Source organism: Huijunlia imazamoxiresistens (assembly GCF_037132455.1).
Lineage (GTDB): Bacteria > Bacteroidota > Bacteroidia > Chitinophagales > Chitinophagaceae > Flavisolibacter > Flavisolibacter imazamoxiresistens.
This window is the reverse complement of sequence record NZ_JBBBEI010000029.1, coordinates 1-57,671: the sequence shown is the minus strand read 5'-3', so window position 1 is coordinate 57,671 and position 57,671 is coordinate 1. Positions and strand designations below refer to the sequence as shown.

The 57,671-nt window shown below is 59.4% G+C and carries 38 protein-coding genes (1 of these 38 running past the window's edge); 33 read left to right on the top strand and 5 right to left on the bottom strand.

The window, feature by feature from the left end:
* Positions 1-2,362 carry the 5' portion of an excinuclease ABC subunit UvrA gene (gene uvrA, locus V9K67_RS23135; protein WP_336726761.1) on the bottom strand. It extends 194 nt beyond the left edge of the window, so only the first 2,362 of its 2,556 coding nucleotides appear in the window; the start codon lies at positions 2,360-2,362; its stop codon lies beyond the left edge, outside the window.
* A 90-nt stretch (positions 2,363-2,452) separates the two neighbouring features.
* Complete coding sequence (locus V9K67_RS23130) at positions 2,453-3,319, bottom strand: AraC family transcriptional regulator (protein WP_336726759.1); 867 nt, start codon at positions 3,317-3,319, stop codon at positions 2,453-2,455.
* Positions 3,320-3,573: 254 nt separating this feature from the next.
* On the opposite strand from V9K67_RS23130, the gene fucP reads away from it, so the two are divergent.
* From fucP to V9K67_RS23065, 13 genes are all read left to right on the top strand, one after another.
* Positions 3,574-4,845, top strand: coding sequence for an L-fucose:H+ symporter permease (gene fucP / locus V9K67_RS23125; RefSeq protein WP_336726757.1), 1,272 nt, complete (start codon positions 3,574-3,576; stop codon positions 4,843-4,845).
* 39 nt (positions 4,846-4,884) lie between these two features.
* Positions 4,885-6,534, top strand: a complete 1,650-nt coding sequence (locus V9K67_RS23120; RefSeq protein ID WP_336726754.1) for a UxaA family hydrolase — start codon at positions 4,885-4,887, stop codon at positions 6,532-6,534.
* Positions 6,535-6,561: 27 nt separating this feature from the next.
* Positions 6,562-7,341 carry an SDR family NAD(P)-dependent oxidoreductase gene (locus V9K67_RS23115; protein ID WP_336726751.1) on the top strand — a complete coding sequence of 260 codons (780 nt, stop codon included), beginning with the start codon at positions 6,562-6,564 and terminating at the stop codon, positions 7,339-7,341.
* Between the two features lie 21 nt (positions 7,342-7,362).
* On the top strand, positions 7,363-8,217 hold the full coding sequence (locus tag V9K67_RS23110; RefSeq protein WP_336726749.1) for a fumarylacetoacetate hydrolase family protein: 855 nt from the start codon (positions 7,363-7,365) through the stop codon (positions 8,215-8,217).
* Positions 8,218-8,239: 22 nt separating this feature from the next.
* Positions 8,240-9,028 carry an L-fucose dehydrogenase gene (locus V9K67_RS23105; RefSeq protein ID WP_336726746.1) on the top strand — a complete coding sequence of 263 codons (789 nt, stop codon included), beginning with the start codon at positions 8,240-8,242 and terminating at the stop codon, positions 9,026-9,028.
* 397 nt (positions 9,029-9,425) lie between these two features.
* Positions 9,426-9,980, top strand: a complete 555-nt coding sequence (locus V9K67_RS23100; RefSeq protein WP_336726743.1) for a hypothetical protein — start codon at positions 9,426-9,428, stop codon at positions 9,978-9,980.
* Positions 9,981-10,373: 393 nt separating this feature from the next.
* Complete coding sequence (locus V9K67_RS23095; RefSeq protein WP_336726741.1) at positions 10,374-11,804, top strand: L-serine ammonia-lyase; 1,431 nt, start codon at positions 10,374-10,376, stop codon at positions 11,802-11,804.
* A gap of 37 nt (positions 11,805-11,841) precedes the next feature.
* Positions 11,842-13,341 (top strand): amino acid permease, encoded by a 1,500-nt coding sequence (locus V9K67_RS23090; RefSeq protein ID WP_336726739.1) that lies wholly within the window; start codon positions 11,842-11,844, stop codon positions 13,339-13,341.
* 27 nt (positions 13,342-13,368) lie between these two features.
* Positions 13,369-16,308, top strand: coding sequence for an aminomethyl-transferring glycine dehydrogenase (gene gcvP / locus V9K67_RS23085; RefSeq protein ID WP_336726737.1), 2,940 nt, complete (start codon positions 13,369-13,371; stop codon positions 16,306-16,308).
* Between the two features lie 355 nt (positions 16,309-16,663).
* Positions 16,664-17,041 carry a glycine cleavage system protein GcvH gene (gene gcvH, locus V9K67_RS23080; protein ID WP_336726736.1) on the top strand — a complete coding sequence of 126 codons (378 nt, stop codon included), beginning with the start codon at positions 16,664-16,666 and terminating at the stop codon, positions 17,039-17,041.
* A gap of 20 nt (positions 17,042-17,061) precedes the next feature.
* On the top strand, positions 17,062-18,138 hold the full coding sequence (gene gcvT / locus V9K67_RS23075) for a glycine cleavage system aminomethyltransferase GcvT (RefSeq protein ID WP_336726734.1): 1,077 nt from the start codon (positions 17,062-17,064) through the stop codon (positions 18,136-18,138).
* Positions 18,139-18,237: 99 nt separating this feature from the next.
* Positions 18,238-18,843 carry a hypothetical protein gene (locus V9K67_RS23070; RefSeq protein ID WP_336726732.1) on the top strand — a complete coding sequence of 202 codons (606 nt, stop codon included), beginning with the start codon at positions 18,238-18,240 and terminating at the stop codon, positions 18,841-18,843.
* 176 nt (positions 18,844-19,019) lie between these two features.
* On the top strand, positions 19,020-20,258 hold the full coding sequence (locus V9K67_RS23065; RefSeq protein ID WP_336726729.1) for a purple acid phosphatase family protein: 1,239 nt from the start codon (positions 19,020-19,022) through the stop codon (positions 20,256-20,258).
* 20 nt (positions 20,259-20,278) lie between these two features.
* On the opposite strand, the gene V9K67_RS23060 is transcribed toward V9K67_RS23065, so the two are convergent.
* Positions 20,279-20,977, bottom strand: a complete 699-nt coding sequence (locus V9K67_RS23060) for a class I SAM-dependent methyltransferase (protein WP_336726727.1) — start codon at positions 20,975-20,977, stop codon at positions 20,279-20,281.
* A gap of 243 nt (positions 20,978-21,220) precedes the next feature.
* On the opposite strand from V9K67_RS23060, the gene V9K67_RS23055 reads away from it, so the two are divergent.
* The 6 genes from V9K67_RS23055 (at position 21,221) to V9K67_RS23030 (ending at position 32,471) form a co-directional block, all read left to right on the top strand.
* On the top strand, positions 21,221-22,309 hold the full coding sequence (locus V9K67_RS23055; protein ID WP_336726725.1) for a mandelate racemase/muconate lactonizing enzyme family protein: 1,089 nt from the start codon (positions 21,221-21,223) through the stop codon (positions 22,307-22,309).
* A 605-nt stretch (positions 22,310-22,914) separates the two neighbouring features.
* Entirely contained in the window at positions 22,915-26,016 is a 3,102-nt protein-coding gene (locus V9K67_RS23050; protein ID WP_336726723.1) for a SusC/RagA family TonB-linked outer membrane protein, read from the top strand.
* 32 nt (positions 26,017-26,048) lie between these two features.
* Positions 26,049-27,548, top strand: coding sequence for a RagB/SusD family nutrient uptake outer membrane protein (locus tag V9K67_RS23045; RefSeq protein WP_336726720.1), 1,500 nt, complete (start codon positions 26,049-26,051; stop codon positions 27,546-27,548).
* 38 nt (positions 27,549-27,586) lie between these two features.
* On the top strand, positions 27,587-31,636 hold the full coding sequence (locus tag V9K67_RS23040; protein WP_336726717.1) for a glycosyl hydrolase: 4,050 nt from the start codon (positions 27,587-27,589) through the stop codon (positions 31,634-31,636).
* Positions 31,637-31,718: 82 nt separating this feature from the next.
* Positions 31,719-32,048 (top strand): hypothetical protein, encoded by a 330-nt coding sequence (locus tag V9K67_RS23035; RefSeq protein ID WP_336726714.1) that lies wholly within the window; start codon positions 31,719-31,721, stop codon positions 32,046-32,048.
* 33 nt (positions 32,049-32,081) lie between these two features.
* The gene (locus V9K67_RS23030; protein WP_336726712.1) at positions 32,082-32,471 is read left to right on the top strand and encodes a hypothetical protein; all 390 of its coding nucleotides are present in this window, start codon (positions 32,082-32,084) and stop codon (positions 32,469-32,471) included.
* Positions 32,472-32,865: 394 nt separating this feature from the next.
* Here the strand turns inward: V9K67_RS23030 and V9K67_RS23025 are convergent, their stop codons facing one another.
* Together V9K67_RS23025 and V9K67_RS23020 are read right to left on the bottom strand one after the other, a co-directional pair.
* The gene (locus tag V9K67_RS23025) at positions 32,866-35,316 is read right to left on the bottom strand and encodes a DUF5686 and carboxypeptidase regulatory-like domain-containing protein (protein ID WP_336726711.1); all 2,451 of its coding nucleotides are present in this window, start codon (positions 35,314-35,316) and stop codon (positions 32,866-32,868) included.
* A gap of 77 nt (positions 35,317-35,393) precedes the next feature.
* Positions 35,394-35,849 (bottom strand): MarR family winged helix-turn-helix transcriptional regulator, encoded by a 456-nt coding sequence (locus tag V9K67_RS23020; RefSeq protein ID WP_336726709.1) that lies wholly within the window; start codon positions 35,847-35,849, stop codon positions 35,394-35,396.
* A gap of 180 nt (positions 35,850-36,029) precedes the next feature.
* On the opposite strand from V9K67_RS23020, the gene V9K67_RS23015 reads away from it, so the two are divergent.
* From V9K67_RS23015 to V9K67_RS22950, 14 genes are all read left to right on the top strand, one after another.
* Positions 36,030-37,151: a hypothetical protein gene (locus V9K67_RS23015; RefSeq protein WP_336726706.1), complete on the top strand. Its 1,122-nt coding sequence runs from the start codon at positions 36,030-36,032 to the stop codon at positions 37,149-37,151.
* Between the two features lie 282 nt (positions 37,152-37,433).
* A complete protein-coding gene (locus tag V9K67_RS23010; protein WP_336726704.1) occupies positions 37,434-39,743 on the top strand; it encodes an amylo-alpha-1,6-glucosidase in 2,310 nt (769 codons plus the stop codon).
* 186 nt (positions 39,744-39,929) lie between these two features.
* A complete protein-coding gene (locus tag V9K67_RS23005; protein ID WP_336726702.1) occupies positions 39,930-41,201 on the top strand; it encodes a cation:proton antiporter in 1,272 nt (423 codons plus the stop codon).
* A gap of 161 nt (positions 41,202-41,362) precedes the next feature.
* Positions 41,363-42,610: an urea ABC transporter substrate-binding protein gene (gene urtA / locus V9K67_RS23000; RefSeq protein WP_336726700.1), complete on the top strand. Its 1,248-nt coding sequence runs from the start codon at positions 41,363-41,365 to the stop codon at positions 42,608-42,610.
* A 225-nt stretch (positions 42,611-42,835) separates the two neighbouring features.
* Entirely contained in the window at positions 42,836-43,675 is an 840-nt protein-coding gene (locus V9K67_RS22995) for a hypothetical protein (protein ID WP_336726697.1), read from the top strand.
* Between the two features lie 241 nt (positions 43,676-43,916).
* The gene (gene urtB, locus V9K67_RS22990) at positions 43,917-44,813 is read left to right on the top strand and encodes an urea ABC transporter permease subunit UrtB (protein WP_336726694.1); all 897 of its coding nucleotides are present in this window, start codon (positions 43,917-43,919) and stop codon (positions 44,811-44,813) included.
* A gap of 17 nt (positions 44,814-44,830) precedes the next feature.
* On the top strand, positions 44,831-45,919 hold the full coding sequence (urtC, locus tag V9K67_RS22985; RefSeq protein ID WP_336726693.1) for an urea ABC transporter permease subunit UrtC: 1,089 nt from the start codon (positions 44,831-44,833) through the stop codon (positions 45,917-45,919).
* Positions 45,916-46,668, top strand: coding sequence for an ABC transporter ATP-binding protein (locus V9K67_RS22980; RefSeq protein ID WP_336726691.1), 753 nt, complete (start codon positions 45,916-45,918; stop codon positions 46,666-46,668). Before urtC ends, V9K67_RS22980 begins: the two co-directional genes overlap by 4 nt.
* A gap of 84 nt (positions 46,669-46,752) precedes the next feature.
* Positions 46,753-47,457 carry an ATP-binding cassette domain-containing protein gene (locus tag V9K67_RS22975; protein WP_336726689.1) on the top strand — a complete coding sequence of 235 codons (705 nt, stop codon included), beginning with the start codon at positions 46,753-46,755 and terminating at the stop codon, positions 47,455-47,457.
* Positions 47,458-47,549: 92 nt separating this feature from the next.
* The gene (locus V9K67_RS22970; RefSeq protein WP_336726687.1) at positions 47,550-50,258 is read left to right on the top strand and encodes an MGH1-like glycoside hydrolase domain-containing protein; all 2,709 of its coding nucleotides are present in this window, start codon (positions 47,550-47,552) and stop codon (positions 50,256-50,258) included.
* Between the two features lie 622 nt (positions 50,259-50,880).
* Positions 50,881-51,525 (top strand): cytochrome c nitrite reductase small subunit, encoded by a 645-nt coding sequence (gene nrfH, locus V9K67_RS22965; RefSeq protein ID WP_336726685.1) that lies wholly within the window; start codon positions 50,881-50,883, stop codon positions 51,523-51,525.
* Positions 51,526-51,547: 22 nt separating this feature from the next.
* On the top strand, positions 51,548-53,038 hold the full coding sequence (gene nrfA, locus V9K67_RS22960; protein WP_336726682.1) for an ammonia-forming cytochrome c nitrite reductase: 1,491 nt from the start codon (positions 51,548-51,550) through the stop codon (positions 53,036-53,038).
* Between the two features lie 20 nt (positions 53,039-53,058).
* Positions 53,059-54,375 (top strand): alginate export family protein, encoded by a 1,317-nt coding sequence (locus V9K67_RS22955; protein WP_336726679.1) that lies wholly within the window; start codon positions 53,059-53,061, stop codon positions 54,373-54,375.
* A 4-nt stretch (positions 54,376-54,379) separates the two neighbouring features.
* Complete coding sequence (locus tag V9K67_RS22950) at positions 54,380-57,505, top strand: cytochrome c biogenesis protein (RefSeq protein ID WP_336726678.1); 3,126 nt, start codon at positions 54,380-54,382, stop codon at positions 57,503-57,505.
* Positions 57,506-57,671 lie beyond the last annotated feature (166 nt).

Below are 57,671 nucleotides of genomic sequence, written 5' to 3'. Positions count from 1 at the left end.
CGACAATGACCGTATTGCCGGCGTCTACCAGGCGGTTCATTTGCACCACCAGCTTTTCCACATCCGAAGGGTGCAGCCCGGTAGTGGGTTCGTCGAGGATATAAAGGGTGTTGCCCTTGCCCAGGCGCTGGAGTTCTGTAGCCAGTTTGATGCGCTGGGCTTCGCCGCCCGAAAGTTCGGTGGCCGGCTGTCCCAGGCGCAGGTACCCCAGGCCCACCTCGTGCAGCATTTCCAAAGAGCGGCTGATGGCGGGTTCTTCCGAAAAAAATTCATGGGCTTCGTCCACGGTCATGCGCAGCACTTCGGCGATGTTCTTTTCCTTGTATTTTATTTCCAGCGTTTTTTCGTTGTACCGGGTGCCGCCGCAAACGGGGCAGGGGGCATACACGCTGGGCAGGAACAGCAGTTCCACCATCACAAAACCTTCCCCCTCGCAATTGGCACAACGGCCCTTGCCCACGTTGAACGAAAAGCGGCCGGCATCGTAGCGGCGGGCTTTGGCGGTTTTCGTGGCGGCAAATAATTTCCGGACGCCGTCGAACAGGCCGGTATACGTGGCCAGGTTGGAGCGGGGCGTGCGGCCAATCGGCTTTTGGTCCACCCGCACGAGGCGTTTGATGGTTTCCATGCCGCCGGTAATTTTTCCGCCTACCGGCCCCACGCTTTCCTGCTGCAAAGGGTCGCCCTCTTCTTCCTCCACGGGCAGGTCGTGGCCCAGGTGGCCGGCCACCAGCTCTACCAGCACCTGGCTGACGAGGCTGGACTTGCCCGATCCCGAAATGCCGGTAACGGAGGTGAGCACGCCCAGGGGAAAGGCCGCATCAAGATGGTGAAGGTTGTTGCGGGTAACGCCCTGGAGCTGCAGCCAGCCGGCCGGCTGGCGGTACGACCGCTCCGAAGCGGCAGGACCCTGGAACAGGTGCTCCCGGGTGCGGGAGGCTTTTACTTTCTGGAGCCCTTCCAGCGGGCCGCTGTACAGGATCTCGCCGCCCTTTTCACCGGCGGCGGGACCTACGTCCACGATCCAGTCGGCATGGCGGATGACGTCGATCTCGTGCTCCACGACGAAGATGGAATTGCCCGAAGCTTTGAGTCGGTCCAGGGCCCGCAGCAGGGCCTGCGTGTCGGCCGGGTGCAGGCCGGCGGAGGGCTCGTCGAGCACGTACACCACGCCAAAGAGGTTGCTGTGCACCTGGGTGGCCAGCCGCAGCCGCTGCAGCTCGCCGGGCGAAAGGGTAGGGGTGCTGCGCTCCAGCGTCAGGTAGCCCAGTCCCAGGTCGAGCAGCACCTGCAGGCGCCCCACAAAGTCCTGGGCAATGCGCCGGGTCACGATGGCTTTTTCCTGGTGCTCCTTTTCCTGGCGGGCAAGGGCTTCGGACGACCCGTCGGCATAGGGCTGGAAGATGGCCTGCAGCCTTTTGAGCGACTGCCGCGACAGCTCGGTGATATCGTGGCCGGCAAAGGTCACGGACAGCGACTCGCGGCGCAGGCGCCTGCCCCGGCATTCGGGGCATTCGCTGCTGATCATGTATTGGGCCACCCGCTTCTTCATCAGCGCGCTCTGGGTGTGGGCAAAGGTGTGGAGCACGTAGCGGCGGGCGCCGGTGAAGGTGCCCATATAATCCGGTGGCTCCTTGCGCTTCAGCGCCTGCTTCACCTGTTCGCGGGTGTAGCGGGGAAAGACCGGCACCGTGGGGGTTTCCTCGGTAAACAGGATCCAGTCACGGTCTTTTTTGGGCAGCTCGCGCCAGGGGATGTCCACATCGTAGCCCATGGTGGTCAGGATGTCGCGGAGGTTTTGCCCCTGCCAGGCCGGCGGCCAGGCGGCAATGGCCCGCTGGCGGATGGTCAGCGAGTCGTCGGGTACCATCGATTTCTCGGTCACTTCGTAAATTTTTCCCAGCCCATGGCATTGGGGGCAGGCGCCTTCGGGCGTATTGGGCGAAAAGGCCTCGGCATAGATGATGGACTGGCCTTTGGGGTAATCGCCGGCCCGGGAATAAAGCATGCGCAGCAGGTTGGAGAGGGTGGTGACCGAGCCCACGGAGGAGCGGGTGGAGGTGCCGCCGCGCTGCTGCTGGAGGGCTACCGCCGGCGGCAGGCCCTCCACTTCGTCCACCTCGGGCACCGGCATCTGGTGAAACAGGCGCCGGGCGTAGGGCGAGACGGACTCGAGGTAGCGGCGCTGCGCCTCGGCATACAGGGTGCCGAAGGCCAGGGACGACTTGCCGGAGCCGGAAACGCCGGTAAACACCACCAGGGCATCCCGGGGTATTTGAAGGCTGACGTTTTTGAGGTTGTGCTCGCGGGCACCGCGGACATGTACGAACCCGTCCTGCAACGGGTGGGGTTGCTGCTTCATGGAAGGGATGCTTCAAATGCAATACCACAAACAGTATGCGCCCCAACTCGTGAACTCGTAAACCCGTGAACCCGTAAACTTTTTCGACGCCTACAGCCCAAACTCCTTCTGGTACACCAGCGGGCTTTTCTTCGTAGTCATTTTAAAATATTTGTGGAAGCTGGTGAAGTTGTGAAAACCGCTTTCGTAGCAGATCTGCTTTATACTGAGCTTGTTTTCGATCAGCAGCTTGCAGGCATGTCCCACCCGCAGCTCCACCAGGAACTGCGAATAGGTTTTCCGTGTTTTCGACTTGAAATACCGGCAGAACGAATGGGGGCTGATATTGGCTATTTCGGCGATCTCCTCCAGCTGGATCTTGCGCCGGAAATGCTTCATCGAGTATTCGTAAATAGCGTTGATCCGGTCGCTGACCCCTTCGGCATTATCCTGTTTAAAACCCATAGAGGACAGCAGTTCCAGGTCCTTGCAGTCGGCGATGGTGGTGAGCGCCTCCAGCAGCAGCATGATGCGCTGCGGCCCTTCGGCCTTCAGGAGGGCTTCCAGCAGCCGGGCCACCTTTTCGCCCGAAGCGCCGGGGATCAAGATGCCCCTTTTCGACTTTTCCAGCACGGTGCGCAGCGGCAGGTTCTCCGGCAGGTCCAAAAACTTTTCGCCCCAGAAGTTTTCGTGGAAGTGGGCCACCCGGATGTCGGCATGCGCCCCGGAGGTATCGTGAAAATAAAGGTCGTCGAACCGCCAGTAGTGCGGCAGGTTGGGGCCCACCAGCACCACGTCGCCGGCGGTAAACCGCGAGATGTGGTCGCCGATGAACTGGGTGCCTTCCCCTTTTTCAAAATGAATCAGCTCCAGCTCGGTATGGTAGTGCCAGCGGTTGTTGATGTGGGGCACCAGGTCCCTGCGTACGCTGAACGAACATCCGGGTCCTTTGGAAACTTTTAATAGCTGGGGCCTCATACTGCAAGTGGTTTAATGAAGGGAAAAAGGGACTGCTAAAATAGATGGGTTTGCCCTGGGTGCCTGCCAAAAAAAGGATAAAACTCCTAAAATATTAACCTGTCCCGGTGCCAAAGTTCGCTGGTTATGCCAATATTGTTGAATGGTTCGACAATTTGGTGCATCATTTTCATGCCGAACCGTAGTTGTTTTGTAATCCCTTTGGGGAAATTTTATTCATTTTCCGCCGGTTATCAAAAAATATCTTCTGCCATATGAAGCAAGCAAACCACTACCGTCTCCCTATTATCCTGGTGACCTCCCTGTTTTTTCTCTGGGGCTTTGCCCATAACCTGAACCCGATCCTGATTCCCCACCTGAAAAAAGCCTGCCAGCTCACCGACATGCAGTCGGCCCTGATCGATTCGGCCTTTTTCATCGCCTATTTCGCGGTGGCCCTGCCCGCCGGCCTGTTCATGAAAAAATTCGGCTACAAGGGCGGCATCGTGTTGGGGCTGCTGCTGTTTGCCGCCGGTACGTTCCTGTTTTACCCCGCTGCCGGCACGCGCAACTACGGCCTGTTCCTGATGGCCCTCTTCGTCATCGCCAGCGGCCTGACCTTTTTGGAAACCGCCGCCAACCCCTATATGAATGCTTTAGGTGATCCGGCCAAGGCTACCCAGCGCCTGAACCTGGCCCAGTCGTTCAACGGGCTGGCCGCTACCCTGGCGCCCTTCCTCGGCGGCATCCTGATCCTGTCGGGCGGCACCGACGAATCGAAAAACCTGTCCGGCGCAGCCCTCGACGCCTACCTCACCAAGGAAGCCAGCGCCGTGCAGCTGCCCTATATCGTCATCGGGCTGGTGGTGCTGCTGGTGGCCCTGCTCATTTCCCGTACCGCCCTGCCCGAGATCGCGGAGCCCAAAAGCGCTACCGGTGCCAAATCCTCCGGCGGCATCGGCGGCCTGCTGAAAGAAAAAAACTTTGTGCGCGGCGTGGTGGCCCAGTTCTTCTACGTGGGCGGCCAGGTATGCGTGGCCAGCTTCTTCATCCGCTATGCGGGCCAGGTGGCCGGCCTCGACGAGAAGCTGGCAGCTAAGTACCTGTCGGCTGCCATGTTTGCTTTTATGTCCGGCCGCTTCATCGGTACCTTCCTGATGCAATACGTTTCCGCTGCCCGCCTGTTGCTGCTCTACAGCCTGGCCTGCATCGCCCTGCTGGCCGTGGCGGTGCTCAATAAAAACATGACCGGCGTGTATGCGCTGATGGGCCTGCAGTTCTTCATGTCCATCATGTTCCCGACCATCTTCTCCCTGAGCCTGACCGGCCTGGGCGACAAAACGAAGCAGGCATCCTCCTTCCTGATCATGGCCATCGTGGGCGGTGCCATCCTGCCCCTGGTGATGGGCCGGGTGTCGGACCTGTCGAACATCAGCGTGGCCTATACCGTGCCGGCGCTTTGCTTCCTGGCCGTGGGCTATTTCGCCCTGCGCCTGGTGGGTAACAAAGCTGCACAAGACATGAAAGTGGAGCTGACCCACGCTTAATCCACATCCTTATAAACTGGAAACTCTTTACGTCTTTTTATGAATACCGTCAACCGACCTTTTTTGCAGATACACCCCAGCGACAACGTGCTGGTGGCACTGACCGACCTTCCCTCCGGGACGGTGGTGGCGCATGGCGGCGCCGAGCTGACGCTGGTGGAAAACATCCCGGCCAAGCACAAGTTCTTCATCCATGATATGGCAGCTTCCGAGGAAGTGCTGATGTACGGATCGCTGGTGGGCAAAACCCAGCGCGCCGTGCCCCGGGGCGGCCTGATGACCACCGATAATACCAAGCATGCCGCCGGCAAGTACGCCTACCGCGGCCTGCAGCAAACCTGGACCGCCCCCGACGTGTCGGCGTTTGCGGACCGCACCTTCCGAGGCTACCGCCGCAGCGACGGCCGCGTGGGCACCGCCAACTACTGGCTGTTCGTGCCCATGGTGTTCTGCGAGAACCGCAACCTCGACGTCATCAAGGAAGCCCTTCACAACGAGCTGGGCTATGCCGTCACCGACAAGTACAAATCTTACACCCGCCAGCTGCTCCAGGCTTACAAAGAAGGCCAGGACATCAACGCGCTGCAGCTGCAGCCCGTGGCGGCCGATACTTCCGCCCGCGTATTTCCCAACGTGGACGGCATCAAGTTCCTCAAGCACAGCGGCGGCTGCGGCGGCACCCGCCAGGACGCCAACACCCTCGGCGCCCTGCTGGCGGCCTATGCCGACCATCCCAACGTGGGCGGCGTAACGGTCATGAGCCTCGGCTGCCAGCACCTGCAGGTAGCCAATTTCATGGACGACCTCAAAAAGCGCAACCCCTCTTTTGATAAGCCCCTGTACATTTTTGAACAGCAGCTGGCCCAGAGCGAAGAGCAGCTGATCGCTGACGCCATCCGCCAGACCTTCCAGGGATTGGCAGAAATTAATAAGTTCCAGCGGGAACCGGCCCCGCTCAGCGCCCTGACCATCGGCGTCAAATGCGGTGGCTCGGACGGCTTTTCGGGCATTTCGGCCAACCCCGCCGTGGGCTATACCTCCGACCTGCTGGTGGCCCTGGGCGGCAAGGTGCTGCTGGCCGAGTTCCCCGAACTCTGCGGCGCCGAACAGGACATGCTCGACCGCTGTATCGATGAAGCCTCGGCCGGCAAGTTCATCGACCTGATGGAGTCGTACAACGACCTGGCGGAAAAGCTCGGATCGGGCTTTTACATGAACCCCTCGCCCGGCAACATCAAGGACGGCCTCATCACCGACGCCATCAAGTCGGCCGGCGCCGCCAAAAAAGGCGGCACCGCCCCGGTGCAGGATGTGCTGGATTATACCGAGCCCGTGACCAAGGCGGGCCTGAGCCTGGTGTGCACCCCCGGCAACGACGTGGAAGCCACCACCGGCAAGGCTGCTTCCGGCGCCACCCTCATCCTGTTCACCACCGGCCTGGGCACGCCTACCGGCAACCCGGTTTGTCCCACCATCAAGGTGGCCACCAACTCGGCCCTGGCTACCCGCATGGCCGACATCATCGACATCGATACCGGCGGCATCATCCGCGGCGAAAAGACCATCGAGCAGATGGGCGAGGAGATCCTGGAATACTGCATCCGTGCGGCCAGCGGCGAAGTGACGCCCAAGGCCGTGCTGCTGGGACAGGACGATTTCATTCCCTGGAAACGGGGCGTATCCCTTTAATTCATATTTAACATCCCATAAATTACGATGAGTTCTTTAGCAGGAAAAAAAGTAGTGATCACCGGTGCCGGCAGCGGCATCGGCCGGGCCACCGCCCTCTTGTTCGTACAGAAAGGCGCCGAAGTGCATGCCCTTGACCTGAACGAAAGCGCCGTGAACGCCGTGGTGGAAACGGTGCTGGCCAACAAAATCAAATACAATGGCGCGAAGATCCAGGGCCACGTTTGCGACGTGACCAACCAGCAACAGGTAGTGGACGTATTTCAAAGCATCGGCACCATCGACGTGCTGGTGAACAGCGCCGGCATCTCGCATATCGGCAAAGCCGAAACCACCTCGGAAGAAGATTTTGACCGGGTATTTAAAGTCAACGTAAAAGGCGTGTACAACTGCCTGTTCGCCGTGCTGCCGCTGATGCGCCAGCAGGGCGGGGGCGCCATCCTGAACCTGGCCTCCATCGCCAACAACGTGGGCATCCCCGACCGCTTTGCCTACTCCATGAGCAAGGGCGCGGTAGCCGCCATGACGCTGTCGGTCGCCAAGGACTATATCGCCGACGGCATCCGCTGCAACTGCATTTCCCCGGCCCGCGTGCATACGCCCTTCGTGGACGGGTTTCTGAAAAAGAACTATCCCGGCAGGGAAGAAGAGATGTTTGAAAAACTCTCCGCCACCCAGCCCATCGGCCGCATGGCCATGCCTGAGGAGATCGCACACCTGATCTGCTATCTTTGCTCCGGCGAAGCCTCCTTCATCACGGGTTGCGATTATCCCATCGACGGCGGCTTTATTAAACTGAATAACTAAACCTTATAACAAAGTAGTAACATGAAATTGATCCGGTTCCGGGACAACGGCAGCGTGAAGCCCGGTCTCCTCCTCGACGGCCAGTATGTGGACGCCTCCTCCTTCGGCGAAGATTACAACGAACAGTTCTTTCAATCCGGCGGCCTGGAAAGGCTGCAGCAGTTCGTGGCCGAAAAGGGCCAGAGCCTGCCCCGCCTGAACGGTGACGTACAGCTGGACAGCCCCGTAGCCCGTCCCTCCAAGATCGTGTGCGTGGGCCTGAACTATGCCTCCCATGCCCGCGAAACAGGAGCGGCGATTCCTGCCGAGCCCGTGCTGTTCATGAAGTCGACCACCGCCCTTTGCGGTCCCTTCGACGACATCGTGATCCCGCGCAATTCCGAAAAAACCGACTGGGAAGTGGAGCTGGCCTTCGTGATCGGCAAAAAAGCTTCCTACGTGGACGAGCAGGACGCCCTGGACTATGTAGCCGGCTACTGCCTGCACAACGACGTGAGCGAGCGCGCCTTCCAGCTGGAAAAAGGCGGCACCTGGGATAAAGGCAAGGGCTGCGACACCTTTGCGCCCATCGGGCCCTTTATGGCTACCTCCGACGAGATTGCCGACCCGGGCAACCTGCGCCTGTGGCTGAACCTGAACGGCCAGAAAATGCAGGACGGCAATACTTCCGACTTCATCTTCCCGGTTCCCTACCTGGTGCATTACATCAGCCAGTTCATGACCCTGCTGCCCGGCGACATCATCTCCACCGGCACGCCTTCGGGTGTGGGCCTCGGCCTCAACCCCCAGGTGTACCTGAAGGAAGGCGACGTGGTAGAACTGGGCATCGACGGCCTGGGTACCTCGAAGCAAAAAGTAGTGGCCTACAAAAAATAAGCAAACAGCCAAAGGCTTGCATATGAAACTGAACCTGACAGACAACGTAGTCATCGTTACCGGCGGAGCCAAGGGCATCGGCGCCGGCATCGTAAAAGCCCTGGCGGCCGAAGGGGCGCTGCCGGTAATTATTGGCCGCTGTAGCCAGGATAATCAGCGGATGGTGGAAGAAGTGGAAGCCGAAGGCGGAAAAGCTTTTGCCATCCAGGCGGAGCTCGCCCGCCCCGAAGAATGCAAAAAGGCGGTGGCCGCCATCGTGGAACGCTTCGGCCGCATCGACGGGCTGGTAAACAATGCCGGCCTGAACGACGGCGTGGGCCTGGAGCACGGCGGCTATGACGCCTTCATCAGCAGCCTGCACAACAGCGTGGTGCATTACTACCTGATGGCGCAATACGCCCTGCCCGAGCTGATCCGCTCGAAGGGGGCCATTGTCAACATTTCTTCGAAAACGGCCGAAACCGGCCAGGGCAATACCTCGGGCTATGCCGCCTCCAACGGCGCCCGCAACGCCCTGACCCGCGAGTGGGCGGTGGAGCTGCTGAAGTACGGCATCCGCGTGAATGCCGTGGTGGTGGCGGAATGCGAAACACCGCAGTACGCCTCCTGGCTGCAAACCCTGCCCAACCCAGAAGAAAAGCTCCGGGAGATCACCGGCCGCATCCCGCTGGGCAACCGCATGACTACGGCCGCGGAGATCGCCGACATGGTGGTCTTCCTGCTGTCGGAGCGCTCGGCTCACACCACGGGCCAGCTGATCCACGTCGACGGCGGCTACGTCCACCTCGACCGGGCGCTGGCAAACGCGTAGCTCCCTCCCGGCCTCCCCCGGTGGGGGAGGAGCGGGGCACACTCCGCAGGTCTTAGCGCAGACTATTATTCGTAAAGCCCTTCATAAGAAAGCACTCAACGTTTTTTCGTTGGGTGCTTTTTTTATTTCCCTTCGTATATATGCATGCGCGAAAAAAAATCGGAGTGCGCCCCACCTCCCCCCACCGGCTACCGTTAGGATACATCTTTTGCGGATGGGAAAGGTCTGCGTAGCGCCAAAGAAGCCCTGCGGGCTTCTGGTCCCGGAAACTGCTGAGCTTAACCTCATCACAGATGTGTCCTAACGGCAGCCCCCACCGGAGGGGCCGGGGAGGCTGGCTGCTGTTATTGACGTAACTTGCAGTTGCTCTTTGATTGTCTCACCTAAATTGTCCGTCATGAGAAGAAATACATTCCTTCCCACCGCCTTCCTGCCGGGCCTGATCATGACCTGTATCGCCCTCAGCTGTTCCAAGGACAAGCAGGATAGCTCCCTTTGCGGCGGTAAGTCGGAGTCCATCGGATTCTGGCTGAGAACGAGTAATTCCCTGTTTCAAAATTTTAATGCCCTGCCTACTACGTACATGGAAGGCAACAACCGGGTGTTCCAGTGGAGCCGGAAGGTGGGCGGCGTCTGCCCCCACGAGCACGTGAAGGTCGAATGCGATGTGGAGTTGAATAACGCAGCTTCCCCGGTCAGCGCCCGGGGCCGGGTGGACTGGCTGCTGTTTTTCGAGCGGAAGATCACCATGACCCGGTCCGGGAACTATTTCAAGGGAGCCGAGGAAGTGGGCCTGAAGCAGGCGTTTGGAGAAGATACCGCCTGGTTCGTTCCCAGCGTGGAAATCTTCTTTCCCACTAAAGGCAGCTACAGCGCCGATTCCGCCTTTGTACTCGAACATGTGGCCAAGGTCTCCTTCCGGGCCGACTTCCGGGTGTATAAAGGTTTATAGGAGTTTATGAGTTAGTTCCTGAGTTCCTGGGTTAGGGGTTCGTGGGAATTTGGGTTCATTCTCCCGGGTTAAAAAATAACCTCTTTCTCCCTGGATCCGTTTTCGGAGTTACGCCAACCCAGGAACCCAGGAACTTAGGAACTCAGGAACTAACTCGTAAACCCGTAAACTTGTAAACTCGTAAACTTTTTCAATGGCGGTAACGGAGGACGGTGTCCGTTACTATAACAGAACCCGGAAGGAACACCTGTTCTCATTCCCCATTGCTTGCCCCGTCTTTATTCCATTTTTTCAGGCTTGTCGCACTCCATAGCAGCGCCCCCTAAGCGGGGAACGGGATCCGTATGCCGTGTGCGGTGCACAGCTTTCCTAACCTTAAAATTCGATCCAGCCATGGCGTACGAAGCGATCTCGGTTTTCGACATGTTCAAAGTAGGGGTGGGGCCCTCCAGCTCGCATACCCTTGGGCCCTGGAGGGCCGCGGGGCAGTTTGTGCAACTGCTGAAGGCCAAAGGCCTGCTGGGCCGCGTGCGGTCCGTGCGGGCGCTGCTGTACGGCTCGCTGGCCAAGACCGGCAAGGGGCACGGCACCGATGTGGCCCTGCTGCTTGGGTTGGCGGGCTATGCGCCCGAAACCATCGACACGGAGGCGATCACGGCCATTACGGAAACGATCGAAGAAAGCGGCGCCCTGCCGCTGGGCGGCGAAGCCTCCGTGCCCTTTATGTCCGCCCGTGATCTCTGTTTCCTGCGCGAGGAGTCGCTGCCCTTCCATCCCAACGGCCTGGTGCTGGAAGCGGAAATAGAGGGCTGGAACAGCCTTTTTCGCAAAACCTATTACTCCATCGGCGGCGGCTTTATTAAAGAAGACGGCGCTACCGAATACACGGCCACCGCCCTCCGGTTGCCCTATCCCATCGATACGGCGGCGGACCTGATGCGCTGGTGCAGCCTGCTGGATAAAAAGATCCCCGACGTGGTATGGGAAAACGAAAAAAGCCTGCGCACCGAAGAGGCTGTCCTCCGCGACCTGCGGCTGCTCTGCCGCCTGATGGTGGAGAGCATCTATCGCGGCTGCCATACCGAAGGCGTGCTGCCCGGGGGGCTGAACGTGAAGCGGCGGGCTGCCGCCCTGAACCTCGACCTGCTGGAGGATGCCGAATATGACAGCTGCGACAGCTGGTTCACCGCCATCCGCAACGGGGGCAGCGACTTCGCCTATATCCTCGACTGGGTGAGCTGCTTTGCCCTGGCGGTGAACGAGGAGAACGCCTCCTTCGGCCGCATTGTGACGGCCCCCACCAACGGGGCGGCGGGCGTCATTCCCGCGGTGCTGCTCTATTTTATCATCTTCTGCAACGGCAATAACGAACGCGAAAAATCGCGCTTCCTGATGACGGCAGCCGAGATCGGCAGCATCTTCAAAAAAGGGGCGACCATCTCCGCGGCCATGGGCGGCTGCCAGGCCGAGATCGGCGTTTCCTCGGCTATGGCCGCCGCCGGCCTGGCGGAAGTGCTGGGCGGCTCGCCCCGCCAGTGCCTGATGGCGGCCGAGATCGCCATGGAGCACCACCTGGGCCTGACCTGCGACCCGGTGGGCGGACTGGTGCAGGTGCCCTGCATCGAACGCAACACCATGGGCGCCATCAAGGCCATCACCGCGGCCCAGCTGGCGCTGAAAAGCGATCCCTGGGACGCCAAGGTGTCGCTGGACGACGTGGTGAAGACCATGTGGGAAACCGCCCAGGGCATGAGCGCCCGCTACAAGGAAACCGCCGAAGGCGGCCTGGCCCTCCACATCCCCATCAGCCTGAGTGAATGCTGACCCAATTGACCTGTAATCCCTTTAAACCAGATACCTTATGCGCTACAAGAAACCTGTTTCCCTCTTACTCAACGAGGCTAACCAAAGCGGCGCCGGCACCCTGAAGCGGACGCTGGGCGCCGGCAGCCTGGTGGCCCTGGGCATCGGCGCCATCATCGGCGCGGGCCTGTTTGTGCGAACGGCGGCTGCCGCGGCCGACCATACTGGCCCCTCGGTGACCCTGTCGTTTTTGCTGGCCGCCATCGGCTGCGCCCTGGCCGGCCTGTGCTATGCCGAATTCGCCTCCATGATCCCCATTGCGGGCTCGGCCTATACCTACTCCTACGCCACCATGGGCGAGCTCATGGCCTGGATCATTGGCTGGGACCTGGTGTTGGAATACGCCCTGGGCGCCGCTACCGTGGCTATCGCCTGGTCGGAATACCTCAACAAGTTGCTGGACCATTTCGGGCTGTCGCTACCGTACTGGCTCTGCCATTCGCCCTTTGAAACCTCGGCGGACGGCGTCAGCGGCCTCATCAACCTGCCGGCCCTGTTCATCGTGGTGGCGCTGTCGCTGGTGCTCATCCGTGGTGCCCGCGAGTCCGCCACCCTCAACGGCCTGATCGTGATCTTGAAGGTGGCCATCGTCATCGCCTTTATCTGCCTCGGCTGGTCGTTCATCAACCCTGTGAACCATACGCCCTATATCCCGGTCAATACCGGCGAGCAGGCCCTGGCGGCCGGAAAGATCGGCCTGCTGGATTTCTTCAACGGCGACTTCGGCCACTTCGGCTGGAGCGGCATCGTCAGCGGGGCCGGCGTGGTGTTCTTTGCCTTCATCGGCTTCGATGCCGTGTCCACGGCGGCGCAGGAAGCCAAGAACCCGCAGCGCGACATGCCCATCGGCATTCTCGTGTCGCTGGCCATCTGCACCGTGCTGTACGTGCTCTTCGGCCATGTGCTCACGGGCGTAGCCAATTACAAAGAATTCGTGACGGCCGGCAAGGAAGCTTCCGTGGCCTATGCCATCGACACCTACATGCGGCAGTACGGGTGGCTGTCGCTGCTGGTGACCATCGCCATCCTGGCGGGCTTTTCTTCCGTGATCCTGGTGTTTTTGCTGGGGCAGTCCAGGGTGTTCTTTTCCATGTCGAAGGACGGCCTGGTGCCGAAAGTTTTTTCGGAAGTGCACCCGAAGTACCATACGCCTTATAAGTCCAACCTCATATTCATCGGGCTGGTGGGCCTGTTCGCCGCCTTCGTTCCCGGCGAGGTGGTGGGCGACATGACCAGCATCGGGACGCTCTTCGCCTTTGTGCTGGTGTGCATCGGCGTGCTGCTGATGCGCCGCAGCGACCCGCATACGCCCCGTCCCTTCAAAACGCCGGGCATGCCCTTCGTACCCATAATAGGCGCCCTGGCCTGCCTGCTGATGATGGCCGGCCTCGGCAAGCACAACTGGGAACGCCTGCTGCTGTGGATGGCCATCGGCCTGCTGATCTACTTCACCTACGGCATCAGGAACTCGGTGATCCGCAAAGCCTCCCGCAAATAAGATCAAGTGAACCCCTAATTAAACGTTATGCTGAAAAACTATATTCTGCATCCACACGAAACCTTTGAACGCCGGCACATTGCCGTTCGTGAAAGCGATGCGGCCGCCATGCTGCGCCTGCTGGGGGCCGGGTCACTGGACGAACTGATCGACCAGACCGTGCCGGAAGCCATCCGCCTGCGCCGGCCCCTGCAACTGCCCGATGCCCTGAGCGAGTGGGACTACCTGGCCGCCCTGAAAAAGACGGCCGAGAAGAACAAGGTCTTTAAATCGTTTATGGGTAAAGGTTATTACGATACCATCACGCCCAACGTCATCCTGCGCAATATTTTGGAAAACCCGGGCTGGTATACCCAGTACACGCCCTACCAGGCCGAGATCGCCCAGGGCCGCCTGCAGGCGCTGCTCAACTTCCAGACCATGGTGGCCGACCTCACGGGCATGGAGCTCGCCAACGCCTCCCTGCTCGACGAAGGCACCGCCGCCGCCGAGGCCATGCTGCTGCAGTACAGCCTGCGCAAAAGCCCCGACGCCCGTACCTACTTTGTTTCCGACCGGGTGTTTCCCCAGACCCTCGAGGTGCTGAAAACCCGCTCGGCCCCCTACGGCATCGAACTGCAGATAGGCGACCACCGTTCCCTGGAACCGGGCGCAACGCTCTTTGGCGCGCTGGTGCAATACCCCGCCGGCGACGGCGCCCTCTTCGACTACGAAGACCTGGTCCTGACCCTGCACCGGCAGGGCGCCACCCTGGCCGTGGCCGCCGACATCATGGCCCTGGCCCTGCTGACGCCCCCGGGCGAATGGGGCGCCGACGTGGTGGTGGGTTCCACCCAGCGCTTCGGCGTGCCTATGGGCTTCGGCGGCCCCCATGCGGCCTACTTCGCCACCAAGAAAGCCTACAAGCGCTCGATCCCCGGCCGCATCATCGGCGTCACCATCGATGCCGCCGGCGGCACGGCCCTGCGCATGGCCCTGCAAACCCGCGAGCAGCACATCAAGCGCGAAAAAGCCACCTCCAACATCTGCACGGCCCAGGCGCTGCTGGCCACCATGGCGGGCATGTATGCCGTGTACCATGGTCCCGAAGGCATCCGGGCCATCGCCGGCCGCATCCATGCCTTTGCCGTGCTGCTGTCCGACGCCCTGGAATACCTCGGCTACCGCCAGCAGAACGAAGCCTTTTTCGATACCCTCAAAATTGATGTGGGCGAATGGGTGAAGGTTATCCGCTGCGCCGCCCTGGTCAAGGAGATGAACCTGTATTACGAAGGCTCGGAGGTGACCCTCTCGCTGGACGAGACCACGCGGCTGGAGGACGTAAAGACGCTGGCCTCCGTTTTTGCCAAAGCAAAAGGGCGCACCCTTACCGAGGGGGACTGGAGCCACCTGCTCGACCGCCTGGAGGCGCGGCTGCCCGAAGCGCTGCGGCGGCAGTCGCCCTTCCTGGCCCACCCCGTCTTTAACAGCTACCACAGCGAGCACGAGCTGCTGCGCTACATCCGGTCGCTGGAAGCAAAGGACCTTTCGCTTTGTCATTCCATGATCCCCCTGGGCTCTTGCACCATGAAGCTGAATGCCACCGTGGAGATGATGCCGGTGAGCTGGCCGCAGTTCAGCCGCCTGCATCCCTTTGCGCCCGCCGAACAGGTGCTGGGCTACAGCCAGGTGCTGGACGAGCTCAACGACTGGCTCTGCGCCCTGACCGGCTTTGCCGCCATGAGCTTCCAGCCCAACTCGGGCGCCCAGGGTGAATACGCCGGCCTGATGGTGATCCGCGCCTACCATACCGGCCGCGGCGAAGGACACCGCCACGTAGCCCTGATCCCTTCCTCGGCCCACGGTACCAACCCCGCTTCGGCCGCCATGGCGGGCATGACCATCGTGGTGGTGAAGTGCGACGAAAAGGGCAATATCGACCTCGTCGACCTGGAAGCAAAAGCCGCCCGGCACCGCCACGAGCTTTCCTGCCTGATGGTGACGTATCCCTCCACCCACGGCGTGTTTGAAGAAGGCATCCGCGACATTTGCCGCATCGTCCACGACAACGGCGGGCAGGTGTACATGGACGGTGCCAACATGAATGCCCAGGTGGGCCTGACCTCCCCCGGCACCATCGGCGCCGACGTCTGCCACCTGAACCTGCACAAGACGTTCTGCATCCCGCATGGCGGCGGCGGCCCCGGTATGGGTCCCATTGGCGTGGCAGCCCACCTGGCGCCCTACCTGCCCGGCCACCGCTTTGCCGCCGGCAGTGAACAGGCTATCACCGCCGTTTCGTCGGCCCCCTGGGGTTCGGCTTCCATCCTGCTCATTTCCCATGCCTACATCGCCCTGATGGGTGCGGAGGGCCTCACCAATGCCACCCGCCACGCTATCCTGAACGCCAACTACATCAAGGCCCGCCTGGAGCCGTATTATCCCGTTCTGTACGCCGGCCGTGAAGGCCGTTGCGCCCACGAGCTGATCCTCGACTGCCGCTCGTTTAAAGCCCTCGGCATAGAGGTAACGGACATCGCCAAACGTTTAATGGATTACGGCTTCCATGCACCCACCGTATCGTTCCCCGTGGCCGGCACGCTGATGATCGAGCCCACGGAATCGGAACCGAAGGCCGAGCTGGACCGTTTTTGCGACGCCATGATCGCCATCCGCAAAGAGATCCAAAAGGTAGAGAAAGGCATTTGGGAAAAGGGCAACAACCCCCTCAAAAACGCCCCGCATACCGCCTCGGCCCTGGCGGGCGCCTGGGGCCGTCCCTATACCCGCGAGCAGGCAGCCTTCCCGCTGCCCTACGTGGCAAAAAACAAATTCTGGCCCTCCGTGGCCCGTGTCAACGACACCCACGGCGACCGCACCCTGATCTGCTCCTGCCCGCCGGTACAAGAGTATGCCGAAGAAGCGGCCCCTGCCGCTGAGGCGGAACAGATACTCCAAGTGGAGTTGCCGGCAGCACAGATCTTTTAATAAGTAAGGTAAAAGGAAGCCCGAAGGGCTTCACTGTGAATAGCCCCCGGTGCAACCCGGGGAACGGCCGGGATTTGTCACGACAACCCCGCAGGGGTTGAATGTGTCCTGTTCGATTTTCAATAGGTTGCAAACGGGAGGGAATTTTCGGAAAGCCTTCCTAAGCCCGGACCACCCGTTTGTTGTGGGTCCCACAATCAACCCTTTCAGGGTTGTGTCCTTAATGGGCACCTGTTCCCCGGGTTGCACCCGGGGCTACTCACAGTGAAGCCTTTCAGGCTTCTGTTTAAGAGTAGGATACAGAGCGAATGAAATAGAAACAGTAACCATTATAAAAACCTAATTCTCTACACCCATGAATTTTCCATCAGCATTGAAATACACCAAGGACCATGAGTGGATCCGCGTGGAAGGCGAGGCCGCCTATGTCGGCGTGACCGAGTTTGCACAGCGGGAGCTGGGCGACATCGTATACGTGGACGTTGCCGGCACCGGCAGCCTCGTGGAGCAGGAAGCCGTATTCGGTTCCATCGAAGCCGTGAAAACCGTATCCGACCTGTTCATGCCCCTGGGCGGCACCATCCTGGAAGTGAACGAAAAGCTCGCCAGCGAGCCCGAACTGGTCAATAGCGACCCTTACGGCGACGGCTGGATCGTAAAAGTATCCCTGTCGGACCCGGCGCAGCTGGAAGGCCTGTTGTCGGCCGAGGACTATAAAAAGATCGTAGACTGATAAAACCAAAGGAGGAACGAATGAAAAAGACGGCCCTGACCCATGTGCACCAGGCGCTGGGAGCGAAGATGGTGCCCTTTGCGGGCTACAACATGCCGGTGCAGTATGCCGGCATTATCGCCGAGCACGAAACCGTGCGAAAAGGCGTGGGCGTGTTCGATGTGTCGCATATGGGCGAGTTCCTGCTCACCGGGCCCGGCGCCCTGGAACTGGTGCAGCGCATCTCCTCGAACGATGCCTCGAAATTATTTGACGGCAAGGTGCAGTATGCCTGCATGCCCAACGAGGAGGGCGGCATCGTCGACGACCTGCTGGTGTACCGCATCGATGCCCAGACCTATATGCTGGTGGTGAATGCCTCCAATATCGAAAAGGACTGGAGCTGGATTTGTTCGCACAACCACGGGGGCGTGGAAATGCGGGATCTTTCCGACGGCACGGCGCTGCTGGCCGTACAGGGACCGCAGGCCGCCGCCGCCCTGCAGCCTTTAACGGATATGGATCTTTCCGCCATGGAGTATTACAGCTTTCAAAAAGGGACCTTCGCCGGCGTGGACAACGTGATCGTGTCGGCCACCGGCTATACCGGGGCGGGTGGTTTTGAGATCTACGTGGACAATGCCTACGCCGAATACGTATGGAATAAAATATTTGCCGCCGGCGCTTTTTTGGACATCCGGCCCATCGGCCTGGGCGCCCGGGATACCCTGCGGCTGGAGATGGGCTACTGCCTGTACGGAAACGACATCGACGACAGCACCTCGCCCCTGGAAGCCGGCCTGGGCTGGGTGACCCGCTTCACGAAGGATTTTGTGAACGCGGCCGGCCTGCGGCAGCAAAAGGAACAGGGCGTATCCAAAAAGCTCGTGGGCTTTGAAATGATCGACCGCGGCATCCCGCGCCACGGTTATCCCATCGTGGATGCCGCCGGCCTGACCATCGGTAAAGTAACCTCCGGCACGCAGTCGCCTTCCCTGCAAAAAGCCATCGGGCTGGGGTATGTGGAGGCGCCCTTCGCCGGCCAGGGCTCGGAGATCTTTGTCCGCATCCGTGACAACCGCCTGAAGGCAAAGGTGGTGAAAACACCCTTCCGGTAACAGGAGTTTCCGGGCGGCAGCATAACTTGATAAACGTAACGGATAACCGCTTTTTTCCAGTGACCTTTGCGCAATACCAAAATGTATAAAGTCACTGTTATGAAAAGATCCCTGGCCGTTCCGGTTGCCCTGCTTTTGCTGCTGACCGCCTGTGAGCGGGACAACGAAGCTGATGACATCATCACGGACCCGGTAAGCCCGGTTATTTATACGGCCCGGTTCCCGGATTCCGTTTTTCATTACCAGCATAAGCCCGTGCTCGACATCGACCACGACGGCCGTTTCGATTTTTCCTCCGGCACCGAGATTGCCGGGAGCAGGGAGGGCGACCGCTGGAAATATTACCTGAACCCCGCCCCGGGCTGGACCATCCTACTGGATGCCAATGAAAACCCGGTGCCCCTGGACAAAGGAGTGGTGATCGGCGAAGACCCCGGCAGCGGCCGTTCCTGGTCGCTGTCCAATGCCCTGCTGGTGGAAAAATGGAACCGCCTGGACGGCAGCACCCACCGCAGCGGGGCCTGGTACACGCCCCACCGGCAATATATGGCCGTACGGCTGAAGAAGGACGATCGCTATTACTACGGCTGGATCGAGCTGGGTTACCAGCCCAAAGCCGACGAGCCCAGCGACCAGTTCATCTACCGCACCGCGGCCGTCGCCCGTACGTCCGGTCGGCCGGTAAAGGCCGGTGAGGCCCAATAATCAGCAAAAAGGAGTATCTTAAGCCCTCTTTCCGAGGAGGAATTGGTTCATTGGTTAACTGGGGTATTGGGCCTTACCGCCCGAAGCTTTTTTCGCGTCGGAGAACTCCTGATTCCCAATTAACTAATGAACCAATGAACCAATTCCCCCTTACGCCACGCTAAATCCTCCTTGCCATGGGTGAAGAAAAGAACGCTATGAAGCGGCGCCAGTTTTTGGGCAATATCTCCAAAGCCGGTTTGCTGGGAATGCTGGGGGGCTCGCCCGTCGTCAGCCTCGCCAAGGGCGCCACGGCCCCGGCCGCAAAGCCCGAGGCGGGCCACGTCTTTACTTCCCGGCCCTACCTGCAGGCGCCCGCCCCCGACGGCATGACCGTCATGTGGATCACCAACAAGCCTTGTCACAGCTGGGTGGAATTTGGCGAAGGGGGGCAGCTGGACCGGCAGGCCCGCGAAGTGCAGGGCGGCCTGGTCAACGCCTACAACCGGGTGAACAAGGTGCGCCTGCAGGCCCTGAAGCCCGGCACCACCTACAGCTACCGGGTAGTGTCGCGGGAGATCCTCCAGTTTGAGCCCTACGACCTGAAGTTCGGGGAAACCCTCGCCAGCCCGGTCGCCACCTTTACCACTCCGCCGCTCAAAGCCAAAGAAGTGAGCTGGCTGATCCTCAACGATATCCACGACCGTCCGCATTCCATCCCCCTGCTGATGCAGCTCAATGGCAACGACCCTTACGACTTCGTGTTCCTGAACGGTGATATGTTCGACTACCAGGTGGACGAGGAGCAGCTGGTAGATCATTTGCTGCTGCCCTGCACCGGTACCTTTGCCGGCAACGTGCCTTTTTTGTTTGTGCGGGGCAACCACGAGATGCGGGGCAAGTACGCCCGTGAATGGCAGCACTATTTCTCCAACGGCGAGGGCGACTATTATTTTACCATCAACCGCGGGCCGGTGCACGCCATCGTGCTCGATACCGGCGAGGACAGTGAAGATGCGGACCCCAAGTACCACGGCATCGTGGATTTCGACGACTACCGCCGCGAGCAGGCCGTGTGGCTCGAAAAGCAAATGCAGGCACCCGCCTTCCGAAAAGCGAAGTTCCGGCTGGTGATGATGCATATTCCCCATTACCACGGCGGCGACAAGCACGGATCGCTCCATTGCCGCCAGCTGTTCGGTCCCCTGTTTGAGAAATACAAGATCGACCTGTTCATTGCCGGCCATACCCATAAGTACGGCGTCTTCGACCCGAAGCCCGGCGAGCACAGCTATCCCATCATCATCGGGGGCGGCCCCAAGGAAGGGGCGCGGACGCTGATCAAGATAAAGGCGGACGAAAAGAACCTGTCGCTGCAAATGCTCCGCGACGACGGGGAGCTGGTGGGTCGGTACCAGCTGAAAAGCAAAAGGTAAGCCCGGTCTGATCTTCCCGGTTATTTCCGGGCCTGGGCAGTTGCTGTAGTTGTGGAAGGTGCTTTTTGAAAAGTAAGAATATTCATTTCCCGGCCTTTTTCATACACGATCGGTGCGGCGACGCTTTGCCGGAGTTCAAACCCGTGCTGTGCCAGCAGGGCGGTGATGCTGTCGGCCGGCAGGTGCAGCTTTTTGCAGCCGGGATCCATTTCTCCGGCTTGCAGGGGCTTGACCTCCACCACCATCAGGCGGCCGGAATCGCCGAGAACCCGGTACAGCTCGTTCAGCATGCGGTGCGGGTCGGAAAATTCGTGCAGGGTTTTGCGGCACAGGACCTTGTCCATGGAGCCGGTCTCCAGCGGGATATGCGTCGGTGTGTTGAGCACCAGGTCGTAGGAGTAGGTGTTTTTGGAACGATACAGCTGTTGGTAGGAAACAAAATTTTTCCGGACCCTTCTTTCATTCAGCCAGGCTTTGTCGATGTCCACCAGCTTATAGTGCAGGTTATTGACGGCCAGGGAAAAGAAGGCGTCGATGGTGGCGTCGCCCGCGCCGATATCGGCAACCGTATCACCGGGGCGAAAACCGAGGAGTTCCGCCTCACGGGCAAAGAACTGCCGCATGGAGTCGCGGGGAATGACCTTATTCTGGCTGTTATAAAAAGGTGGGGCGCAACTGAGCAATAAAAGGGTGACGATAAAGAGGTACAGGATTCTCATGTTGTTTTGGTGGTTTGTCTTAGCGGGACAAATATAAGGGTTCTAGGTGTTTTCCCTGTCACGGGATGGCTGGGAAGGCCTAAGTATGAATGCTTATTGCATCATCATTGTTTCCATAGGTCGGATCGCCCGGTTCCGGCGTAAGGGATCGCCCCTTTTTCCGGGCCGGTTTGTTTTGGGGTTATCGATTCCTTTCGATGTCCTTTCTTTGCGAAAAAATTTAACGCCCTCAATCCAAACGAAATGAACGATTCCTCCCTGGCAATAAGAGACTTTCGGATTTTCAAGGCCAAAGCGCCTCTGAAGAAGCCTATATCCGACGCCACGCATACCCTGTACGAAATTTCCTTCCTGGTGCTGCGCCTGCAGCTGGAGAACGGCGTGGTGGGCGAGTCGTACCTGCTGTCCTTCCAGTATTCGCCCAACGCCATCGTCGGCGCCCTGAAGGACGTGCTGCCGCACGTGATCGGTTATGACGTCAACGAAACGGGCAAGGTGTACGAGAAGCTCAACCATCTTTCGGAATATTTCGGCAACGGGGGCGTGAACCGCTGGGCGCAGGCCGCCGTCAACATCGCCATGTGGGACGCCTGGGGTAAGACCCTGCAACAGCCCGTCTGGAAGCTGTGGGGCACCCACCGGGACAAATGTCCCATCTACGGCAGCGGCGGCTGGATCTCGTATTCCATCGACGAGCTGATCGCGGAAGTGAGCGATTACGCCCAGCGCGGCTTCGGTGCGGTAAAGATCAAGGTGGGCTCGCCCAGCTGGAAAACCGACCTGGAGCGCCTCAAGCAGGTTCGCCAGGCCGTGGGCGACGGCATCAACATCATGATGGACGCCAACCAGGGCATGCAGCTGCCCGCCGCTATTCAATTAGCCAAGGCCGCCGCCGACCTGAACATCCACTGGTTCGAAGAGCCCCTGCACCACCAAAATTATTCCGGCTACCAGGCCCTGAAGCAGCAGACCGGCATTTCGCTGGCCATGGGCGAGCGGGAATACGATACCGAGCCGCTGGTACAGTTGATCAAGTTGAACGCCCTCGACATCTGGCAGCCCGACCTGCTGCGGATCGGCGGCGTGGAGGCCTGGCGCCAGAGCGCCGCCCTGGCCGAAAGCTACCATCTGCCGGTGCTGCCCCACTACTACAAGGATTACGACGTGCCGCTGGTATGTTCCATCCCCAACGGTGTCGGCGTGGAATCCTTCGACTGGATCGATCCTTTAATTGATAACCCGATGATCGTGCGGGATGGTTTTGCCGTGCCGCATAACCGCCCGGGCTGGGGCTTCAGCTTTATCGATGATCGATTGGAAGAGATAAAATAGACCGCACCGCCTCACCCCCTGCCCCTCTCCATGTGGCTACCGTTAGGACACATCTTTTGCGGATGGGAAAGGTCTGCGTAGAGCCAGAGAAGCCCGAAGGGCTTCAACAAAAGTAGCCCCGGGTGCAACCCGGGGTCAGCCGTAGTTCGTTTCCAGCAACCCTGAAAGGGGTTGAATGTGGGACCCACAATAGGGAGGCAATTCCCGATCAGGAAGACTTTCCGAAGTATCCCTCAAGGTTGAAACTGTTGTAAATCGACCAGGACACATTCAACCCCGATGGGGTTGTGTGGACGAACTACTGCTGACCCCGGGCTGCACCCGGGGCTACTTTTGTTGAAGCCCTGCGGGCTTCCCGGTACCCTCCTCAGCAAAAGATGTGTCTTAACGGTAGCCCCACATGGGGACGGGCCGGGGGTGAGGCGTGAGGTTTCGTTTTCTTTTAAATCAAAATTTTTTCCTTTCGTTTGTTTTTTAACATTTTTGGTTATCTTCGGATGGCTGCGATTCTTCTGAGCCCGGTAAAGCGCTGTGCCGGGTATCAAAGCAGCTTGCCTGCATTTCTGACGATTGATTCACTATTCCAGAAAATTAAACGACTTGCCATGAAACCATTGGATTCCTTTGTCCAAGTGGGAAAGCGCCTGCTTTGCCCTTTCTTTTTCCTTTCTTCCTTAACGCTTTCCGCCCAAACGAAAAATGTCACCGGTAACGTCCGCGACGATAAAGGCCAGCCTTTGCCCGGTGTCAGTATCGTAGTGAAAGGTGCGGCGGGGGGCACCACCTCCGGCGCCGACGGCTCCTTTACCCTCTCCGTTCCCGAAGGAGCGGTGCTCCAGTTCAGCACGGTGGGTTTTGAAACCCAATCCTTGAAAGTGGTCAATGGGGTGCCTGTCTCCATCCAGCTGGCCCATGCGCCCCATGCCCTGGATGGCGTAGTGGTGGTGGCCTACGGCAGCACCACCAAGAAAACGGCTACCGGCTCCGTGCAGACCGTCAGCGCCAAAGAACTGCAGGACCTGCCCGTGGCCCAGGTATCGCAAAAGCTGCAGGGCAAGCTGGCCGGCGTACAAATTTTACAGACCACCGGCCGCCCGGGCGAGGGCATGAGTGTACGCATCCGTGGCCAGGCCTCCATCTCGGCCGGCAACCAGCCGCTCTACGTAGTGGACGGCTTCCCCATAACAGGGGACCTCAATACGCTCAACCCCGACGAGATCGAAAGTATTTCGGTGCTGAAGGATGCCGCCTCCACCTCGCTCTACGGCTCCCGCGCCACCAACGGCGTGGTGATCGTGACGACGAAGCGGGCGAAAACCGGCCAGGCCTCTATCGGCGTCAATGCCTACTACGGCGTGCAGCGTATTCCCGAAAGCGGCATGCCCGATATCATGAACGCCCGGGAGTTCACCCAATTCCAGCTCGAGCGCCTGAAGGAAAACCCCGTGGCGCCGACGGCCTCGGGCTATGCCGCCTACAAAGCGCAGCTCGATTACTACAACAGCATCGATCCGAACGCCATCGGCGAAGGCACCAACTGGTACGACCACCTTACCCGCACCGCGCCTATTCAGAACTACAGCGTATCGCTCCATGCCGGCAAGGACAAATTCAGCACCGCCGCCGTGCTGGGCTTCTTTAACCAGGACGGGGTGCTGATCAACTCGGGCTTCAAGCGCTTTTCCCTCCGCCTGAATTCCGATTATAAATTCACCGATAAATTACGTTTGGGTGTGAACCTGGCGCCGACCTACTCGGTCATCCGGGGCCGGGCGACCGACGGCAGCCCTTTTTCCACCGGTTCGGGGGGTGGCCTGCTGCAGAACGCCATCATCTCCTCGCCGCTGGCGCCGGCCGTCAATGCTGACGGCTCCCTGCCGGTAACGGCCACCTCGCCGGGCATGTTCCCCAACCCCAACTGGTACCGGGTGGCCCAGGAAGCCGATGCCACCACCAAGATGACCCGGGTGCTTTCCAACGCTTTCCTGGAATACGAAGCCGTCAAAGGCCTGACGCTGAAAACAGCGATCAACGCCGAACTGGGCCAGAATTTTTACAACTACTTTTCGCCTTCCACCTCCGCCGGCTGGAACACGGCGCCGCCCCGTCCCTCGGGCGACCTGACGCAGAACAACAACCAGTTCTACACCTGGCTGTCGGAAAACACCGCCGCCTACAAAAAAGCCTTTGGCGACCACAACCTCGAAGCCCTGGCCGGCTACTCGGTGCAGCAGTTCCGCGGCGACATCAGCAACATCGTGGCCACCAACTTTCCCAACGACAAGGTACGCACCCTCAGCGCCGCCACCGCCTTTACGCCTACCAGCGAAATCCAGGAGTGGAGCCTGCTGTCGTACCTGGCCCGCCTGAACTACAACTATAAAGGCAAATACCTGCTGACCGCCTCCCTGCGCCGCGACGGCTCCTCCCGCTTCGGCTCGGACAACAAATGGGGCAACTTCCCCTCCGTATCGGCCGGCTGGGTAGTGTCGGACGAGGCGTTTATGAAAGAGATTGCGGCGCTTTCCTTCCTGAAGCTCCGCTCCAGCTACGGCGTGACGGGCAACAACAACATCGGCAACTATTCCTACTATGCCGGCGTGAGCGCCGCCAACAGCGGTTCGACGAACAACTATGTATTCAATAATACCCTGGCGCCGGGCAATGCCGTCACTACGCTGGAGAATACTACCCTGGGCTGGGAAAAGACAAAGCAATTCGACCTGGGCCTGGACCTGGGCCTGTTTCATAACCGCGTGAACGTTACCTACGACTATTATACGAAGCGCACCACCGACCTGCTGTTCAACGTGCCGCTGCCCGCCTACACGGGTTTTTCGAACCTGCAGGCGAATATCGGCGAGCTGAAATTCTGGGGACATGAGTTCTCCGTCAGCTCGCAGAACCTGGTGAACCGCCTGAAATGGAATACCGACGTCAACATCTCGTTCAACCGCAACCGCGTGGAAAAGCTGGGCACCGCCAACGCCTCCCTGGGCGGCGGCACCGACCGCAACATCACCAAGGTGGGCCAGCCCATCGGCATGCTGTGGGGCTACGTGTTCCAAGGCGTTTATAGGAATAAGGAAGATTTTGACAAGTCGCCCAAATTCCAAACCTCCAACGTGGGTACGGCGAAAATGAAAGACGTGACCGGCGACGGCTCGATCACCGTAGACGACCGTACCATCATCGGTAACCCCAACCCCGACTTCATCTTCGGCCTGACGAACTCGTTTTCCTACAACAATTTCGACCTGTCGATCGTGGCTTCCGGCTCCTATGGCAACGACATCATGAACACCACCCTGGAAACCCTCAACAACCTCGATGGGGTTTTCAACGTAACGAAGGACGTGGCCGGCCGCTGGAAGTCGGAGCAGGATCCCGGCAACGGCCGCATTCCCCGCACGCTGGCCGGCACTACCGGCCTGTTCCGCAACGCCAACAGCGGATGGGTCAGCGACGGCTCTTTCTTCACCATCAAGAACATCGCCCTGGGCTACAACGTGCCCCTGAAGAACCGCACCACGGTGCGCAACCTGAGGGTGTACGGAAGCGTGCAACAGGCCTTCGTAGCGACCAGATACCACGGCTCCAACCCCGAAGTGAATACCGGCGGCACCAACCCCCTCCAACAGGGGCTTGACTTTACCGCTTACCCGGTTCCGAGAACCTTTACGCTTGGTGTTAACGTAGGCTTATAATTCATCCCCTTCATCTCCTCAATCAGAAGTTCATGAAACGTATCATATTCGCCGCAGGCATTTTGCTGATCGCCTTCAGCTCCTGCAAAAAGGAATTTTTAAACGTGGAGCCCGAAAACTTTATGGGCACCAACAACTTTTTCCAGACACAGGCCGATTTCGAACAGGCCGTGAACGCTACCTACGCCCCCCTGCGCAACGTGTACAACGATGCCTATGTCATGGGCGAGATGCGCTCCGACAACACCCACTACATCTATAACAACACCAACCGCGGCAACCTGGTGCGGGAAGAGATCGCCGACTTCATCGACAACCCCACCGCCGCACCGGTGCTCTCCAAGTGGACGGGCAACTACCGCATCATTGCTTATGCCAACGAGGTGCTGGCCCGCATCGATGCCGCCACCCTGGGTGAGGCAGTGAAGAAGAACCTCAAAGGGCAGGTGCTGTTCCTGCGGGCCCTGTCGTATTTCGACCTGGTGCAGTATTTCGGCGATGTGCCCCTGGTGCTGACGCCGACCGAAGGGTCGGCCGACGAGATCATCAACGTCCGCTCCTCCCTAAAGCGCTCGCCGAAAGCCGACGTATATGCGCAAATCATTAAAGACGCCCAGGAGGCCGCCGCCCTGCTGCCCGACAAGGCGCAGCAGGAAAAGGGAAGGGCCACAACGGGCGCCGCCCGCACCCTGCTGGGCAACGTGTACGTGGTGCAGAAGGACTGGGCGAAGGCGGAAACGGAACTGAAAGCCGTAGTGTCTTCGGGCAAATATGCCCTGCTGCCCGACTATGCCGCCTTTTTCGATGGGGCCAACAAGAACAGCATCGAGTCGGTATTCGAGGTGCAGTATATGGCCGGCAACCAGGGCCTGCAAAGCCAGTTCGCCTACCTGTTCCTGCCCAACCTCACCGACCTGAAGCCGATCGTGGGCTTTACCTTCAACAACGGCAGCATCGGCGGCTGGAACACGCCCAGTGACAACCTGATCGCCGCCTATGAAACAGGCGACAAGCGCAAGGCGGCTTCCATCGCCGAGGGCTATACCGCTGCGAACGGCTCCTTCGTGGCCCAGCCCTTTATCAAAAAATACCTGCACCTGCCCCTGCCTGCACCCAACGGCAGCTCGCCCAATACGGCCGAGAACTGGCCCGTCTACCGCTTTTCGGAAGTGCTGCTGCTGCTGGCCGAGGCACTGAACGAGCAGGGCAAAAGTGCAGAAGCATTGCCGCACCTGAACCTCGTTCGCGACCGGGCATTCGGCGCCGGCCTGGCCACCGTGACCACCACCAACAAAGACCAGCTGCGGGATATTTTGCAAAAGGAAAGAAGGGTGGAGCTGGCTTTTGAGAACAAGCGCTGGCCCGACCTGGTGCGCACCGGCAAGGCCATCGAGGTGATGAATGCTTATGGCGCCGCCCTGAAGGCCAGCGGCAAGCACCCTAACCTGGTGTCCTCCACCTACAACGTTACCCAGGACCGCCTGCTGTTCCCCGTACCGTTCACCGAAAAACAGCTGAACCCGAATTTATAAACCATCGTCAATAAGATATAAACGCCAGAAGCTATCACATGGATCGTCGCTCATTTTTAAAGAAAGCCGGCACGGCCGGCCTCGTGACCCTTATAACGCCGACCGCTATTGTTCATGCCCTGCGCAACAACCCCGAAAGCTCCCTGCTGGCGGCGTTTAAGAACCCGCCTCCGGCGGCCAAACCGTATACCTGGTGGCACTGGATGAACGGCAACGTTACCCGCGAAGGCATTACCCTTGACCTCGAAGCCCTCAAACGCGTCGGCATAGGCGGGGTGCAGTGCTTCAACGTGGGCGCCGGCATCCCCAAAGGCCCCGTGGACTACCTGGGCACCGAATGGGTGGAGTTGACCAAACACGCCATCAGCGAGGCCGGCCGCCTGGGGCTGGAATTCGACATGCACAACTGCCCCGGCTGGTCGTCTACCGGCGGTCCCTGGATCACCCCCGAGCTGTCGATGCAGCAGGTGGTCTGGAGCGAAACGGTAGTGAAGGGCGGGCAGCCCCTTTCGGTGCAACTCCCCAAGCCGTTTATAAAGCTCGATTTTTACCGCGATACCCTGGTGCTGGCCTATCCGACGCTGGCAGGGGAGGAGCGGACGTTAGCCGAAATGGGCGTGAAGGTTTCTTCGCAGGAAGGAGCGGTGGACGGACGCCTGCTGGGCAGCGCCGACTTTTCCTCCTATGTGCCCCTGCGGCCTGCAGGCGGTCAGGGCTACCTGCTTTTTGAATTCCCGCAGCCCTTCGAAGCCCGCTCGGTGGCGGTGTACAGCACCATGCCTGCAGGAACAGTTTCCCCTGCCGGCGCCTCCAACCTGCTGGTGCTGGAGGCGTCGGATGACGGCCGGTCGTTCCGCAAGGTGGCCGAGTTCCGCCGCGTGGGCAACAACCTGGAAATGCCTGCCACCTCCTCCTTTACACCCGTAAAAGCAAAATACTACCGCCTGCTGGCTACGCAGGAATTACAAGTAGCCGGTGTGCGGCTGTCGGCTGCCGCCCGCCTTCCGGGCTGGACCGCCAAGGCCAACTTCCCCGGCGCCGGCGGCTCCGGCAACAGCGGGGTCAGCCAGGCGGCGGCTTCCCTGGAAGCGGTACCCGCCGCTTCGGCCATCGATCCTGCCACGGTCCTGGACCTGACGTCCTATATGGATAAAGAAGGAAAGCTCAACTGGACCGCCCCCGCCGGCAACTGGACGGTCCTGCGCTTCGGCCATACCGCCATCGGCCGCAAGAACAACGCCGCCCCCGAAAGCGGGGCCGGCCTGGAATGCGACAAATACAGCCGTGCCGCCTACGACTTTCACTTCAACAAGATGTTCGAAAACCTGCTGCCCGCCCTGAAGGAGCTGGCCGGCAAAAGCAAGGTGGGCCTGCTGGTGGACAGCTACGAGGTGGGCCTCCAGAACTGGACGCCCGGTATGCCGCAGGAATTCCAAAAGCGCCGCGGCTACAGCTTTATCCACTACCTGCCCGCCCTTACCGGCCGCATCGTGGGCAGCACGGACACCACCGAGCGCTTCCTCTGGGACCTGCGCCGCACCCATGCCGACCTGATGGCCGACAACTACCACGGCTACTTTGCCGAACTCTGTCGCCGGCACGGCATCCTCGCCTACACCGAACCGTACAACAACGGTCCCTTCGACCAGCTGGAGGTAGGCTCGAAGGTCGACATCAACATGGGCGAGTTCTGGATCCGCGGCACGCACTTCTATCCCTCGGTGAAGCTGGCCGCCTCCATTGCCCACGTGTATGGCCAGCGGTTGGGCGGCCACCAGATCGTAGGTGCCGAGTCGTTCACCGGCGATGCCTTCCACTCCAAATGGCAGGAGCACCCCTACGTGATGAAGGCGCAGGGCGACTTCATGTACACCAAGGGCCTCAACCGCTTTATCTTCCACCGCTACGCCCACCAGCCGCACCCCACCGCCTTCCCCGGCATGACCATGGGCCCCTGGGGCTTTCACTTCGACCGCACCAACACCTGGTTCGAAAAGGCCGGCCCCTGGCTGCAGTATTCCGCCCGCTGCCAGAGTATTTTGCAACAAGGCCGCTTCGTGGCCGACCTGATGTACTTTACCGGCGAGGAAACGCCGGGAGAAGATATTTCGATGCTGGGCGCTCCCGACCCCGCGCCGCCGGCCGGCTATGATTTTGATTTTGTCAACCGCGAGGCCCTGCTGACGCGCCTTTCCATCAAAGGCGGCCGCATCGTCCTGCCCGACGGCCTGAGCTACCGCCTGCTGGTGCTGCCGCCCGTAAAGGTGATGAGCCTGGAAGTGCTGCGCCAGCTGCACCGCCTGGTGCGGCAGGGCATGGTGCTGGTAGGCCCGCCGCCCGAGCGCACGCCGGGACTGGCCGGCCACCGGAACGGCGACGCGGAACTTCAACGCCTCGTGCACGAACTTTGGGGCGACCTCGAAGGCGTAAAAGATAAGTCGCAGACCGTGGGCGCCGGCCAGGTATTCTATGGCATGCCGCTGCAAAAGGTGCTGGACCGCCTGCAGCTAAAACCCGATTTTGAATTCACTTCCCGCTCGGGCGATGCGCCGGTCAACTTTATCCACCGCTCGGTGGACGATAGCGAGGTGTATTTCGTAGCCAACCGCCGCCGCACCGTAGAAGAAGTGGTGGCCGCCTTCCGGGTGACGGGCAAAAAGCCCGAGCTGTGGAATGCCGATACGGGCGAAGTGGTGCCCGTGGCGGTGTACGACGTACGCCAGGGCCGCACCTTTATTCCCCTGCAGCTCGATCCTTCGGGTTCCTGCTTCGTGGTCTTCCGCGAGCCCCTGCCCCCAAAGCGGGTGGTCAGCGTGGAAAAAGACGGCAAGCCCCTGGTTTCCACCTATGCCTTACCCGTCGTCCGGCCGGGACGTTTCGCCCATGTCACCAACAACTTTACGATTGCCACCTGGATCAAACCCGAAACCGAGGAAAACTTTGCGGGCTCGTTTGGCCGTAACCGTGGGCCGGCCAGCAACGTTTTTTATCCTATCGAGGCCGAAAAGGTATATGGAAAGGACCACGTGGCCTGCGGGCTGCTGGCGGCGCGCAACGGCTTTATGGTATACGAACGCGGAGCGGGCAGTCCCACCAACCTGCTGACGGTGCCCCTGCCCCTTTCGGGCTGGACCCACGTGGCCCTGGTGTACCGCAACGGCGCGCCGCTGCTGTACGTCGACGGCCGCCTGGTACAGGAAGGTGTGGCCTCGGGCAAGATCGTGCACCCCGGCCTGCGCGAAGCCACCCAGGACAGCCTGAGCTGGTTTTTCGAGGGCGACATGACAGAGCCCGAACTTTTTTCCGAAGTGTTATCGGCCGACCGGATCGGGCAGTTGAAGGCCAAAGGTACGCCCCTGCCCCAGGGACCGCTGCCCGTACAACCGGCAACCAGCGGCAAGGGCGGCTTCCTGTTCTGGAAAAACGGCCGCTACACGCTTCGCCACCCCAGCGGCCCGGCTACCACGCTCCCGGTCGAAGGCCTCGGCCAGCCCACGGAATTACAAGGCTCCTGGACGGTGTCCTTCCCGCCCGGCCTGGGCGCCCCGGCACAGGTGGTGCTGCCCCGGCTCGCTTCGCTGCACCGCCATGCGGAAGAGGGCGTAAAGTATTTTTCCGGTACCGCCACCTATACCAAAAAGTTCACGGTGCCCGCCTCCGCCCTGGCGGCCGGCCGCAGCCTGTTCCTCGACCTGGGAAGGGTGGAGGTGATGGCGGAAGTGACCGTCAACGGCAAGCCCCTGGGCATGCTGTGGAAACCGCCGTTCCTGGTGGATATTACCGGGGCGGCCAGGGCCGGTGAGAATGTTTTGGAAGTGCAGGTGACCAACCTCTGGCCCAACCGCCTGATCGGCGATGAGCAGCTGCCCGAAGAGAACGTGTACGGCGCCCCCACGGGTTCCGGCGCTGCCGGCGCTATGGGCGCCATCAAGCAGTTGCCCGACTGGTACCGCGAGGGCCGTCCCAAACCTTCCGGTGGCCGGGTGACCTTTTCCACCTGGAAGCATTTCAGCAAGGAGTCGCCCCTGCTCGAATCCGGCCTGCTCGGCCCTGTGCTGCTGCGGAGCGCCGTTCAAAAAACAGTGTAGTGGGGAAGCTGCTTGGCCGGATTTTTTCTCTGGTTCCTGTTGCGGGTTTTTCCTGCCTGCAACAGGAACTAAAAAAGAGATCATGATCGAAAACAACCACATCATTACCATTGACGAGATCGTAGCACGTTTGAAAGAAAACTTCGCCCGACGGTTTGATGATACTACCGACCGGTCCGGCAGCGGGCCCGTGTTCGACCAGCATTTTTGCTTCCCCATCGTCAATGGCGTACCGCCATCCGATAGCAGCATTTATATCAAACTGATCAACCTGGACCAGGCGTATGACATCATCGGGCGCATGGACTTGCAGGCGGATTATCAAGAGATCAAAAAGAAGGTGGACAAGCATGTGGAAGAAAAGAAGCTGGATACCTCGGCCGACCTGTACATTTCCATGGTACATGTCTAGCCGCTTGTTCTTCCTTCCCTAAAACAGGCAATTATGAAAATAATTCTTCTGTTCTTCCTGCTGCTGCCCTTTGGATCCTTCGCTCAGCAGGACGAAGCGGAGCCGGGCGGCTTTCGTAGGTACGGCTATGTCGGCGGCATTCGTCTCGACAGCATCGACGCCCTCTTCGCCCTGGCCGAGATCACCTCGGGCTCCTCCATGTTCTTCCGCAACCTGGACAAACGCTTTGCCTTCGATTACGGCCAGTCTGCCAGGTCCGAACGCGAGTTCCGGCTCTGCGACAGCGGCGGCAAGGCCCTTACCTTTAAAACCACGGCCGGCGCCCTCAATTTCTTCGATTATAACGGCTGGGAACTGGTACGGCTGATCTATGAGAATAAGAGTGAAAGCCAGGGCATTTTACTAAAAAAGAAGGGCCATTAGGGCCTCACCCCCGGCCCCTCCTGCTGAGGCAGAATAGGTTCTCCATGTGGAGTTGCTGTTAGGACACATCTTTTGCTGAGGACGGTAGCAGGAAGCCCGCAGGGCTTCAACAAAAGTAGCCCCGGGTGCAACCCGGGGTTCAGCCGTAGTTCATCACCCCAACCCCGGATGGGGTTGAATGTGTCCTGGTCAATTTAATATAGGCTTGAATCCCGATAGACCTTTCGAAATGTCTTCCGGACTCCGGACTGCTTGTATGTTGCGGGTTCCACAATCAACCCCTGCGGGGTTGGGGTGACGAACTACGGCTGAACCCCGGGTTGCACCCGGGGCTACTTTTGTTGAAGCCCTGCGGGCTTCCCTTTCATCCCGGTCAATCTGCGTAAAATAGGTCCTAAAACCATTTATTCTTTCGCTTGTCCCAGGTGGTAAAGCCTACCTTGAACTGAACGGGGTCGCGGAACTGGTTGGAAACAGAGGAAACCACGTACACGCCCAGCTTGAAGCGGTCCAGGGGGTTGAAGGGCGACTGGAAAGCCCGTTCGATGCCCACGTACAGCTCGCCGTAGCGCAGGTGGCGCTCCGGGGCGATCAGGAAGCCGGCGCCGCCCACTTCGCGCAGTTGCAGTTTCTTCAGCAGCGGTATTTTATTTAGAAACAGGCCGTTGAACTCGTGGAGCAGGTGCCCCTCGAAAAACCGGTGAAACACCGGGAAGGTGGAATCCAGGGCCTGGAACGATTTGTAAGGGTTCATGAACAGCAGCGGATCGCCGCGGCGCTGGAACTTGTAGTCAATGAAGCGCAGGTCCTTCCGGTTCAGGTAGTCACCCGTTTTGATGGTATAGCGCGAGATGCCGGCCAGCCCCAGCTTCAGGCTCTGCTCCAGGCCCGCCTCCAGGTAGTCGAAGTCTACGGCACTGCGGCCGATCCCTGGAATACCCTTTTCCCACAGCAGGTAGAGGGTGGGCCATTTCGAGCCCAGGATCACCTTTTCCTTCGGCTCGCGGCGGTAGCGCTGCCCGGGGGTGTAGGCCAGCTTCAGCTTGCCGTAAACGGCGTTGTAGGGCTGGAAGGTCACCGCCTGGTTGTCGGTGACGACGTTGGTCAGCAGGCTGTCGGCCAGCTTGCCCGTTTTGTAGCCCGCTACCGACTGGCGCAGCGCGAACTTGGCGTCGGCGCTCACCACCAGGCCGTTCAGCACTTCCAGGCCGTAACCGGCGCCCACGTAGTTGTTCAGGTAAAAGTTGTTGCGCTGGATCATGTTGATCCAGGCGTCGCCCTCGTTGATGAAGGCAAACTCGCGGCCCGCCGACAGGGTGTAAAAGCCCCGGTTGAAGGGGTTGTAGCGGCGGTACAGGTCCACGGTTCCGTTGATATCGTTGTTGCGAAAACCGTAGCTGAGGTTTGCAAAAATGTTAAAGTGGCGGCGTGCCACCGAGGTTTTGGAATAATAGGTGTTCAGCCGCAGGCGGCTGCCGCCGAAGGCGATGGGCTGGTAGAGCGAGGCGACGCCCGGGAAGTGCCAGATGCGCTCCTTGCGGTGGTCCTGGAACGACTGGCCAAACAGGCCCACCTTCTGCCAGGTCAGGCGGTTTACCAGGCGGTCCAGCGAGTCGAGGTAGGCTTCCGACCGGGAGATGCGCTGCAGGCTGTCGGCATAGGCTACGTACAGGGCTTCTTTGTCGGACAGCGGTTCGGTACGCACGGTCTTCCAGTAGGCGGTGTCGCGGGTGTAGGCTTCGGCTGCCGTGGCGCTTACCTCCGCGCCGAAATGGCGCTTGCCGAACTGCTTGTTCAGCTCGTAGTTCGAATAGGTAGCCAGCGTCTGGCCGGAATAGATCCTGCCGCGGCCCCGGGTATAGTAGGTAAACTGCTGGCGGGAGAGCATCCAGGCTTTGCCGGAAGCGAAGTCGTAGTCCTGCTCCACCTCGAAAAAGTCGAACTCCTGCAGGTGGTAGGAGGGGAAGCGGAAGCGGGCGTGCAGCACGGTCCAGGAGCTGTCCGAGACGGTCAGCTCGCCTTCCACGGTGGCGTTGGTTACCTGCAGGGGTTTTATGGAAAACGTATACACGCGGTGTTTGCCGGTGCGCTGGATTTTGGTGGTCCTGAATTTATAGCCGATGAGGCCGGCATTGCTGACCGGCGACAGGAAGGGTGTGGGCGAGATCGCCGGCACGTTGATCAGATTGTTGTGGATGTTGAAGTCGCCTTCGGTGGCCGACAGGTAGAACAGGTTTTTGCCGGTGCCGCTGACCGCCAGGCGTTCTTCCTTTAGGCGGCCGCCCGGCTGCACGTCCACCTGCGCCAGCACTTCGGTCATTTCCAGGTCGGGGCGGTTGGCGCGGTTCCATTCCGCCAGTTCTTTTTTAGAGGGGCGGCCGCCCTGGTTGTGCAGGATCCCCTTGATGTACAAACGATAGGAGTAGGCGCCTGCGGCGGCCTGGATGCTGTCTTTTTTCCGGATCACCTGGCGCATGATCTCCTCCGCCCGGTCCCGGGCCTTTACCCGCACCACCACTTCCGACAGGTTCTGGGCTTCTTCTTCCAGTACGATATCGCGCTGTACGGAGTCGCTTACCCGAAGGGGCAGTTCGAGGGGCTTGAAGCCGATCATGGACACCTGCAGGTGGTAGTCGCCGGCGCCCAGCGCCAGCTCGTAATGGCCGTCGGCGCCCGCCGTGGTGCCGGAGCGCAGCTCCTTTACCCGGATGGTGGCAAAGGGGATGGGTTGTGCCTGGGACGTGAGCACCTGGCCCTGTACCTTGTACACCTGGGCATGGAGCGCAGCCGTGGAAAGGAGGAGCAGGAAGAGAATAAATATTCTGGAAATCGTGTGTTGTCTCACAGTGGGTTAATTGATCTGGTTTAAGGCTTCCATCGGCTGCAGCATCGTTCGCTCGTTTTTATAGGTATAAAGGGTTTTTAGTCTTCCAGCTGGCAAAGATTGCTGTAAATGCGGGAGAACAGGGTGATGCCATCCTGCAACAGGGCTACCGGCACCTCTTTGCCCGCCGCTACCGACAGCTCGCACAGCCAGGGGCGGACGATGCCTTCGAGGCGTTTGCCTTCCGGCAGCAGCCGGATGATCTTGTTGCGGCGGTCGGAGGCGTCCTCGGTGCGCTGCACCAGTTCGCGCTTCGACAGGTTGTCGATCAGGTAGGTCAGGCTGGCTTTGTCCTTGTGCAGCAGGTTGGCCAGCTCCTGCTGGTTCACGCCGTCCTTGTCCCATAGATGGTTCAGCACCTGCAGCATTTCAAAGGTCAGGTCCATGTTATGGTCCTTCAGCTTTGCCCGCAGGAAGGCCTTGATCTTGGAGCTGGCCTTGCCCATGGTCGCCATAAAACAGGAAAAAACTTCGGTAGGGTTGGTTTCCGTCATTGGACGGCAAAGTTAAGTGCTTAATGGTTAAACATTGAACCATAATGGTTGGACGTTTAACTATTGGCAAAACCTTAGCGTTTCCGCCCGTCACGGCAAAAGGCGGCCTCATCCTTATTGCCTTTACCGGGGCGGGGGAGGAGGTATTTTTGCGCCCTTCACCCTTAAATTTTTGAAATCATGCATTCCCTTATTCCAAAATTAACTGCCTTCCTTTTCCTGCTGTTGCTGGCGGCCGGCTGCAAAAAGGGCGGCCATGGTACGGGCGAGGCGCCTATTGACTGGGCCGCCGCCCGGATGCAAGCATTTGAACTGGCCGAAGGGGTCGGTACCGTCGTTTCCATCGAACACCCGCAGGTGCAGAACGACGTGGAGACCGTGCCCGGAAAAATAACCCTGGTCCTCCCCAGGGGCTACGCCGGGCGGAGGCTGACGCCCCTGGCCACGAATTTTACCGGCGATGTCTTTACGGTCGCTCCCCGCCTGGGCGAGCTGCAGGATTTTTCCCTGCCGGTCCTGTACACCCTTCGTTCGACTAAAAATCCCGCCCGGTCGGTTCATTACCAGGTAATTGTGAGCGAGGAGCCGGTGCTTCCGGACGTGCCCGCCCGGATCACTTATTTTGGTTTTGAAAAAAGAAACAACCCGGGGCTGTCGTCTGATATCGCTGCTTTCATGATCGACCATGGCTTTCTTTCATTTGGAAAAATCTTTGTATTCGTTCCGGCCGGTACCAATTTTTCCGCTCTGAAGCCCACGATACATTACCAGGGTGCCGGTCTGTATTATTCTCAGGACCCGGGCAAGGCTCCTGCGGAAGTAACCGACCTTTACCCGGCCTCCGGCCTGAGCATCGACTTTGCCTATCCGAAGGTTTTTTACGCGATTGTGAAGAAAGGCGACGAGGTAATGCTGTACGATGTGATCGTGGATGTACGGGATCCCATTCAACTGGAAGCGCCGGCAGCCACCCTGCCCCATCTTGCCAAAGGCAGCATTCATTTCCTGGAGGCAGGGGGGTATGTCAACCGGGGCAACCACCCCATTGCCGTTTCCGGCGTTACGCATGCGGGCCAGGTGCCGGTCAATACCACCGCTATCCGGGCCTCCGCGGTCACTCCTTCCGGCGGGGTGCTTCCCGGGCGGAGGACTGTCATCCATGCTACCGTAAACGCCCAGGTATACCCGCCCGGTACCTATCAAACTGCCGCCACGTTCCAGCCGTCGGTACCCGGCCATCCTGAGCTGAACGGACTGTTGCAGTCCGCAACCATGACCCTCGCCGGCACGATCGTCGATTAACGGGTGTTCGGTCCTTTCGGTAGGCTGCGGTCCGGCCGGTATAGGGGAAAATCCGCTCCCGTACTGGGTTTTTACGTGTTTTTAAGCCATAAAGTGGCGTCCTTTTCGGCGTAAAGTCCTATTTTATGAATATTTTCACGCCGGTTTTTACAGGAGGAAGATAAAAGTGCCTATCTGCCGGCGGCAGCAGCGGGCACCAGGAGGTTAAAGGCGGACAGTCAGCGGGAGCACGCTCCTTCTCCGGAAACACACAAACCGAAAGTATCGTAAATCCTTAATTATATGATTCAATTAAATTTAGAGCCACAGCTCTCTTTTGATAACTTAAATAAAAACGAGTGGCTGGAGACCAATGGCCTCGGCGGATGGGCCAGCTCCTGCCTCACGGGCTGCAATACCCGCCGTTACCACGGTCTGCTGGTGGCGGCTCCCCAATACCTGGCCAACCGCATGATGCTGGTGTCGAAGCTGGATGAGACCATCGTTACCGGCGACCGGCGCATCGGCCTGGGCACCAACGATTACGGCACCGTGATCTCGCCCCAGGGCCACTGGCACCTCAAAACCTTCAGCCGCGACCTCTACCCGTCCTTCCTGTACGAGGCCGAAGGCATCGAGCTGCGCAAAAGCCTGCTGATGGTGCACGGCGCCAACACCACCGTACTGAAATACGAGGTGGAAAAGGCCCCGCAGTCCTTCACCCTGGAATTCGCGCCCCTGCTGGCCGTACGCGATTGCCACAAGCTGACCGAGGCCAACGGCCAGGCCAGCCAGGAAGCTGTTTTCGAAAACGGCCAGCTCTATACGCAGTTGTACGAAGGCACCCCCGGCATCTTCATAAAACTGGCGAACGGCCGCTACGAGCACAACCCGCTCTGGTACTACCGCTTCAACTACCACGAGGAGCAATGCCGCGGCCTGGAATGCAACGAAGACCTGCTGAACCCCGGCACGCTCTCCCTGGAAGCCAGGGAAGGCGACACGATCTACGTGATCTTGTCCACCGACGACCAGGCCGGCGCCGATGCCGCCACGCTCTTTGCCCGCGAGGTAGAGCGCCGCCAGGCGCTGGTGGGCGACGAGCAAAACCCTGTGGTGCGCCAGCTGGTGCTGGCTGCCGACCAGTTCATTGTGCAGAAGAGCGAAGAGCAGGAAACCATCGTGGCCGGCTACCACTGGTTCACCGATTACAGCCGCGACGTGCTGATCGCCCTGCCCGGCCTCTGCCTGTCGACCGGCCGCTTCAGCGATGCCCGCAGCATCCTGGCGGCCATGGCCCGCTCGGTGAGCGAAGGCCAGCTGCCTACCCGCACCGAGGACGACGGCTCCGAGCCCGCTTATAATAATGTCGACGGCGCCCTCTGGCTGTTCGTGGCCGCCTGGAAATACCTGCAGGCTTCCGGCGACAGCGCCTTTGTGCTGGACGAACTGCTGCCCGTGCTGACCGACATCCTCGACTGGCACTACAAAGGCACCCGCTTCAATATCCATGTGGACGACGACAACCTGCTGGTTGCCGGCGTCGAAGGCGTGCAGCTGACGTGGATGGACGCTGCCGTCAACGGCAACGTCATCACCCCGCGCACCGGCAAGCCGGTGGAAGTCCAGGCGCTGTGGTACAATGCGCTGGTGATCTCCAGCGAGCTCTGGGCCCTGAAAGGCCAGAAGAAGCGCGCCGCCGTATTTGCTGCCGAAGCCCAGAAGGTAAAAGACAGCTTTGGCCGCCTGTTCTGGAATGCCGAAGGCAACTATTATAACGATGTGGTGGAAGCCGACGGCCGTGTGGATGCGGCGCTGCGCCCCAACCAGCTGCTGGCCGTGAGCCTGCCCTTTACGCTGGCCGATGCTGCCAAGGCAAAAGCGGTGGTGAAGGCGGTGGAAGAAAAGCTGCTGACGCCCAAAGGCCTGCGCAGCCTGTCGCCCGATGCCGTTCAGTATACCCCTGCCTATTTCGGCGATCCTGCCCAGCGCGATTCCTCGTACCACCAGGGTACGGTTTGGAGCTGGCTGCTGGGTCCCTACGTGGACGCCCTGCTGAAGGTGTCGGCTACGCCCGCCCAGAAGAAGAAGGCCGCCCAGGTGGTGGAAGCCTTCCTGCCCACCCTGTCCGAAGGCGGTATCGGCACCGTTTCGGAGATCTATGATGCCGAAGCGCCGCACGATGCCCGGGGCGCCATTGCCCAGGCCTGGAGTGTGGGCGAGGCGCTCAGGGTGATCCGCGAGTACGGCCTGCTGGCCCCGGTGGCAGAAAAGCAACCTGCCGCTAAAGCCGCTGCCAAGCCGAAGGCTGAAGCCAAGCCCAAGGCTGCCGCCAAGCCGAAAGCCGAAGCGAAACCCAAGGCTGCAGCGAAAGCCAAGCCTGAAGCGAAACCGAAAGCGGAAGCAAAGGCCAAAACAGAAGCCCAGCCGAAAGCTGCTGCCAAGGCAAAGGCCGAAGCAAAGCCGGAAGTGGCCGCCCAACCCAAAGCTGCAGCGAAGCCCAAGGCGGCTAAGGCCAAAGCGGAACCTAAGGTGGAAGTTGTGGACGAAGCTCCTGTAGAAGCCAAGCCCAAACCCAAGGCAAAAGCCCAAAAGAAAGTGGATACGGTTTAGTATACCCCCACCATAAAACATAAAAAAAGCAGCGGCCTGTCCGCTGCTTTTTTTATATCCCAGCCGCTGACTCAGGAACTCAGGAACCCAGGAACTCAGGAACTTCCCCGGGACCCGTGAACTCGTAAACCCGTAAACCCGTTCGGAGGGCATCATTCTTGCCTTATTAGGGCACACCTAAGTTGTATGAGCACGTACATTATCATCCTCGTCATAATCGGGCTGGCGGCGCTGGGTATGGCCTGGATGCCGTCCATTTCCCGGAAAATAAAGATCTCCTATTCCGTTATTTATGTGATCCTGGGCATCCTGCTGTACCTGGCCTTCGGCCGGTTGTTGCCCCTGCCCGATCCCCTGTCGAAAAATACCATGACGCTGCACCTCACCGAGCTGGTGGTGATCGTGTCGCTGATGGGTTCGGGCCTGAAGATCGACCAGCCCTTTTCGCTGCGGCAGTGGGCCGTGCCCCTGCGCCTGGTCAGCGTGACCCTGGTCCTTTCCATAGCCATCGTGGCGGCCCTGGCCATGTGGGTGTTGCATTTCGACCTGGCCTCCGCCCTGCTGCTGGGTGCCGTCCTGGCGCCTACCGACCCGGTGCTGGCGGCGGATGTGCAGGTGGGGCCGCCCCTGGAAGAGGCCCGGGACAACGTAAAGTTTGCCCTTACGGCCGAGGCCGGCATGAACGACGGCACGGCTTTTCCCTTTGTCTGGCTGGCCATTGCGCTGGCGGCCCATGCTACCCCGTCGGAAGTGCTGCCTGCCTGGTTGTGGGGCGACCTGTTGTACAAGGTCGTTGCCGGCATCGTCAGCGGCTTTTTGCTGGGGCGCCTGCTGGCCTACCTGGTGTTCCGGCTGCCCGAGCAGAAAAAGTATATTGTGACCAAGGACGGCTTTGTGGCTATTTCGGCTACGTTGCTGGTGTATGGCCTGACGGAAATGATCCATGGCTACGGCTTTTTCGCCGTATTCGTGGCGGCCGTCACGCTAAGGAATTACGAGATGCACCACAAGTACCACCGCAAGCTGCACGCCTTTACCGACCAGATCGAGCGCATCCTGGTGGCAATCGTGCTGTTGTTGTTCGGCGGCAGCCTGGTGAGCGGTGTGCTGGACAAGCTGTCGTGGCAGATGGCCGTGCTGGGGGTGGTGTTTGTGCTGTTCATTCGTCCGCTGACGGCGCTGATCGGGCTGGCGGGCAGCCCCCTGCACATCAAGGAAAAGCTGGCCACCGGCTTTTTCGGCATCAAGGGGATGGGTTCGTTTTTTTACCTGGCCTTTGCCCTGCATGAGAAGCGCTTCCGCCTCGACGAAGAGCTTTGGGCCACGGGCGCCTTTGTGGTGCTGCTTTCCATTATTATTCACGGCCTTACCGCCACCTCGGTAATGGAGCAGCTGGATACCGAATTCGCCGAAAAGATCGAGCTGCAGGAGGGTGTCGTTGCCGCTCCGGAGAAATGAATTATTAAAAATGAGATATAAAATTTTTGATGGTCATTTAGCTTTATGGGATATAATTTTAGAAAATAATAGTAAATAATTGATCGTTGTCATGGTTAAATAGCTAAGTTTGTAAGGAAGGTTAATGCATTAACATTTTATTAATCTTTTAAAACTACGCTATGAACCTTATGTACTGTGTCAAAAAGTTCCAATTTTTAATGGTTTCGGGTGCCCTGCTCGCCCTGCTGAGCGCCTGCAATTCCGGGAGCTCGGCCCCTGCGGGCACCGCTGCGGGGGAAACCATCAAAGTGGGCGTTTTGCACTCGCTGAGCGGTACCATGTCCATTTCGGAAGTGGATGTCAAAAATGCCACCCTCCTGGCCGTGGAAGAGATCAACGCCGCCGGCGGCTTGTTGGGCAAAAAGATCGAACCCATCGTAGAAGACGGTGCCTCGGACTGGCCCACCTTTGCCGAGAAAAGCACTAAGCTCATCGACCAGGATAAGGTAAACGTGGTGTTCGGCTGCTGGACCTCCTCCAGCCGCAAGGCCGTACTGCCGGTTTTTGAGCAGAAAGACCACCTGCTGTTCTATCCCGTTCAATACGAAGGCATGGAAGCCTCCAAAAACGTGGTGTATACCGGTGCGGCGCCCAACCAGCAGATCCTGCCGGCCGTCGACTGGTTCATCAAACAAGGGAAAAAGAAGTTCTTCCTCCTCGGCTCCGACTATGTCTTTCCCCGTACCGCCAACAAGATCATCAAGGCTGCCCTGGCCCAGGCCGGCGTGCAGCTGGTAGGAGAGGAGTACGCCCCCCTGGGACAAACCGAATTCTCCACCGTCATAGAAAAGATCAAGGCCAGCGGCGCCGACTGCGTGCTGAACACCCTCAACGGCGACAGCAACGTGGGCTTCTTCAAACAACTGGCCGCTGCCGGCTTTACCGCCGCTACCCTGCCCACCATGTCCTTTTCCATTGCGGAAGTGGAGCTGAAAGGCATCGGTGCCGCCATCATGAAAGGCCATTATGCAGCCTGGAACTACTTCATGACCATGAAGTCGCCCAAGAACGATGCCTTTATCAAGGCCTACCAGGCCAAGTACGGCGCGGATAAGCCGACCGACGATCCGATCGAAGCCGCCTACTTCGGCGTATACCTGTGGGCCGAAGCCGTTAAAAAGGCCGGCACCTTCGAGGTGGACGCCGTGCGCGACGCGGTGCGGGGCATTTCCTTCGACGCCCCGGAAGGAACCGTGACCATCGACAGCACCAACAACCATACGGTCAAGAATTTCCTGGTGGGCAAAGTCAACGACCAGGGCCTGTTCGATATCGTGTACCAGTCCGGCGGCATGATCAAGCCCGATCCGTTCCCGGCCCTGGTATCCAAAAAGAAAGTAATCGCCCCCGGCCAGATCACCGAGTAAGCGATCCCTGGTTTTTAAGGGCGGTAAACAGTGAAGGGCCGGCGCCGTCCCCAAACGTATCGCCCTGTTTTCCCGGCTTCACCTTTCCGAAACCAACTGCTTATTTCACCTTTCTTTCCGAAAGTTTCAGGAATACTGCAGCTCCATCCCTCCATTCGTTCACCTATGGCTCCAGGCCGGCAGCACCCGCCAGTGGCTGCCGGCGGCCATAAAAAATTCCTGTTTATGAAAAAATTACTGCTGCTTATACTTTCCGGTTCCGCTGTTTTTTCTTCCGCCCGGGCACAGGAAGCGCCCGTACAGTCGGAGGTGCCCACCGAGGTCGCGAAGGAAGAGCCACCGGTGAAAGAAAAGCTGTTCGATGCCAACGTATCGCTGCACAACCAGTGGTACTGGCGCGGCAGCGCTATCGGCCTGTCGCCGATGGTGGCCACCACCATTTCGATGAAAACGAAAAGCGGCTTTGCCGTGGGCTCCTGGAACGGCTTCGGCCTGGATGGCGTCTTCAAGGACGTGGATCTTTTTGTTTCCTATTCCGCCGGCGGCTTTACCCTGGCGCTCTGGGACATATATAACTTTACCAGTCCTACCAGCGGCGCTGCCGACCCCAAGACCGCCCCGACGAATTATTTCGACTACCGCTCCAAAACCACCCGCCACTTCCTGGACCTGTCGGCCTCCTATGATTTTAAAAAAGTGCCGCTCAGCCTGTTTGCAGCGACCATCATCCATGGCCGCGACCGCGGCCTGACCGCCGCCGATGTACCGGGCACGTATACCCGCAGCGGCGAGAACCGCTATTCCACCTACCTGAAAGGGACCTACGGCTTCAAGCCTGCCGAAGGCGTTTCCGTAAAACCTTTTGTTTCGTACGGCTTCGTGCTGAACAACGTGGACAACACTTCCTTCTGGGGCGCCAAATCCTCCGGTGTTACCGAAGCCGGCATCACGGTGGGCAAATCCATAAAAATCACCGACACCTGGCAGGTCGGCGTCACCGGCGGCGTGGTTGCCAGCCCCATGAACAAAAGTGTAAATGGGCTGCTGGGAATCTCCTTATTCTAGGAATTGGTTCATTGGTTCATTGGTTCATTGGGCCTTTCGACCGCAACGGTCTTTTTACTTGAATCGTTCTTGTCTGTACGATACCCCATTGTAAAACCTGTTCCACCCATCCCTAATACCCTAATATCCTAATATCCAAATTCCTGGTTTATCCCTGGCCTGCGACTTCTGAAGGTGGCAACCTGCGGCGGGAGCGTAGGCTCAGGGTAAATCAACCTTTTCCTTGACCTAATCTTTCTTTATGACCGACCAACTCTTTTCGTTGCTGTTCAATGGGCTGAGCATCAGTAGCATCCTGCTGCTGACGGCCCTGGGGCTTAGCATTGCCTTCGGCATGATGGGCGTCATCAACTTCGCCCACGGCGAGTTCATCATGATCGGCAGCTACAGCAGCTTTATCATCGGCAAGCTGATGGGCCCGGAACCTTCCATGGGCGGGCTGGCCGTGAGCTTTGTGCTGGCCTTTGTGCTGGCGGCGGCTATCGGCTGGGTGCTCGAGCGCACCCTTATCCACCGCCTGTACGGCCGGCCCATTTACAGCATCCTGGCCACCTGGGGGGTAAGCCTTATCCTGCAGCAGGCGGCCCGCAACCTCTTTGGCTCCAACAACGTGGAGGCTGCCATTCCCAAAGTGTTGTCGCAGGGGATCCGCATTACCGGCAACTTCCAGATGCCCTACAACCGCCTGCTGATCCTGGCGGTCTGCCTGTCCATTTGCGCCGCCGTTTATTATTTCCTGTACCGGACCGCCAAGGGGCGGGTGCTGCAGGCCGTGATGCAAAACCGCGAAATGGCCGCCTGCATGGGCATACAGACCCGCAAGGCGGACGCCCTGACCTTTTCCATCGGCTGCGGCATTGCCGGCATCGCCGGCGTATGCATCTCCATGCTGGGATCCATCGGGCCCTCCACGGGGCAGAACTACATCATGGACGCCTTCCTGGTGGTGATCCTGGGCGGCATCGGCGGGCTAAGGGGCACTATCCTGGGGGCTTTGCTGGTAGGCATTACCGGTCCGTATATCGAATTCTTCACCACGTCCAGCACGGCCAAGGCGCTGATATTGACGCTGGTGCTGGTAGTGCTGCAGGTAAAGCCTGCGGGGCTGGCGCCGCTGAAAGACCGGGCACTGAATTAAACGGAAAACGAAAAATTATGAAGAGAAAAATAGGAATCCTGCTGGGGGTGCTGGTGTTGCTGATCCTGCCCCAGTTGGTGTTGTCCGACTTCCGGCTGTCGCTGCTCAGCAAGTTTTATGTCTTTGCCATCGTGGCGGTGGCGGTGAACCTCCTGTGGGGATACACGGGTATCCTGAGCCTCGGCCACGGCGTGTATTTTGCCCTGGGCGGCTATGCCATGGCCATGTATTTAAAGCTGCAGGCGCAGCCCCTGCCCGACTTCATGGAGTGGTCGGGGGTGGAGGTGCTGCCCTGGTTTTGGAAGCCCTTCCAGTCGCTGCCCTTTGCCCTGGCGATGGTGGTGGCGCTGCCCGTGGCCCTGTCGCTGCTGATCGGCTATCCGCTCTTTAAGTCGGGCACCCGCGGCGTTTATTTTACCATTATCAGCCAGGCCATCACCCTGATCTTTTCCATCCTGTTCATCGGCCAGCAGGGGTATACCGGCGGCACCAACGGCATCACGGGCTTCAACGGGCTGTTCGGCCTGTCGATGAACGACCCGAAGCTGATTCATATCCTGTACGTCACGGCCTTTGCCGCCCTTTGCGGGGTGGTGTTCCTGACCTGGGTGGGGCTGCGCTCGCATGCCGGTACCATCGTGCAGGCCCTGCGGGATGGGGAGACCCGCCTGCGCTTTTTGGGCTATGGTACCGACTGGTTCAAGCTGCTGATGCTGGCGGCTTCGGCGGCCATCGCCGGCATCGCCGGCGCCCTGTTTGTGCTGATCGTGGGCATTATTTCGCCTTCGAGCATGAGCATCCTGATGTCCACGGAATTCGCCATCTGGGTGGCCGTGGGCGGACGGGCGACGCTGTTGGGGCCCGTAGCCGGCGCCCTGCTGGTGAACATCGCCAAAACCTCGTTCAGCGAAAGCATGCCCGACTTCTGGTGGTACTTCTACGGCTCGCTCTTTATCCTGACCACGCTGGTGTTCCCGAAAGGCATCGTGGGCTCGGTGCAGCAGCTGCTGCAGAAAAGGAAAAAGGCCGCCGCCCCGAAGCCGCAGCCGCAGCAGGAGATGGCCTCTCTTCCCAACCAGGTTTTTAACCTCAGCAAAGAACTATGACCCAAAAACCGATTATTTCCCTTTCGAACGTGGTCGTGGACTTCGACGGCTACAAAGCGGTGAACGATGTTTCGCTGACCTTTCCCTACAAAGGGGTGCACTTTATTATCGGTCCCAACGGCGCCGGCAAGACCACGATTCTCGACGTGATCTGCGGCCGGGTAAAGGCCCATAAAGGAACCATCGTGTACAAGGGCCAGAAGGAGATCCAGAACCAGAAGCCCGAAGCCATCGTGCACCTGGGCATCAGCCGCAAGTTCCAGAACCCCACCATCTTTCCCGCCCAGACGGTTTATGAAAACCTGAAGCTGGCGGTGCTGAGCGGCAAGCCGCCGCTCTGGTACCTCTATCATTTCAAGCTCTCCGGCGAAGACGAAGGCCGGATCGACCGGCTGCTGGAGAAAATGAGCCTGGCGGCGCACAAGCATACCGTTTCCGGCAGCCTGTCGCACGGCAAGAAGCAGTGGCTGGAAATTGCCATGGCCACCATCAACGATCCCGAGCTGCTGCTGGTGGACGAGCCCATTGCCGGCCTGTCGCCCTCCGAACGCGACCAAACCGGCGAACTGCTGCAGGAGATCGGCCGCGACCGTACCGTCTTCGTGGTGGAGCACGACATGAAGTTTGTCAAGAACTTTTCGTCCAACGTGGTGGTCATGCACGAAGGGCGGGTGATCTGCCAGGGCCTGTTCAGCGAAGTGGTGAACAACCAGCAGGTGGTGGAGATTTATCTGGGAAGGGACTCGTAGGAGAAGGTATTGGTTAATTGGGGTATTGGGTATTGGAAACTTCCCGGGAGCGTACATTGTTTATCGTTACTTGAAAATTTGGGTATGAGTTATTTTTCTTTATCGAACCTGACCACCGGCTATGCTTCCGGTGCGTCGGCCCTGCATGATGTGTCGCTGGAGATCCCGCAGGGCGAGATCTGCGCCGTTATCGGCAGCAACGGGGCGGGCAAGTCCACCCTGCTGAAAGCGATTATGGGCCTGCTGCCCAATCATGCCGCCACCGTTACGTTGGGGGGGGTGCCGCTGCACCGCCTGAGCACCGAGGAACGTGCCCGCCAGGGCATTGCCTATGTGCCGCAGGGCCGGATGATCTTTCCCTACCTGACGGTGGACGAGAACCTGGGGCTGGGCTGCGAGGTGCGGAAAATGAATGTCCGGAAAGCAAAGGAAACGGCTTATAGTTTTTTCCCGGCCCTGGCCGATATCCGGGGCCGCAAGGGCGGGATGCTCAGCGGCGGCCAGCAACAGCAGCTGGCCATTGCCCGCATGCTGGCCATCGAGCCCAGGCTGCTGCTCCTCGACGAGCCGGCCGAGGGCATCCAGCCCAACGTGGTGCAGGAGATCGGCCGCATCCTCAAAAAGGTCAGCGCCGAAATGGGCATTACCGTGTTGCTGGTGGAGCAGTTCGTGGCCTTTGCCCTGAAGCATGCCTCCAGCTATTACTGGATGCAGGGCGGCGAGATCCTCAAGAACGGCCCCATCACCCCCGAAAATTTAGGGATCGTAATGGCCGGCATATCCCTGTAGCCTCCCGAACTCTCCGCCTGTCCTAACCCCCTAATTAACCAATTAACCAATACCCTAATCCCTCAATTCCGGGAATCCTTGTAATTTGGCATATGATTGACAATGTTCGCAAGGATCTTTCCGGCCCCCAGGCGAAGCGCTGGGGACCCTACCTGACCGACCGGCAGTGGGGAACCGTAAGGGAGGACTACAGCCCCTACGGGAATGCCTGGGAATACGTGAGTCACGACCTGGCCCGCAGCAAAGCCTACCGCTGGGGCGAGGAAGGCATCGGCGGCATCAGCGACGACGAACAGCTGCTGTGCTTTGCGCCGGCTTTCTGGAACCGCAAAGACCCCATCATCAAGGAACGCTATTTCGGCCTGTCCGGCCCCGAGGGCAACCATGGCGAGGACGTGAAGGAATTGTACTATTACCTCGATTCCACGCCCAACCACTCGTACATGAAGATGCTGTACAAATATCCCCAGCAGGCATATCCGTACGATGAGCTGGTGCGGGTAAACCGGGCAAGGGGTAAGAACGATCCCGAGTACGAACTTCTCGATACCGGCATCTTCGACGACAACCGTTACTTCGATCTGTTCGTGGAATATGCCAAGGCCGATGCCAATGACATCCTCATTCAAATAACCGTGCACAACCGGGGTGCCGAAGCCGCGGAGCTGCATGTGCTGCCTACCCTCTGGTTCCGCAACACCTGGTCGTGGGGCCTCGACAACTCGCTTTTCTACGACAATTACAAACCCCGCCTGCTTTCCTCCAACCGGGGCGACGTGCTGGTGGAGCACAAGAAGCTGGAGCCCTTTACCCTCCACCTCGAAAAGAAAGCCCCCCTGCTTTTCTGTGATAACGAAACCAACCTGCAGCGGCTGCACAACAGTCCCAATGCCACGGAGTTTACCAAGGACGGTATCAACGATTTCCTGGTAAGCGGGTTCGAGGATGGGGTCAATAAATATGCGGTGGGTACGAAGGTGGCCGTCAATTACCGCCTGCAGGTGGCGGGCGGCGGCTCGGAGGTAGTCCGGCTGCGGCTGGAGGCTACGGGGCTTGCGGACCCCTTCGGGGATTTCGATGCTGTTTTTGACCGGCGCCGTTGCGAGGCCGACACGTTCTACGCAGGCCTTCAGAAAGACATTGCTTCCGAAGAGGAAAAGCGGGTGCAGCGGCAGGCGCTGGCCGGCATGCTGTGGAATAAGCAGTTCTTTTATTTCGACGTGGACCAGTGGCTCAAGGGCGATCCCGCCCAGCCGCCGCCGCCCGAAACGCGCCGCAAGAGCCGCAACCACGAATGGAAGCACCTCAACAATGCCGATATCATTTCCATGCCCGACAAATGGGAGTATCCCTGGTATGCCGCCTGGGACCTGGCCTTCCACTGCATTCCCTTTGCCATGGTGGACAGCCAGTTTGCCAAGGAGCAGTTGCTGCTGCTGACCCGCGAATGGTACATGCACCCCAACGGCCAGCTGCCGGCCTACGAATGGTCGTTCGGCGACGTCAACCCGCCCGTGCACGCCTGGGCCACCTGGCGGGTGTTCAAGATCGACCAGAAGAACCACAGCGGCCATGGCGACCTGCAGTTCCTGGAGTCGGTCTTTCATAAGCTGCTGCTCAATTTTACCTGGTGGGTGAACCGCAAGGATGCCGAGGGCAACAACATTTTCGAAGGCGGCTTCCTGGGACTCGACAACATCGGGGTGTTTGACCGCAGCGCGCCCCTGCCTACCGGCGGCACCATCGAGCAGGCCGACGGCACCAGCTGGATGGCCATGTACTCGCTCAACATGATGCGCATTTCCCTGGAGCTCGCCCTGTACAATCCCGTGTACCAGGACATGGCCACGAAGTTTTTCGAACACTTCCTCTACATCGCCGGCGCCATGGAAAACATTTGCGGCGAGCATTCCGGCCTCTGGGATGAAGAGGACCAGTTCTTTTACGACGTGCTGCGGACGATGGACGGCCGCCACCGCCGCCTGAAGGTGCGCAGCATGGTGGGCCTGATTCCGCTCTTTGCCGTGGAGATCCTCGACCACGAGCTGCTGGAAGCCCTGCCCGAATTTGCCGAACGCCTCCGGTGGTTCCTCGACTACCGGCCCGACCTGGCCAGCCTGGTGTCGCGCTTCCAGGAGCGCAACCGGGGAGAAAAGCACATGCTGAGCCTGTTGCGCGGCCACCGTATGACCCGCCTGCTGTGCCGCATGCTGGACGAAACGGAATTTCTGAGCGACTACGGCATCCGGGCCCTGTCGAAATACCACCAGCAGCATCCCTATGTGCTTGCGGTTAACGGCTCCAAATTTTCCGTGGAATACACGCCGGGTGAATCGGACTCCCACTTGTTCGGGGGTAACAGCAACTGGCGCGGCCCCATCTGGATGCCGGTCAACTACCTCATTATCGAAAGCCTGCAGCGCTTCCACCAGTATTATGGCGATGACTTCAAGGTGGAATGCCCCACCGGCAGTGGCCGCTTTATGACCCTGGACCAGGTGGCCGACGAGCTTTCGCGCCGGCTGGTGGCGCTCTTCCTGCCCGACGAACAGGGCAACCGGCCCGTTTTCGGGCGGTGCCGCAGGCAGCAGGCCGATCCCCATTTTAAAGACTATATTTTGTTCTACGAATACTTCCACGGCGATACCGGCCGGGGCGTCGGCGCTTCCCACCAGACCGGCTGGACCGGCCTCGTGGCTAAGCTCATTCAGCCCAAAAGGCCCGCGCCGAAACATAGCCCGGCGGCGGAAAGCAAAAAGCCGTCGGTGGAAAATGAGGTGCTGATGAAAGGATTGAGCTGAGGCGTATAATAAAGGAGAACTTCTGCTGCCAGGGTTCGGAACTTTTAAAAAGTTCCGAACCCTTTCTTTCTTTATGCTTCTTCCCGGTTCTTGTTCCTGCTTTTAATTAAATAGAGAACCATAAAGAAGGAGGGGAGGGCGGGTATTAATGTGTACTTGCTGCCCACCAAAAGGTGGATCAGGATGGAGGTGATGATATAGCCAATGCAAAATCCGCGCATCTCTACAAGATAAACGTAAACCTACGGGAATTACTGCTAAGGAAAAGAAAATAGATTCCAAGCTTGTTCCGGGCGCTTTTTCTTCCGCACAGGCGGATAAGCGCCGGAAGTCCTGACTTTAGGGGAGCCGGGAGGCGGAGAAAGGAGGGGCCGGTGATCCTGCAGCTTTCTTTTTGGTGCTGCCTGGTGCCCTTTTTTATGGAAGGAGGCCCCTGCTGGAAATAATTTGGTTGTTCTTAAGAAGGGGCATAGCGCCCATAAAAGAGATATGCGGGTCTCTTTTTATTTGATAAAATTTTAATGCCTGGGTGCAATTTTTTGTATATTTAAAACGGCAGTAGGTAACGGTTATGACTAACGCACAGAAAGAACATTTGTTTCACCTGTTAAGATAACCAAGCATGGGAAGGCTTCGAAAATTTGAACGGTTCCTGTTCCGCTACAACCTGGTGCCGCCCCATCGGTGGCGGACCGCGGCTATTGTAGCGGTGGGGACATTTTTTGGTTTAGGCCTGTACGTATTCCGGCTTAGCAATGCTGCCTCCTACCTTTCCGACGATCCGCAGGCCTGCGTGAACTGCCACCTGATGACGCCCCAGTACATTACCTGGAACCACAGCGCGCACCGGCAGGTGGCGCACTGCAACGACTGCCATGTGCCGCACAACAATGTTTTTAGCAAATACTTCTTCAAGGCCAAGGACGGCCTGTACCACGCTTCCATATTTACCCTGCGGGCCGAGCCGCAGGTGATCAAGGCCAAAGGCGCTTCCATGGAAGTGATCCAGGACAACTGCATCCGCTGCCATGCCGGCCAGGTGACCGACGCAAAGATGACCGGCCGGGTGGAAGACCATATAGCGAAACGCACCGGCCGCACCTGCTGGGAATGCCACCGCGAGGTGCCGCACGGCCGGGTAAAAAGCCTGTCGTCCGTGGGCCTGCAGATCGAACCGATCCGGGCTCATTCCGGTCCCGACGTCAAGGTGGTGCCGGGCTGGCTGCAACAGAAAATGGAAGAGGGCCGGCAGGCCCCGGGGAAATAAGCGATCACCTCAATCATAACACATGAAGAACTGGATACTTTTTTTAGGGACCATCGTCGGGGTGTTTTTGCTGGCGATGCTGGTGTATTCCATTATGGACCGGAAAACCGAAGCCCGCTTTGCGTACCACCCGCAGGTGGCCATCGCAGGAATCGAACCCCGGGATTCGCTCTGGGGCATGAACTTCCCCCGCCAGTACCAGTCGTACCAGAAAACGATGGACACTTCCTTCAAAAGCATGTACAATACCAGCGGCTTCCGCGATGCGCTGGCCGAAAACCCGGAAATGATCATCCTCTGGGCCGGCTATGCCTTCAGCAAGGGCTACAACCAGCCCCGCGGCCACAACCATGCCCTGCGCGACGTACTGGGGTCCTTCCGGATCGGCGCGCCCAAGGATCCCGGCTCGGGTACCATGCCCAGCACCTGCTGGACCTGCAAAAGTCCCGACGTGCCCCGCCTGATGAACGAGCTGGGTGTGACCCAGTTTTACAGCAAGAAGCTGTCGGACTTCGGCAACCAGGTGATCAACCCCATCGGCTGCGCCGACTGCCACGACCCCAAGACCATGAACCTGACCATTACGCGGCCCGCCCTGGTGGAAGCCTTCAAGGCGGCTGGAAAGGACATCAACACCGCTTCCTACCAGGACATGCGCTCCCTGGTGTGCGCCCAATGCCACGTGGAATATTATTTCGACAAGACCAATCCCCAGCGGCCGGGCGCCCAATACCTCACCTTCCCCTGGAAGAACGGCTATACGGTGGAGGCCATCGAAGCTTATTACGACAGCCTGGGCTTCTACGACTGGGTGCACCCGCTGAGCAAGACCAAGATGCTGAAGGCCCAGCACCCTGACTACGAGATCTACACCTTTGGCGTCCATGCCAAACGGGGCGTTTCCTGCGCCGACTGCCACATGCCCTACGGCACCGAAGGCGGCCAGAAGTTTACCGACCACCATATCGGCTCGCCGCTGGCCAACGTGGAGAACTCCTGCTTTGTGTGCCACCGCCAGAAGGTGGACGACCTGGTAACGGATGTGTACGAGCGCCAGACAAAGGTGAAGCAAACCACTGGCCAGCTGCAGCGGCAGGTGGCCATGGCCCACCTGGAGGCCGAGGCCGCCTGGAAGCTGGGCGCTACCGAGGGGGAGATGGAGCCCATCCTCAAGGGCATCCGCCATGCCCAGTTCCGCTGGGACTACGTAGCGGCTTCGCACGGCGCCGGTTTCCATGCGCCCCTGGAGGCAAGCCGCGTGCTGGCTTCGGGTATTTCGATCATCGAGGAGTCCCGCATCCAGCTGGCACGGGTGCTGGCGGCCCACGGCCACAACCAGCCGGTAAAGATGCCGGACCTGGACAGCAAGTCCGCCCTGCAGGCGTATATCGGCGTGGACCTGGAAAAGGAAAAGCTCGAAAAGGCGGATTTTATGGACAAGGTAGTGCCCCGCTGGCTGGCAGAGGGCAAGGCCCGTGAGGCCCAGCGGAAAGTGACCATGGTCAACCAATAGTCTTCACCAATATCAGAACCATGCGCAAACTCTTGTTCCCGGGCTGGGGCCTGTGGCTGGCCCTTTCCTGCCTGCCCGCCGCCGCCCAGTTCAACCTCGACGGCCAACTGGTACAGCGGTCCGAATACCGCAACGGCTACGGCCGGCTGATTGCCCAAGGCGCCGATCCCGCGGCCTTTATCGCCCACCGGGCCCGCCTGCAGGCCGGCTACCAGAAAGACATCTTTACCTTCCAGGCCAGCATCCAGGACGTCCGCACCTGGGGCAACAGCCCCCAAACCAAGCTGACCGACAACTACCTGTCGCTGCACGAGGCCTGGCTGGAGCTGAAGGTTTCCCCCGAATGGAAGATCAAGCTGGGCCGCCAGGAGCTGAACTACGACAATTTCCGTTTCCTGGGCAACCTCGACTGGGCGCTCCAGGCACGGGCACACGATTTTGCCCTGGTGAAATACGAAAAGGACGCCCTGAAGTTCCATGTCGGGGGCGGCTACAACCAGGATGCCCAGCAGCTGAGCGGTAATATCTTTACCACCGCCAACCAATACAAGCTGGCACAGCTGATCCGCTACGAGAATATGTTGGGTAAGGTGCAGTTCGGCCTGCTGTTCTGGAACGACGGCCGCCAGTACGTGCAGACCGGTACCAACGGCCAGGTTGAGAAAAAGGGCGTCCGCCACCGGCAGACGGCCGGGGTGCCCGTACTCCGCTATGGCTTCGGCAAGACCACCCTTTCGGGCTTTTATTACCACCAGTTCGGCCGCGACCCGCAGGGCCGGCGCATGAACGGGTATGACCTCAGCGCCCAGGCCAGCCGCCAGTGGGTTTGCGACAGCACGGCGGGGCGCCAGCTGCGGCTGACGGCCGGCCTGGAGTACCTGAGCGGCACGCCCACGGGCGACCCTTCGGTCAACCGCTCCTTTTCGCCCCTCTACGGCACCAACCATGCCCACAACGGCTATATGGACCTTTTTTACGTGGGCGGTGCCCACGAAAACAGCGTGGGCCTGGAAGATTATTTCCTCCGCGGCCGCTACGACTGGAGCCGCCGCTTTTTCTCGCAGCTCGACGGCCACGTATTTGCCGCCCAGGCGGCGGTGTACCGGCCTGCCGGGGAGCGGCAAAAAGCTTATTTGGGAACGGAACTCGACCTGTCGCTGGGCTTCCTGCTCCATGAGGCCATCTCCCTGCAGGGCGGTTACAGCCAGTTTTTTTATTCCCACACCTTCGAGGTGCTGCAGAACAACAATAACCTCAAGAGCAACCAGAACTGGGCCTACCTGATGCTGATCTTCCGGCCCACCCTGAAAAACAAGTTTATCGGCTTAATCCTGTAACCGTATGACCCCTTTGAAATTTTTGCGCTCCACCCGCTGTACGCTGGTATTGCTGCTGCTGTTTGCCGGCTCCATGGCCGCGGCCACCTTTATCGAGAACGATCACGGTACGGCGGCGGCCCGCCAGCTGGTGTACGAGGCCTGGTGGTTCGAAATGATCCTGGTCTGGCTGGCCGTGAATTTTCTGGCCCATACCGGTCAGTACCGGTTGTGGCACCGCAACCGCTGGCCTATTGGCCTGTTCCACCTGGCCTTTGTGCTTATGATCGTGGGGGCGGGGGTGACCCGCTACCTGGGCCGCGAAGGGGTGATCCACATCCGCGAAGGGCAGTCCAGCCATACGTTTTACACCGCTTCCCGCCACCTGCAGCTCCGGCAGCTGACGGGCCAGGAAGGCAAGCGGTTCGACCAGCCCATTACGCTGGCGGCCCGCAACTTCAAGCCCCTGGTCACCAATGTTTCTTTCGACGAGCCCCACTTCCGGGTCATTTTCGGGGAGTACGTGCGGGGAGGAGTGGAGCAGGTTGTCAAAGGAGATAAAACCTATATCGACCTGGCCGTTGCCCGGGGCGGCGGCCGCGAGGATTTTTTAATACCGCAGGGGAGCGCCCTTCCGGTAGGGGCGATTACGGTGGGGACGGCACCGGAAGGGCCGGAGCCCATAAAGATTTTTAAGCAAAACGGTACCTGGATGATCACCTCCGACAGGCACCTGCCGGTGATGGAGATGGCCACGCAGCAGGCGGGCGTCGTCCATGCCGGCGAAACCAGGCCCCTGCAGTTCCGGGCGCTGTACCAGTGGGAGGGGGGTGCCTTCCTGGTAAAAGCCGTGCACGAGCAGGCCGCCCTGACCTACCGCCCCGAACCGGATAAAAAGAAAGCCAAACAACTCCCCGACGTGGTGCGGCTGTCCATCACCGATCCGCAGGGCCGGCCGGTTACCGAGGCGCATATCCGGGTAACGAACGTCGATCCCGCCTGGCATTCCTTTACGTATAACGGCAAACAATATGCGGTCACGTACGGGCCGCGGGCCGAGCAGCTGCCCTTCAGTCTTTACCTCGAAAAATTCGAGCTGGAACGCTATCCCGGCAGCCGGAGCCCTTCCGGCTATGCCAGCCGGCTGGTGGTAAAGGACGGCGCCACCCGGTTTCCCTTCCGGGTGTTCATGAACCATGTGCTCGATTACCGGGGGTATCGTTTTTACCAGTCGTCCTTCGATCCCGACGAGCAGGGCACCGTATTGTCGGTGAACCAGGATCGCCCCGGCACCTGGCTGACCTATGCAGGCTACCTGTTGCTGGCGGCAGGCATGGTGGGGACGCTCTTCGCCAAAGGCAGCCGTTTCCGCTTGCTTCAGAAAAAGCTCGATAGTCTGCGCCGGCAGGCCGGCAACGCCGCCCTGGTGCTTTTGTTATTGGGAGGCATGGGGGCACAGGCGCAAGCGGGTGGGAAGCCCCTGCTGGTGCCGGCGGATAAAGCTTCTGCCTACGGCCGGCTGGTGGTGCAGGACCTGGATGGCCGCATGAAACCGCTGAACACCCTGGCCAACGAGATCGTGCGCAAGCTTAATGGACGCTCCACTATAAAGATCCCGTCGGGCCCCAACCTTATTCCCTTGTCCGCCGAGCAGTTCCTGCTGGCCGTGCAAATGGACCCCGTTACCTTCAGTGCGTTGCCGCTGATTAAAGTGGACAAGGAAAAATCCCGCCAGGTGTTTGCGGCCCTGGGCATACCACCCGTGGAGCGGGTCAGCTTCCGGCAGTTTGTGAACGACAAGGGCGACTACCTGCTGCACGACCTGGTGGAGGAAGCCAACCGGCTGAAGCCGGCGGAGCGGTCCGAGGCCCACAAGGAGTTGCTGAAAACGGACGAACGCTTCAATATCTTTTACGCCTTGCTTACCGGCGATTTCCTGCGCATCTTTCCCAATAAGACGGATGCCAACAATACCTGGTTCACCAGCCAGCAATCGCGGCAGGGCTTTGATGAGGAGGACGCCCGCTTTGTCTCCGGCATCACCTCCGTGTACCTGTCGGGCCTGAAAGAAGGGGTGCTGACCGGCAACTGGAAGCGGGCGGACGAGTCCCTGGAGTATATCGACCTGTTCCAGCGGGAGGCCGGCAAACGGGTATACCCCGCCGCCAACCTGCTGCAGGCCGAATTGCTGTACAACCGCCTGAACCTGGGCAACCGGCTGTTCGGTCCCTTCTGGCTGCTGGGCACCCTGATGCTGATATTGGGCATTTGCCTCCTGTTCACGCAGGCGAAGGCGGTGCGGTGGGCCTGGAAAGGGGGGATGGTGGCCAGCTGGCTGGGACTGGTGCTGTTCACGGGGCATTTGGGGCTGCGGTGGTACGTTGCCCAGCGGCCGCCCTGGACCGACGGCTTCGAGATGCTGGTATTTGTGGCTTGGGGTATTTTGCTGTTCGGCCACTTGTTCGCCGGCAAGTCGCGGTTTACCGTTCCGCTGAGCCTGCTGTTTTCCGGCACCCTGCTGTTCGTAGGGTTCCTCGACTGGCTGAATCCCGAGATCACCAACCTGATGCCGGTGCTGCATTCGTACTGGCTGAAAATCCACGTCGCTATCATTGTAAGTTCTTATGCGCCATTGGCGCTGGCGGCCGTATTGGCCCTGTTGCAATTGCTCTTCCTGTTATTCAAGCCGGCAAAGCCGGGGGCGGCCTGGTGGGTGGGCATGCAGGAGCTGACGCTGGTCAATGAGCTGGCGGTGACAATAGGGTTGTTTTTGCTGGCCATCGGCACCTTCCTGGGCGGGGTGTGGGCCAATGAAAGCTGGGGGCGCTACTGGGCCTGGGACCCGAAGGAGACCTGGGCGCTGATCTCGGTGATGGTCTATGCCTTTGTGCTGCACCTGCGGCTGATCCCTTCCCTGAACAATGCGCTGGTGTACAACCTGGCGAGCCTGTGGGCTTTTTCCTCCATTATCATGACCTCCTTCGGGGTGAACTATTACCTTTCCGGCCTGCATTCCTATGCCGCCGGGGATCCGGTGCCCATTCCGCTTTGGGTGTATTGGACGGGGGGCGCCCTGCTGTTGGTTTCGGGCCTGTCGTTCTGGAAGTTCCGGGCCATGCCCCGGGGGGAGCGGAGGGCCTTATCGGTATAATTTGCAAAAAAGATTTGGCAGTAAGCGAAAGGCGCTTATCTTTGCGGCCCGCTAAACGAAACAGCGGGGGTTCTTTGGAAAGGGTTGAACAGAAGTGAAAAAGAAACGTCAAAACTTGAAAAAAGATTTGGCCGGTTGAGATGAAAGCTGTTACCTTTGCACCCCG

Bases quoted from the DNA above. Each gene is read 5' to 3' on its own strand.
- V9K67_RS23130 (WP_336726759.1), bottom strand. From the start codon at position 3,319: ATGAGGCCCCAGCTATTAAAAGTTTCCAAAGGACCCGGATGTTCGTTC.
- fucP (WP_336726757.1), top strand. From the start codon at position 3,574: ATGAAGCAAGCAAACCACTACCGTCTCCCTATTATCCTGGTGACCTCC.
- V9K67_RS23120 (WP_336726754.1), top strand. From the start codon at position 4,885: ATGAATACCGTCAACCGACCTTTTTTGCAGATACACCCCAGCGACAAC.
- V9K67_RS23115 (WP_336726751.1), top strand. From the start codon at position 6,562: ATGAGTTCTTTAGCAGGAAAAAAAGTAGTGATCACCGGTGCCGGCAGC.
- V9K67_RS23110 (WP_336726749.1), top strand. From the start codon at position 7,363: ATGAAATTGATCCGGTTCCGGGACAACGGCAGCGTGAAGCCCGGTCTC.
- V9K67_RS23105 (WP_336726746.1), top strand. From the start codon at position 8,240: ATGAAACTGAACCTGACAGACAACGTAGTCATCGTTACCGGCGGAGCC.
- V9K67_RS23100 (WP_336726743.1), top strand. From the start codon at position 9,426: ATGAGAAGAAATACATTCCTTCCCACCGCCTTCCTGCCGGGCCTGATC.
- V9K67_RS23095 (WP_336726741.1), top strand. From the start codon at position 10,374: ATGGCGTACGAAGCGATCTCGGTTTTCGACATGTTCAAAGTAGGGGTG.
- V9K67_RS23090 (WP_336726739.1), top strand. From the start codon at position 11,842: ATGCGCTACAAGAAACCTGTTTCCCTCTTACTCAACGAGGCTAACCAA.
- gcvP (WP_336726737.1), top strand. From the start codon at position 13,369: ATGCTGAAAAACTATATTCTGCATCCACACGAAACCTTTGAACGCCGG.
- gcvH (WP_336726736.1), top strand. From the start codon at position 16,664: ATGAATTTTCCATCAGCATTGAAATACACCAAGGACCATGAGTGGATC.
- gcvT (WP_336726734.1), top strand. From the start codon at position 17,062: ATGAAAAAGACGGCCCTGACCCATGTGCACCAGGCGCTGGGAGCGAAG.
- V9K67_RS23070 (WP_336726732.1), top strand. From the start codon at position 18,238: ATGAAAAGATCCCTGGCCGTTCCGGTTGCCCTGCTTTTGCTGCTGACC.
- V9K67_RS23065 (WP_336726729.1), top strand. From the start codon at position 19,020: ATGGGTGAAGAAAAGAACGCTATGAAGCGGCGCCAGTTTTTGGGCAAT.
- V9K67_RS23060 (WP_336726727.1), bottom strand. From the start codon at position 20,977: ATGAGAATCCTGTACCTCTTTATCGTCACCCTTTTATTGCTCAGTTGC.
- V9K67_RS23055 (WP_336726725.1), top strand. From the start codon at position 21,221: ATGAACGATTCCTCCCTGGCAATAAGAGACTTTCGGATTTTCAAGGCC.
- V9K67_RS23050 (WP_336726723.1), top strand. From the start codon at position 22,915: ATGAAACCATTGGATTCCTTTGTCCAAGTGGGAAAGCGCCTGCTTTGC.
- V9K67_RS23045 (WP_336726720.1), top strand. From the start codon at position 26,049: ATGAAACGTATCATATTCGCCGCAGGCATTTTGCTGATCGCCTTCAGC.
- V9K67_RS23040 (WP_336726717.1), top strand. From the start codon at position 27,587: ATGGATCGTCGCTCATTTTTAAAGAAAGCCGGCACGGCCGGCCTCGTG.
- V9K67_RS23035 (WP_336726714.1), top strand. From the start codon at position 31,719: ATGATCGAAAACAACCACATCATTACCATTGACGAGATCGTAGCACGT.
- V9K67_RS23030 (WP_336726712.1), top strand. From the start codon at position 32,082: ATGAAAATAATTCTTCTGTTCTTCCTGCTGCTGCCCTTTGGATCCTTC.
- V9K67_RS23020 (WP_336726709.1), bottom strand. From the start codon at position 35,849: ATGACGGAAACCAACCCTACCGAAGTTTTTTCCTGTTTTATGGCGACC.
- V9K67_RS23015 (WP_336726706.1), top strand. From the start codon at position 36,030: ATGCATTCCCTTATTCCAAAATTAACTGCCTTCCTTTTCCTGCTGTTG.
- V9K67_RS23010 (WP_336726704.1), top strand. From the start codon at position 37,434: ATGATTCAATTAAATTTAGAGCCACAGCTCTCTTTTGATAACTTAAAT.
- V9K67_RS23005 (WP_336726702.1), top strand. From the start codon at position 39,930: ATGAGCACGTACATTATCATCCTCGTCATAATCGGGCTGGCGGCGCTG.
- urtA (WP_336726700.1), top strand. From the start codon at position 41,363: ATGAACCTTATGTACTGTGTCAAAAAGTTCCAATTTTTAATGGTTTCG.
- V9K67_RS22995 (WP_336726697.1), top strand. From the start codon at position 42,836: ATGAAAAAATTACTGCTGCTTATACTTTCCGGTTCCGCTGTTTTTTCT.
- urtB (WP_336726694.1), top strand. From the start codon at position 43,917: ATGACCGACCAACTCTTTTCGTTGCTGTTCAATGGGCTGAGCATCAGT.
- urtC (WP_336726693.1), top strand. From the start codon at position 44,831: ATGAAGAGAAAAATAGGAATCCTGCTGGGGGTGCTGGTGTTGCTGATC.
- V9K67_RS22980 (WP_336726691.1), top strand. From the start codon at position 45,916: ATGACCCAAAAACCGATTATTTCCCTTTCGAACGTGGTCGTGGACTTC.
- V9K67_RS22975 (WP_336726689.1), top strand. From the start codon at position 46,753: ATGAGTTATTTTTCTTTATCGAACCTGACCACCGGCTATGCTTCCGGT.
- V9K67_RS22970 (WP_336726687.1), top strand. From the start codon at position 47,550: ATGATTGACAATGTTCGCAAGGATCTTTCCGGCCCCCAGGCGAAGCGC.
- nrfH (WP_336726685.1), top strand. From the start codon at position 50,881: ATGGGAAGGCTTCGAAAATTTGAACGGTTCCTGTTCCGCTACAACCTG.
- nrfA (WP_336726682.1), top strand. From the start codon at position 51,548: ATGAAGAACTGGATACTTTTTTTAGGGACCATCGTCGGGGTGTTTTTG.
- V9K67_RS22955 (WP_336726679.1), top strand. From the start codon at position 53,059: ATGCGCAAACTCTTGTTCCCGGGCTGGGGCCTGTGGCTGGCCCTTTCC.
- V9K67_RS22950 (WP_336726678.1), top strand. From the start codon at position 54,380: ATGACCCCTTTGAAATTTTTGCGCTCCACCCGCTGTACGCTGGTATTG.